This is a genomic window from Goodfellowiella coeruleoviolacea, from assembly GCF_024171785.1.
GTDB lineage: Bacteria > Actinomycetota > Actinomycetes > Mycobacteriales > Pseudonocardiaceae > Goodfellowiella > Goodfellowiella coeruleoviolacea.
In genome coordinates this window covers 115,343-172,116 of record NZ_JAMTCK010000009.1, presented here as the reverse complement: position 1 = coordinate 172,116, position 56,774 = coordinate 115,343, and the positions used below count along the sequence as shown (strand labels likewise).

Genomic DNA, 56,774 nt, shown 5'->3' with positions numbered 1-56,774 from the left:
AGAACGCGGTCCGCTGCCCCGGTCTCGGGGTGGCCGGGACAGCGCGCCGGTCAGGAGGCTGGACAGCTCACCAGCGTGGTGGGTCCGTTCGCGGTGTACTCGAAGGCACCGGCCGAGGATTCCCGGTACGTGTAGAAGTAGAAGCCGACGTTCTTGGCCCCACCGCAGGTGGAGTCCTCGGTCACCCGGTAGGTCAGGGTCGCCGTGCGCGTGGTCCCGGCCAGGATGGGCACCGTGTACTGCAACGCGCCGCCCTGGCTGCCTGGGGCGACCGCGTTGCACCAGCTGACCTCGCCGGCACAGCTGGTGAACTCGAACTTCAGCCCGTCGATGACGGTGCCGTAGTTGGGGTTGACGCTGACGTAGCTGAAGTAGATCCCGGCGGAGTCCGGGTTGGTGAACGTCAGGGTCAGGGTGACCGAGTCACCCCGCACAACGGTTGCCTTGTCCGCGGTCACCGTCAGCGGATTGACGTCCGCCGCCACCGCGGGCGTCGAGGAAGTCATCAGGGCAATACCAAGAAAAGCACTGGCGAGCAACGCCGACCAGATGCGTCTTCGACCGAAAGCCATTGCGACCACCCGTTTCTTCCGTTGTCGAACAACGTTGTGGAGCTTCCTTCCGAGCGGCGAGCGTACCTCGACAACAACGACCGCCACTGGGGCTAAACGGGTGAGACTGTCGGTCACCGCACATCCGCCGTCCTTTTCGGACGCACCTCGCGGTACCCCTCCCGACCGAACCGGTCAACCGCCATTGACCGCATCGCCCGGTGCGACACCAGGGCAATTATTCGACGTCACTTGGTAAACCCCCGCAGGGCCTGACCAGCACTGATCAACAACCGAAAACTTCCGCCGATCCCGACTTCATGTTGCGAGCACCGCTACCGCCGCGCTTTCCGCACACCCGACCGCCACTTCCCGGGCGAGAGCACCGCGGCGCACCCGCCACCGGAATCCGAAATTATCGCCCCGGCGCACCCTGGTCCGCGCCCTCGGAACAGCAGGATTCCCGCCGCGATCCCGGGGAACCAGGCGGGAATCCACCGGGAAGCCCACCTTTCCGCCCCACCCCAGCCGTTTTCAGGCTTTGTCGCCGTCGCCGTCGTCGCCGTCGTCGCCTTCCGCGTGCCCGGCCAGGCCCAGGATGTCCAGGGCCTGGCGACGCATCTCCACCTTGCGGACCTTGCCGGTGACGGTCATCGGGAACTGCTCGACCACGTGCACGTAGCGCGGGATCTTGTAGTGCGCCAGCCGACCCCGGCAGAACTCGCGCAGCGCGTCGGCGTCCACCGGCGGCGCGCCCTCCCGCAACCGCACCCAGGCCATCAACTCCTCGCCGTAGCGCGGATCGGGCACCCCGATCACCTGAGCGTCCACAATGTCCGGATGGGTGTAGAGGAACTCCTCCACCTCGCGGGGGTAGATGTTCTCCCCACCGCGGATCACCATGTCCTTGATCCGCCCGGTGATGCTCAGGTAGCCGGCCTCGTCCATCACCGCCAGATCACCGGTGTGCATCCACCGCGCCGCGTCGATCACCTCGGCCGTCCGGTCGGGCTGGTCCCAGTAGCCGAGCATCACCGAGTAGCCGCGGGTGCACAGCTCACCGGGCGTGCCCCGGGGCACGGTCAACCCGGTCTCCGGGTCGACCACCTTCACCTCCAGGTGCGGCCCCACCCGGCCGACCGTCGACACCCGGCGCTCCACCGAGTCCTCCACCCTGGTCTGGGTGGACACCGGGGAGGTCTCGGTCATGCCGTAGCAGATGGACACCTCGGTCATGCCCAACCGGTCGATCACCTGCTTCATCACCTCGACCGGACAGGGCGAGCCGGCCATGATCCCGGTGCGCAGGCTGGTCAGGTCGAGTTCGTCGACCGCGGGTTCCGCCAGCACCGCGATGAACATCGTTGGCACGCCGTACAACGCGGTGCAGCGCTCGGCCGCGACCGCCGCCAGGGTGGCCCCCGGCTCGAACGAGGGTGCCGGGATCACCACGCACGCGCCGTGGGTGGTGGCCGCGAGGTTGCCCATCACCATGCCGAAGCAGTGGTAGAACGGGACGGGCATGCAGATCCGGTCGGCCTCGGTGTAGCCGCACAGCTCGCCGACGAAGAAGCCGTTGTTGAGGATGTTGTGGTGAGACAGGGTCGCGCCCTTGGGGAATCCCGTGGTGCCCGAGGTGTACTGGATGTTGATCGGGTCGTCCGCGGACAGCGTCCGGCCGATCTCGACCAGCCTCGACCGGTCCGCCGCCCGACCGCGCTCCCGCAGCTCCGCCCACCGCTCGCCGCCGATCAGCAGCACCTCGGTCAGTGCCGGGCAGGTGGGCCGGACCCGCTCGATCATCTCGGCGTAGTCGCTGGTCCTGAACTGGGGCACGGCGACGAGCGCGCGCACGCCCGCCTGGTTGAGCACGTACTCCAGCTCGTGCACCCGGTAGGCCGGGTTGATGTTCACCAGGATCGCGCCGATCCTGGCCGTGGCGTACTGCACGAACATCCACTCTGGACAGTTGGGTGCCCAGACGCCGACCCGGTCCCCCTTGGTGATGCCGAGGTCGAGCAGGCCGAGCGCGACCCGGTCCACCTCCTCGGCGAGTTCCCGGTAGGTCCAGCGCCGGTTCGACGCCCGGTCCACCAGCGCGTCCCGCTCCCCGTGCGCGGCCACCGTGCGGTCGAGGTTGTCACCGATGGTGTCGCCGAGCAGCGGGACCGACGAGACCCCGGACGCGTAGCTGGGCAGGGCGGGTGAGCTACCGGGACGGGACATCGTCATCCCCCTCGTGTCGTCTGCTTCGCGTGGTCTGCCGCCTGAGCGGGGCCCATTGTGCCGCCTGGCCCACGCCCCCGGCGCCCGGCCGGGCCTCGGGTGCTCCGCCCGGCCGCCGGGGTGCTGTCGGGGTGGCGCACCTCAGCCGGGCTTCACGGCGCTGACGGAGTTGGTGACCCGACGGTGCGAACGTGCTGGACGAGGAAGAGCGCCGCGCGATCGAGCGCGTGGTCGGCCTCGTCGAGGACGCCGGTGAACGCCTGGAACACGTGCGGCACGTCGGCGGTGACGTCGAGGATGACGTCCACCCCGGCCGCCCGCGCGCGGGCGGCCAGCCGCGTGGAGTCGTCCAGCAGCACCTCGTTGGTGCCCACTTGGAGCAGCATCGGCGGAAACCCGGTCAGGTCACCGAACAGCGCGGGGCTGATCAACTCCTGGTGCGGATCCTGGCCGGCGAGGTACATCGCACCGGTGACTTGGAGGCTCTGGCGGGTGAAGTACGGGTCGATGCCCGCCTTGGTGTCCATGCTCTCACCCGTGCGGGTGCCGTCCAGTCCGGGCGAGAAAGCCACGATCGCCGCCGGGAGCGGCAGGCCAGCCGCGCGGGCCGACAGGCAGGTGGTGACGGTCAGCCCGCCACCGGCGGAGTCCCCGGCGAACGCGATCGACGCCGGGTCCGCACCGGCGTCGAGCAACGCGCGGTAGGCGGCGACCGCGTCGTCGATCGCGGCCGGGAACGGGTGCTCGGGCGCGAGCCGGTAGTCCAGCGACAGCGCCCGGAATCCGGTCCTGGTCACCAGGTTCCCGGTCAGCGACAGCGCGGTCTCGGGTGAACCGACGACGTAGGAGCCGCCGTGGAAGTACAGGATCGTGCCGGTGTGCGGCCGGTCGGCCGGTTGGACCAGCAGGGCGCGTCGCGAGCCGAGCACCGCTTCCGCGGTCTCGATTCCGGCCGGCACGGCCATCGAAGCCATCATCGCCGCGAATCCCGCTCTCAGCTGCTCGACCGTTGGCGCGCTCTCGGGCTGCGACTGTTGGCGCAGCATCGCGTCGATCTCCGCTCGTTGTTGCCTGCTCATGCCGACTCCCTCACAAGGTGTATGCCGCTACAGTATATGCCGTGGCATCTATATCACGGGGTTCCGCACCCGATCCGCGGCTGCTGTTCGCCGACCTGGTCCGGTGCGAGACGCGGCTGTACAACGCGCTCAACGAGCGGCTGCGGGAGCGGCACGGGATCGTCACCTCGCAGTACGAGTTCCTGCGTCACCTGCGCGAGCACCCCGGCTGCCGGGTGGCCGACCTCGCCGCCGAGTTCGCGATCGGGATCGGTGCGACCAGCAAGGGGATCGACCGGCTGGAGCGGCACGGCTGGGTCGCCCGGCAGCCGAACCCGGCCGACCGCCGGTCGTCCCTGCTGGTCCTGACCGACGACGGCGTGCGCATGGTCGACGCCGCCGAGCGGACCTTCACCGAGCGGGTGACCGAACTGATCGAAGGTGCCCTCGACCGCACCCGAGCGGCGGCCGTCGCCGAGGCCCTGGCACTGCTGCGCACCGCGCTGGAGCGCGACCAGATCGGCATGCCCACGGGCTGACGACGCGGGGAGCCAGCAGCGGTCGCCCGACGTGTCGCGGACCTGATAGCGTCCGCCGCGTGCCAGGACAAAGCCGCAGGTCAGATGCGCGACGCAACGCCGAGCGGATCATCCGTGCCGCGATCGACGCCTTTGGCGAGCGGGGCAACGCGGTGGCACTCGACGAGGTGGCCCACCTGGCCGGTGTTGGCATCGCCACGGTCTACCGGCAGTTCGGCGACCGCGCCGGGCTGGTCCGCGCCGCGTTCAACACCTACGTCACCGAGGAGATCGAGCCGCTGGCGCTGGCCGCGCGCGCCGCGCCGGACCCGTGGCAGGGCCTGACCGAGGCGCTGTCGGCCACGGTGCGCACGCTCGGGCTGCACCGGCGGCTGCTCATCGTGGCGCGGGAAACCGGGGCGATCGCGGTGGAGACCATCGAGCGGTTCATGGGGCCGCTGCGGGAAGTGCTCGCCGCGGCGCAGCGGCGCGGCCAGGTCCGCGCCGACCTGGTGGTCCGCGACCTCGCGGCGATGGTGGTGATGGCCCTGATCACCGACTCACCGGACACGCCGGAGGGGGCGAACCCGCAGCGGTACCTGGCCCTGCTGCTGGCCGGGGCCCGCCCGGCCGAGGAACCGCTGCCGCCGCTGGGCACCACGGGCGTCGGCTCGACGATCGCCGACTGAGCACAGTGGACGAACAAGCATCCACAGTGGACCAGCCGGCCGCGGCACGCGCGCGCCGGAGCTGACGCGGGTACCACGGCCGGCTGGTTGTCACACTGGTCGCCGGACGGATCGGCTCAGTCGGCGCTGACCGTCCGCGCGCTGGTCGCGATGATGCACGCCCGGACGGAGACCTCCTCGGCCAGTCCGGTCTTGGCCAGGTCGGTCGCGCAGGCGAGCACCTCGCCCGCCTCGCCGCGCTGGCAGGCCGGGCCGTACGCCCCGGAGTCGTCGGGGTAGCCCAGACCGTCCAAATAGGTCAGGCAGTCCGCTGCGGCCGGCTGGGCGGGGGCCGCGGCGGCCACGGACGGGACCATCGCGGCCATCGTGATCAGGGCTACCGAGGCTGCTCGTCGAACACAACCGGACATGGCACACACCCCTTTCGTGATTCCTCCTGTGGAGGTCTCTCCCTGTCCAGACTCGGGGAAATCTGCCTGTCCGCCACAGCAGGCGCCGGCTTTCATCCGTACGGGGACCACCTGCGCACCGATCGAGCGACCGCCCGGGCTCGCCAGGCCACACCGGGGTCAGCCGGTGAACCCCGCGTTGACCTTGGTGAACGCCCAGCTCTGCTGGGTGATCCCGCTGCACGCGTCCGGGCTGGTGCCGCTGCCGCACTGGCGGTCCCGGTTGGTCGACCAGAACGTCAGCCGCGCCAGGTGGTGCTGCTGGGCGTAGGCGCGGATGGTGGTGAAGTTGGCCAGGGTGACCACCTCGCCGGCGTTGTCGGTGTTGCCGTTCATCGACGAGATGCCCATCCTGCGGTAGGCGGCGTCGTCGCTGAGCCCGAACGCGCTCTTCAGCCGCGCCTTGAGGCCTTCGGCCGCGCTCGTGGTGTGCGCGGCCATGTCACCGCCGTTGCTGAAGTCGAACGGCATGATCGACCACACGTCCACGTTCGCGCCCAGTGCGGCACCCTGCCTGATCAGGCGTTGGCCCGTGCTGTCCGGGCCGCTGGTCGTGGTGCCCATGGTGAGCACGGTCCGCACGCCCGGGTTGTTCTGCTTGATGATCTTCAGTGCGCCCAGCACCCGGTCCTGCGCGGCCGGGTTGGTGAACTCGGTGTTCTCGATGTCGACGTCGATCGCCCTGAGCTGGTAGGCGTCGATGACCTTCTGGTAGGCGGCGGCCAGCGCGCTGGCGCTGGCGCACTTCTCCCCGAGCTTGTTGCCGGCCCAGCCGCCGAAGGACACGATCACGTCGCCGCCGGCCGCGCGGATCGCGTTGATGGTGGCGGCGTCGGTGCCACCGGTCAACGCCCTGGTGCCGTCCCACTTGGGGTTGCACGTGCCGTCGGACAGGATGAAGGCCATGGTGAACGCCTTGATCCCGGTGGCCGACATGACCGTGGCCGGGCTGGGCGGGCTGCCCCAGCCGAGGTAGAGGTAGGGCGAGGCGATCACGGGGTCGACCGCCGCCGCGTTGACCGGCGGGGTGGCCTGCGCGAACCCGGTGAGCCCCAGTGCCAGGGCGGCCGCGCTGACCAGGGATGAGATGCTCCGCCGCAGGGTTGTCATGCGTCCTCCATGCCTGAGGGGGCACGAGCGGGCCGCGGCCGGCTGCGGCGGATGCGCCGGCGGGTCCTGACTCGTGCAGCCGTGGACTGCGTTGCCCAAGGTGGACTAGACCACCGCGCGTGTCAAGCACGGACGGGGAAATCCCGCCGCGCCACCGCCCTGGTCGCCGACCTGACCGGGCTGGGCGCTGAGGTCCGGTTGATCGCCTGCGACGCGGCCGACCGGCCGGCACCCGGGCGCTGGCCCAGGTGCCGGCCGAACACCCGCTGACCGCGCTCGTGCACACCGCCGGTGTGCTTCGAACGGGCCCGCAGCGGTCAGGCGGAGGTCTGCTCAACACCGGGCTCGGCTGCCGTGCCGAGTGCCCGCGCGCCGGCGAGGGGGTCGTGGTAGTCCTTGGAGAAGACGATGAGGCCGTCCCGGATCCGCATCACCATGATGTAGGAGAAGGTGAAGGGGCGGGCTTCCCTGGTCGTCCGCCCGTGCAGGTCGCACTCGACGATGACCACCTCGGGGTCGCTCGTCTCGTGGATCACGACCGAGTCGGCTCTCTCGAAACGCCACAGGTCGCTGACGGTTTTGAACCGGGCGCGGTGGACCTCGCGGCCGGTCCAGCGGGCGGGCACGCCTGGCGGTGCGAACGCGATCTCGATGACCGCGTCCTCGGCGTACAGGTCGGCGAGTTCGTCCCACTCGTTGCGCGCGCTGGCGCGGAGGAAACGCTCGACCACCTCGCGCGGCGCGGCCGGCGTGGGTGTGTCGGGGTGTGCATCGGACACGAGGACTCCTGCTGTGGTTCGTCGGGGGGCTCGACGGGGTTCGCCGCTATAATCGGGTCGATCAACCCGTTTCGACGCTACGGGTCGGGCGACCCGGTTGTCAAAGCCCCTGTCTGGAGGTGACCCGGTGACGGCATCGCGGTCGGACGCCCTGCGCAACCGCCAACTGGTGCTGGATGCCGCACAGGCCTGCTTCGCCGCGGCCGGCCCGCAGGTGCCACTCGCCGAGATCGCCAGGCTCGCCGGGGTCGGGGCGGGCACGGTGCACCGCCACTTCCCGACCAAGCGGGCCCTGGTCGAGGCCGTGGTGGCGGCCAGGATCGACGACCTCGTCGCCGAGGCCGACCGGCTGTCCGCCCGCCACGAGCCCGGTACCGCGTTCTTCGCGTTCTTCGCCGCGGCGGTCGAGCACATCGGGTTCAACAAGGCGCTCTGCGCGGCGTTCGAGGCCGACAGCGGCGACCCGCTGCACGTGGCTCCCACCGCGCAGCGGGCATTCCACGCCGCGCTCGGCGAACTGCTCGACCGGGCGCAGCGCGCGGGTGCGGTTCGCGCCGACCTCGACGTCGCGGACGTGGCGGCTCTCGTGGCTGGCTGCGTGACGATGGAACGCCACCACGATCCCGAGCGCCCCACCGGGCGGATGACCGCGCTCGTGTCCGAAGTGCTCCAGCCAGGTCGGACACCGCTTCCGGCGGCCGTGACGAAACAGGCGACCACCCGTCAGGAACGTAACGAAACTAGTGTCGGACCGCCGCAGCGTCACGAAACACCGATCGGCGGTGAAAGCCCGAGGTGCGAGGTCTGCGGCACCCGGATCCAGCCGGCGCGCACCGGCCGCCGGGCCCGGTTCTGCGGCGCCGCGTGCCGTCAGAAAGCACACCGCCGACGCCGCAACCACACCTGACCGCTGGGCCAGCGGCGAGTCCGCGTTGGTGTTGGCCGCGCCAGCAAAGCCAACGTCTGCGCAACGTCGAGATCGGCCACGGCCACTGGCGGGAGAGTTCACCGCTCGGCCGCCCTGTCGTCGCGGCCGGCGCCTGGCAGGACAACCGGGTCGTCGCCGATCTCCGCGTGATCACCACCCCGCAACGGGTTCGCCTGGTGGCCGACGCTGATGACACGCCCCGACGTCGCGTAGGGGCTCAGAAGGTCACCACGACCTTCCCGGCCAGGTTCCCGGCCTGGAAGCGTTCGTACGCGGCCTGGATCTCGTGGAGCCCGAAGGTGGCGTGCACCCGCAGCCGCAGGGCGCCGCCGTCAACGAGTTCGGTCAGCTCGCTCAGCCCCGCCCCGTCCTCACGCACCTGGTTGACGGTGGTGCGGACACCACGTGCGGACAGGCGGGGACCGGCCCGGCTTGAGTGGCGATCGACGCGTAGCGGCCGCCGTCCGCCACGGCCTCGGTCAGGAAGGCCCCGAAGGTGTCGAAGACCGCGTCGTAACCGCGGTCCGGAACAGCGTCGCGATCGGTGGCGACGAAGTCGGCGCCGTGGTCACGGGCGAAGGCGACCTGCGCGTCCCGTGAGACCAGCGCGTCGACCGTGACACCGCGGGCGCGGGCGATCTGCAACGCCAGGCCGCCGACCGCGCCACCGGCACCGGCGATCAGCAGCCGCTGCCCGGCGGACACCGCAAGCCAGTCCAGTGTCTGCAGGGCCGTCAACCCGGGAAGCGGCAACGTGGCGGCCTCCACCAGGCTGACCGCCCGCGGTGCGGCGGCCACCGCCCCCGCCGGAAGCGCGACCAGATCCGCCCAGGTCCCCCGGCCGGAGCACGGGAAGCCCTTCACACGACTACTGCTGCCGCATCCGGGCAACTCACGCGGTGTCCACCGTATTCCCCGCCCCCAGCCCCCAGCCCCAGCCCCCGGCCCCGGATCCGCCCCACCGGTCCGTGGCCAACCCGTGCTGGTTCAGCGAACTGTGGGTTCCGCGCCCTGAACCGGAGATCAGGTGTGCTGGTGCTGCCCGCGTCCCACCGCGCGCCGATCTCGACGGCGGTGGCCGCGAACCGCCCGGAAGAAACGTCACCCACGAGCGATGATTCCTGCCCGCGGCCCGAGGCAGACCACCCCGGGTCGGCGCGCGGTGACGCGCCCGGCGGCGCGGTGCCCCGGGAACCGGCCACCGGGATCTCCGGTGACCGGCCCGGTGACCGGCCCGGTCGCCGCACTGTCCTCAGTGGACCATCAACGGATCCTCAGTGGACGTGGTCGTGCGGGAATGCTGTCGGAAAGTGGGATTGCGCGTCGAGTTGCCGCCTGGTTCGTCGGCCACCACGATTGGCTGCTTCGGGCATCAACCACGAGCAGGGCGTACCCGCGTACGCGCGCACCGCGCTGCCAGCCGTCCAGGCGGTCGATCCACGGCATTTGCGACGCCGCGACCCGGAAGCCCGCTGCTAACCTGCGCAGGGCCACGATTTCCTGGAGGGTGCGAGAAATGAGCGTGCACGGTGTCGACGACCAGGCCGAGGTGGGGATCATCGGCGGCAGCGGGCTGTACGCGCTGGACGGGCTGACCGACGTCCGCCGGGTGCGCGTGAGCACCCCCTACGGCGAGCCGAGCGACGAGGTGGTCCTCGGCACGCTGTCCGGGAAGCGGGTGGCCTTCCTGCCCCGGCACGGCGAGGGACACCGCATCTCCCCGTCCCACCTGCCGGCGCGCGCGAACATCCACGCACTCAAGAGCCTGGGGGTCCGGCAGGTGCTCAGCATCAGCGCGGTGGGCAGCCTGCGCGAGGACTACGCCCCTGGCGACCTCGTCGTGCCCGACCAGATCGTGGACCGCACCAGCCAGGCGCGTGGCAACAGCTTCTTCGACCAGGACGTGGTGGTGCACGTCCCGTTCGCCACGCCCTACTGCGACCGGTTGCGCCCCCTGCTCGCCGACGCCGCCCGCGCCAACGCCCGGGTGCACACCGCCGGCACCTACTGCTGCATCGAGGGCCCCCAGTTCTCCACCCGCGCCGAGTCCGAGCTGTACCGGAGTTGGGGCCTGGACATCATCGGGATGACCGCGGTGCCCGAGGCCAGGCTGGCCCGCGAGGCCGAGCTGTGCTACGCCGGCCTGGCCCTGGTGACCGACTACGACTGCTGGCACGACGGCCACGACAGCGTGACCGCGCAGGCCGTGGCCGAGGTGATGCACCGCAACGGCGAAGCCGCCAAGGCCACCCTCACCGCGCTGCTCACCACCCTGCCCACCGACGTCGCCTGCGCCTGCCAGAACGCCCTGGCCACCTCGATCATCACGCCACTGACCAAGCTGCCCGAGTCCACCCGTGACCGTTACGCCCTGCTGCTCGGCAAGTACCTGCCAACGGGCTGAGCCGAACCGGGGCTGAGTGTCAGACCCCGGTTCTACGGTGTCGGGGTGACTGTTGTTGACACCGTGGCACGGGTGCGCGTCGGTAGCGGATCTCCGGTCGAGCGGTTGGTGTGCCATCCGCGGCTCCCGCTGATCGCCGGGCTGGACTCGCAACGTCCGGCCGTGCACGTCTGGGACCACGGGGCAGGGCGACTGCGCGAACTCGGCACCGTTGGCGCCGACTCGCGGGACTACGGGGATGCCAGCTGGGAGCGGCGGCACCGAATTCCCGCGCTGGCATGGCATCCGGACCAGCCGCTGCTCGTGGTGGCGGGCGAGGCCGGCGCGGTGCGGTGGACGCCGGACGGGCTGTCCGAACTGGACGGTCTACCCGCCTCGGCGTCCTACCGCGATCTGGCGTTCAGCCCGGACGGCCGCGCGTTGTGGGCGACGCCGTCGTCAACCGACGCCCCCAACGCGTGGGAACTCTCCGACGTCCTCGACCTCGCTTCGGGAACCGCGGGTACCGGCCCGCAGTGGGACACCGGGGTCGCGGCGCACCCGGCTGGCGGGCTGGTGGCCACGCTGCGCAGCAACCAGGGCGCGACATTCGGGATCTTCGCCCGGGTGGATGACCGGACCACGCCCGCCTCGCTGCGGGTGCTGCGCCGAGCCCTGATCCTGGACGTCGACGGCTACGAGACACCGATCTTCAGCGCGGACGGCCGTCACCTCGCGATCCGGGGCAACGCGTACGAGAACTCACTGCAGGTGTTCGAGTTCCCCGCGCTGCACCGCGTCCTGGCGACCACCCTCGGCGAGCCCAACCCCGGCTACCCGTACCCGGAGGAGTGGCGTGCGCAGCTGGTCGCCTGGTCCCGGCACAACATCGCGTTCGGCGCCCAACCCGGCGTGCTCTGGATCGGAACGCCGACCGGGATGCTGGTTGCCGTCGATCTCGACAACCAGCGGGCGACCGAACACGACGTGCTGGCCGGCTCACCGGTGACCGCGCTGAGCGCGACGCCGACCGGCGACCTCGTCGTCGCCACCGGCGGCGGCGATCTGGTGCTGCTGTCCGTGCCCGCCGACGCCACCCCGGCCCGGGCCGTGGACGCCGAGGCGATGCGGGCCGCGGTCACCGCCTTCCTGGACGCCACCTCCGAGGTCCCCGACGACGCCGACGCCGAGGCACACCTCGTCCTCACCGACGGAACCCGGACCTGGGAGCCGGCCGACCGGACAACCGTGACCACCGCGACCGAAACAGACCCGACCTGGCTGCGCCTTCAGGCCGCCATCAACGCCCGGCACCGGGACAGTTCACCGCCCAACTGACGGTTGCTCCGCTCCCCGGTATCGGGTGTTCGCAACGATCGTCTCCGAGTGCTCCAGTGGCACTTCGCGATCTTCTGGGGGTGGAGTCACATCGCGACGGCCACCGCGTGATCAATCGGAGTTCCTCAGGGCATCCCAGGATCGTGCGGTGGCCGCGAGCACGGTCTTCTGTCACCTGGGGCGGTGTGTCTACGGTGCGGCCGGAGGCGGAGCGAGGACCTCGACGATCAACTGGGTGTCGGTGTACTCGGTGATCTCGGCGATCTTGCCGCCGCGCATGACGAAAACCCAGCAGTAACGGTTCGGGTAGTCACGCCCTGTCGCCGTGACGCTGTGGTTGCGGCCCTCGACGACAACCACGTCACCATCGGCCACGATGCGCTCGGCGCTGACGATGTTACGTCCGCCAAGCTGTTCCGAGAGCGGGTGGAGCAGCTCCTCCAGTACGGCACGCTTCCCCTCGTAGGTGCGTGACCACGCGGTCTGCCCGATGATCGTCCAGCGGACGTCGTCGGCCAGAGCGTCGACGAAGGGCCGCCCGTTGCCCTTCGCGGTCTCGGCGAAGACTCCCTGCAGAAACGCCCTGTTGTCGGCCTCGGACACCTTGGTGGACCTCCTGGTAATCAGGTGAGACTTCGCGATCTTCGTGCGCTCTCGAATGCTGGCACACTGCCACATCGCGCGGGCGTGTCGGCTGGCGGAGCCGGTGTGGCCGCGTGCGCGGCGTACGAACCTTCTTGGTGACCGGACGATCAACGCGGCCAGGCCAACCGGCGCCACGAGCGGGTTGCGCCCCTGGGGACCAGTGATCTCACCCCGGGGCCCGCGCACGCTCTCAGCGCTGGGTGTCGAGCCGACCGTCCTTCACGGCGGCCATGAAGCTGCCGAAGGCAGCCGGACCGAAGGTCAACGTCCCACCGTCCGGCTTCTTGCTGTCCCGCACCAGCATCCCCGACAACTCGACAGCCAGCTCAACACAGTTGTTCGCCCCCGCAGAGGTACGCGAACTCTTACGCCATAACCGATTCTCGTTCATTGGCCCTCTAGTTCTTCTATCCGTCGACGGATAAGCTCCGCCGTTGCCGCAGGAGGTAGCGCGGACGCCGCAGCTCCGTTGAACTCGCTGGTGAGAAGCTCCACGTCCTTCTCATTCTCCAACCAGACACCGCCGCCACGATGCTCTACGTACCCATTCGGAGCATCTTCCGGGTCTGGGTACCGGATGATCATGATTCCGCCGGACATCGTGCCGTACGGGCCAACGACGAACGGAATCACCTGCAAGGTGATGTGCTCTTGCGCACCGATCACGAGCAGGTGCGCCAGCTGCTCCCTCATCACGTGCGGACCGCCTGCCATTCGACAGCTAGCCGCCTCATCGACAACCGCGTGTAGTTTGAGCGGTCGAGCCCCAGCGAGCCGTTTCTGTCGGTCCAGCCGAAGGCGGACGTAGTTGTCGATACGCACATCAGGCGTCAGGTAGTCCGCTCCACATTCAAACAAGGCAGTCATGTACGCACGCGTCTGCAACAACCCAGGCACCAGCGACGGTTCCAGAGTAAGTATGCGGTGCGCCTATCCGACCATTTCCAAGAATTCGCCCGACTCGCCGGAAAAACGCCGCGGCGGGCAGGGGACAGATCCTCGGCCCGCCGCGACAGGGGTGATCTCGGAGAGTTGGCCGGCGCGGATCGCGTCCACCTCGATCTCCACCAGCAGCGCCGGACTGGTCAGCGCGGACATCGCCACGAACGTGGACGCCGGCCGGGTCTCACCGGTCGGCGAATTCAGTCCGGTCCAGGGACGTCTTTCCCGCGAAACCACCGGTTGTCCGCGCGGCTACGAGGCCGGTGCCGCCGGCACCGGGGTCAGCCAGTCGGCGTGGTCGGGCCGGGCTCCGGTCACGGTCGCGTGGAACGCCGCCGCGATCGCGTCGAACACCGGCCGCGCCGCCGGGTAGGCGTGCTCGTCCAGCACGCTCACCGGGGCGAGTTCGCCGGCGGTGCCGGTCAGGAACACCTCGTCGGCCGCGCGCAGCTCGGCGAGGTCCACCGGCCCCTCCCGCACTGGAATGCCCAGCTCGCGCGCGAGCACCAGCACCGAGTCGCGGGTGATGCCGGCGAGCAGGTTGTCGGTCAGCCACGGGGTGACCAGGACACCGGCGCGGACCAGGAAGATGTTGGTGGTGGTGGCCTCGGCGACCCGGCCCGAGTCCGGGTCCAGCTGCACGGCGTCGTCGAACCCGGCGGCGACCGCGGCGGTCTTGGCCACCGCCGAGGTCACGTAGGTGCCCACGGCCTTGGCGCGCGGCGGGAACGACAGCGGCGAGGGCCGCCGCCACGGTGACACGGTCAGCCGCACCGGTCGGGGCGGCACCGGCGTCGGGCTCATCGGCCACATCTCGATGCCGAGCCGGAACCGCAGCCGGCCCAGGTCGATGGTGAGCAGCGGGTCCGGGCAGAACAGTCCCGGCCGGACGTAACAGCCGGGCAGCCCGGTGGCGGCGGCCGCGTCCACCACCGCCGCGCGCAGCCGGGCCAGCTCGTAGTCGTGGCCCAGCCCGAGCAGCCGGGCCGAGTTCAGCAGCCGGACCAGGTGGTCGTCGGCGCGGAACAGCGCGGGCCCACTGGCCGTGGCGTAGCAGCGGATGCCTTCGAACACCGCGGCGCCGTGCTGCACGCTGGTGCTGCCGAAGGGGATGTGCCGGCCGTGGTCGGGACCGTCCCAGAACGTGCGGACCGATTCCGGGGGCTTGGTCATGGCCTGCCTCTCAGCGTGGGGTTCCAGTGCTTCGGGTCCGACGTGTCCGATCCGACGTGTCCGGTCCGAGGGCCCTGATGCGCCTTCCCGCCGATGCACCCGCGCGGACCGAGCGACGAGACCGCGGTGGTGACCGACATCAGCAAGCCTTCGCCGGGCGGGAAAACCGCCAAGTAGCAACGGTACCGGCCGTTCGGTCTGCCCGACCGGACCTGGCCCGACCGGACCTGGCCCGACCGGATGCCGGACCGGATGCCGGACCGGGCGCCGATCTGGTGCGGCGTCGACCTGCGGGACGGCAACCAGGCCCGGCTCGACCCCGTGGACCCCGCGTGGAAACGCCGGATGCACGACCTGCTGGTCAACCTGGGACGCGCGGTCAGCCGCCGGCCACCGCGCGGCGGGCGAAGTCGAGTGAGCGGGTGACGATCTCCCGCACCCGCGCGTCGGGCAGGCCGTGCCAGGCGTGGTCGGCGCCGGGCACCAGCCAGAGTTCGGCCTCGGCGCCCACCGCGCGCAGGTGCTCGGCCAGCACCTGGCTGTGCGCGCAGGACACCAGGCTGTCGTCGGTGCCGTGGACGAGCAGGACCGGTGGGGCGGCCGGGTGGACGCGGGCCAGCGGGCTGGCCGCGCGGGCGGTGTCCGGCACGGTGGCCGGGGCCGCGCCGAGCAGCAGGGCCTCCGGGGTGGCCGGGTCGGCCGGGTCGTAGCCGGGCCGGGCCGTGGCCAGGTCGCTGGGCGCGTACCAGAGGACGGCCGCCACCGGCGCCGGGTCGGTGTGGGTGAGGGCGAGCAGGGCGGCGAGGTGGCCGCCGGCGGACTCACCCCACACCACGGTGCGGGCGGGGTCGATGCCCAGTTCGGCGGAGCGGGCGGTCAGCCAGTGCAGGGCGGCCCGCAGATCGTCCAGCTGGGCGGGGAAGCGCGCCTCGCCGCTGAGCCGGTAGTCCACGCTGGCCACGGCAAAGCCGGCCGAGGCGAGCTGGGCGAACGGCGCGGGCGCCCAGTCGCGCAGGCGCGGGCCCAGGTCGTCCCGCCGGCCGCGGCGCCAGGCTCCGCCGTGCACGAGCAGCAGCAGCGGCAGCCCTCCGCCGTCGGCCGGGGTGTCGGGCAGCCACAGGTCCAGTTCGGGTGGCCGGGTCCCGGGCAGGTCCGCGTACGGGACGCCGCGCAGCAGGCGCACGCCCGGCGCGGCGGGCGCGGCGGGTGGCAGCGGGGCCGTCTCCGGGTGCGGCGCGGCGATCAGCTCGCGCAGCGGCGGCCGTGCCTGGCTCATCCGATCCGCCACTGGTGGTCGGGCAGGAACCGCACGTCGTAGCGCTGCGGCACGGTGCCGAACTTGGCCGGCTCGGGCACCACCGGCGTGTGCGGCAGCCCGTGCTCCTGGGTGGGCGCGCCCAGGTTCTCGAAGAACCGCTCGAACGTGCCGCCGGGGCCGGCGGCGACGCCGACGATGCGGCTGTGGTGGCGCTCGATGCGGTAGGCGTGCGGGCAGTTCTTCGGCACGAACCCGAAGTCGCCGCTGGTCAGCAGCTTCTCGTACTGCTCGCCCCTGGTGTCCTCGACGAACAGCCGCACCGCGCCGTCGGTGATGTAGAAGACCTCGTAGGTGTCCGGGTGCAGGTGCGCGGGGATGATCTCGCCCTTGGGGCCCTCGCAGGTGAAGAAGTTGAAGGTGTGCTCGGTCTGCTCGCCGCCGGCGTAGATGGTGAACAGGTCGCCGAACAGGTGGGCGCGGTCGCCCTCGCCCTTCTCGATGAAGTACGGCTTGCCCGGCTCGGCCGGGATGCGCGAGGCAGGACGGTAGGGGGTGGCGAACTCCACGGTCATGGCTGGTCACCTCACGGGGACAAGTGTGTCAGGCTGCCTGACAATATACCCGGGAAGGCACAATCACGAGGTCCCGTTCACCCCTGAGAGGTCCTGATGAACGCCTCCGGCGCCCGCAGCCTCCCCCAGCTGCTCGGCGACGCCCGACGCTGGTTCGAGGACGCGCTGACCCAGGCCCTGGCCGAAGCGGGGGCGGCCCCGGTCTCCCCGACCCAGCTGGGACTGTTCGCCGTGCTCGACGAGCAGGGCACGACCGTGGCCGAACTCGCCCGCCGCATGGGCGTCACCCGGCAGACCGCGCACCAGGCGGCGCACGGGCTGATCGGGCTCGGCCTGCTGGAACAGGTCGCCGACCCCAGCTCCGCCCGGCAGCGGCTGATCCGGCGCACCGCCGAGGGCAGGCGCACCCACCAGCAGGCCGAGCTGCTCCTGGCGCGACTGGAACACGCACTGGCCCGCCGCATCGGCGCGGACACCCTCACCGCCCTGCGCACCGCCCTGGAGGCCGACTGGGGACCCCCGTCGCCCGGCCGCCCCGGGTGACCACGGGCCCGGCCGGCGGCGCGCCGTGGTCACCCCGCCGGCTCAGCTGGTCGGACTGGTCAGGCTGGCCAGCTCGGCCAGCACCTCCGACGCGGTGACCGGGTCCAGCTCGGCGAAGGTGCGGTTGCCCCGGCGCGGGTAGTGGCCGTACTCGTCCTCGCTCAGCCAGACCTCGCGGACCCGCTGCCACGAGTACTCGTGCACCATGCCCACGGCGATGCCCGGGTCCAGGTGCACCGCGACCGAGCCGCCGCCGGGCACGGGCCGGGTGATCCACGGCTCGAAGCCCGCGTCCATGGGCGCGCCGCGCCGCCACCCCCGCTTGGTCAGCCCCAGCAGCCGGTCGACGTCCACCGTGAGGTCGGCGAACCGGTCCAGCTGGTTGGCGGCCAGCTCGGCCGCGTCGAACCGGTGCACCTGGCGGTCCAGCTGCCGGAACGGCTGGAGGATCACGTAGTCGGCGAACAGCTCCGTCCACCCGGCCAGGTCCGCGCCCAGGTGCAGCGGGTGCGCCACGCCGACCAGCGCGTCCTCGGGCAGCGCGAACGCGTCGTCGCGCACGTCCGCCAGGGTGCCGTCCTCGGCCACCCGGAACGACCGCCCGTCCTCGGTCACCCACACCAGCCGCCGCACCAGGTGCCGCAGCAGCGGGTGTCCGGCGAGCAGGGTGTGGAACTCGGCCGCCGACCACCGGCGGCTCCGCACCATGGCCTGCTCCAGCCGGGCCACCTGGTCGGAGGCGATCCCCCGCACGTCCTTCTTCAGCTGGGTGAACCGCTTGTGCTCGGCGGGCGCCAGCTCCTGGTCGTCCTTGGCGCCCGGCTTGGGCAGGTCCTTGAGCCGCTTGCCGTCCTGGTCCAGCACGAACGGCTTGAGCTGCTCGTCGAAGCCCACGGTGAACCGGCGCGGTCCGTAGTCGATGGTCAGCGTGCCCGCCTCGGCCAGCCCGAAGTCCGGCACCAGCCGGTCGGCCAACTGCTCGGCGGTCAACCCCCGGTCGGCCGCGATGGCGCTGATCTTCTCCTGCGCGCGCTGCTGGAGCGCCTTGAACTTCACCCGCTGCGCGATGCGGTTCAGCGCCACCAGCGCCGCGTCGGTGCCGATCGCGGTCAGCACGTCGAGCCCGGCCACCGCCCGCTTGTGCTGGCCCTCGCCCGGCCACTGCCGGATCAGCGGGGCCAGCTCGCGCACCACGTCGTCGTCGCCGAGCAGCCCGAGCGCCGTCAGCACCCAGCCGTCCTTGGCCGGCATCCCGTTCTGCTGCCACAGCTGGAACAGCTCCCACGCGAACCGCGCCAGCGAGGCCGGGTCGCACGCCGCGCGCACCACGTCCACCCCGGGGTAGCGGCTCTCCGGGGTGCACATCGCCAGCATGGTGAGCAGGTGGCCGACGGCCGGCGCGGGCAGCGCCAGCCTGGTGCCGCGCAGCAGCACCCGGGGCAGCACGCCCACCTCGACCCAGTCACCGGGCACCGGGATCCTGCTGGGCAGCACCGTCAGCGGGTCCACCGAGAGCAGCTGGTCGATCGCCTGCTCCGCCTCGGGGCCGTACTCGCGCGCCGCGTCCCGCACCTGCTGCTCGGGGACCAGCCGCAGCACGGCCTCGGCCGCCCTGCGCCGCGCACCCGCCGGGCCCACCGCGTCCGGCACCAGCAACCGGGCGGCGTGCCCGGGGTGGCGCCGCAGCCACTCCCGGCAGACCTCGCGGGTCGCCTTCACCTTCACCGTCGCCAGCCGCTCGGCGACCACCCGCGCCACGTCCACCGACACCAGGGGCAGGATCAGCTCGTCGCGTTCCTCCCTGGGCTTCTCGTTGAGGTGCAGGGCGTGCGGGAGCGCGGCCACGCCGTACCGCCCCAGCAGCGCCTTGCCCAGCAGGCCGCTGTACCACGACTGGGTGGGCCGCCACCGGGACAGCAGCGGGCGGAGTTCGTCCACCGGGCCGGCCGTGAACAGCGCCTCCTGGTCGGTCGGCGAGAGCTTGCCGGCCTGGAACGCCTCGATCGCCGCGCCGAAGACGGTGATCCTGCTGAACGCGGGGAACGTCTTGGCCGCCCACTCGGCCTGCTCGCCCGGCTCCCACTCCACGGCCTGGTAGTCCGGCGGCGTGAGTCCCTTGACCACCAACGGTTTGCTGGTCTTCCGCTTGTCCGTCCACGGTGGACTGACCAGGACCGCCGGCAGCGCGTCGGCCGGCGCTTCCACGACGCTCGCGCGCTCCGCGCGCCACTGCTCGACGAACGCGCGCGCCTCGGCCGGCAGGTCGACCTGGTCGGCCAACTCGGGGTGGCGCTTCAGGTGGCCGGTCAGCAGGGCCCCGGCGCCGTCGCGCGCGGCGAACCGCCGCATCGCGAGCAGCGGGTACCGGCGGGCCATGTCGAGCAGGGCGGGCCGCACGCCCTTCCCGTCCACCCGGGACAGCAACTGGTCGACCGCCTCGGCGGTCGGGAACTCGACCAGCGTGCCCAGCACCAGCGCGCGTTCGTCGCCGTCCAGGTACGGCCGGTCGAGCAGGGACGCGAGGTAGGGGGCCAGGTCAGCACCGATCCCGTCGGCCAGGGTGTGGACGTACTCCCGCTCGGACAGGTGCAGCTGTCGGCCGAGGCCGCGTATCCAGGTGCTCATCCGCTCCAACTGCGCTGCCGAACCGAACGAGTGCGTCACCAGCCAGTCCGTGGGCTGGATGCCGGTCTGCTCGCACTCGTCGCACACCTGGTCGACCCAGTCCTGCCGGGTCGGCACCAGGTACACCGCGGCGAGCCGGGAACGCGGGTCGTCGCGCTGGGCTTCGACGGCGGCCACCGCCGCCGCGTAGTCGGCGTCCGACGCCGCCGCCAGCAGGGACCGCACCCGGCGCATGACCGGCTTGCCGGGCCAGCCGTGCCTGGTCTGCGGCACGTAGCGCAGCGCGTACGGCGGCTTCTGGTGGATCACGCGGTGCACGTCGACGCGGTAGGCCTCGACGGCCGCCCGCGCGGCGAACACCAGTCCGTGTTCCACCACCCACGCGTCAGCGACCCTCGGGAGCACGGCGGCCAGCTGGACGCGCGCCGGGTGCACGCTGTGCTCCGCCTTCCAGTCGTCCGGGCTGATCAGGCCGTAGGGTTCCGCTGTCTCGCACTCCAGCAGCGCGGCCAGCACCGCGGCGCCGGTCGGTGTCACCGCACCGGCGAGGTGCGCGCGGGCCGCGGCGACCAGCGTCGCGTCGCTGTCCGGGTGGGCGAGGATGGCCTCCAGCTTCGGCATCCAGGTGGCCAGCTCGGCCCGCACCGCCGCCACCGCGTCGGGCTCGGCCACCGCGGCGGACCGCACCCGCCCGCCGCGCCGCTCGTGCACGTGCGGCCGCCACCGGTCCGGCACGGTGAACACCGGCTCCGCCACCTCCGGTGCCCGCCCGTCCGTCACCGGCGGCTGCTCGGCACCGGCCACACCGTCACCGGCGAGTTCCCTCGTGCGCACGCCCCACTCCTCGTCCTGGCTCTGCTGACCTGACGGGGCGGACCGTACTGCCAGCGACCGACATCCCCGGCACCGAGCCGGTGCGCCCCGGACGGGCACCGACGGCTACAGGTCGGCCAGCACGCCACGCACGGTGGGCCACGCCGTGCTGAGCGGGTCGATCAACGCGAAGTGGCCCGCTCCCGGTACGGACACCAGCCGGGTCGCGGGGTGGGCCGCCGCGTAGGAGTGGGCGAGTTCGATCGGCACGATCGCGTCCTCGGTCCCGTGCACCAGCACGACGGGACGAGACGGCGTCGGCAGCCGGACCGGGTCGAGATCACCGTGTGGTTCGGGGGCCCCGCCGAGGAACGCCGCCACCGCGTCGACGTCCAGGGCCAGCCGGTGCGCGGCGACGAGGTCGGCGACGGGGGCGAGGGCCACGGTCGCGACCAGGCCAGGCGCTGGCGCGACGGCGGCCGCGTGCAGGGCGAGGTGACCGCCCGCCGAGTGCCCGACGACCACCACCCGCCCGCTGCCGGGCACCAGCTCGGGTACGGCGTGCAGGGCCAGGCGCACATCCGCGACGGTGGCCTGGGGCTGTCCCGGCGTTCGCCGGTACTCCACCGACGCCACGGTCCAGCCCTGCCGGCGAATGGCGTCGGCCAACGGCCAGGTGCCGCGGCGATCGTATTCCGGCCGCCAGAAACCACCGTGGACCACGACGGCCAGCGCGGGGTTGGGCACAGCGGGATCGGCGAACCACACGTCCGCCACGTGCGGCTCGTGGGTGCCGTACCGCAGGCACACGTCCGGAGCCGTGGCCGGGCGGGTCAACACGGAACGATCCTCGGTCATCCGTCCTCCACAGTGCACCGCCTGCGCGGCCCACCCAACGCGGGTTCGCGAAGTATATGAGGGAGCGTCTTTCCGCACGACGTTCGACGCCTCGCCGGCTGTCGCGCAGGCGGCGGGGAATCAGCTCACCGCGTGCTCCGCCTCAGACCGTCCTGATGATGCCGCCGTCGATGACGTAGTCGGCACCCGTGACGTTGGCCGCCCTGTCGGAGGCGAGGAACAGGGCCAGCGCGGCCACCTCGTCAGCCTCGCCGAACCGGCCGGACAGCGCGCCCATGTTCTGCGGCACGATCTCCGCCACCACCTTCTCCGGGGTGGTACCCGCGCCGCCGGCGATGATGTGGGCGAAGCCGCCGGGTCGGTCCAGAACGGGGTGCGCGACGGCGGGGTCGGGCAGCACGATCTCGATGGCCAGTTCGATGCACGCCTCGGCCAGCTCATCGGGAGTGTCCGGTGCCCGGCCTGCTGAGGGCTGATCCGCTCACAGCGGAGAAACCGCCGAACGGCACCGGGATGGCGGCATGGTCGGGGCATGACGAACAACGACAAGCCGCCGCTGTTCGACCACCGGCTCCGGGAACGGTTCTTCAGCCAGCGGGTCCTGGTCCTCGACGGCGTGCTCGACGACGACAACGGCACGGTGCTCGCCACCCAGCTGCTGTCCCTCGCCAGCGAGGACCCCAGGAAGGACGTCGCGCTGTGGATCCACTCGCCGGGTGGCTCGGTCCCGGCGATGCTGGCCATCCGCGACGTGATGCGGCTCGTGCCGTGTGACGTGGCCACGCTCGCGCTGGGGCTGGCGTGCAGCGCGGGCCAGTTCCTGCTGTCCGCGGGCACACCGGGCAAGCGCTTCGCCCTGCCGCACGCCCGCGTCCTGATGCACCAGGGTTCGGCGGGGATCAGCGGATCGGCGGTGGAGGTGGAGGTGCAGGCGGACGACCTGCGGCACACCCGGGACACCGTGCTCGGGATCATCGCGGCGGACACCGGTCAGCCGGTCGAGCGGATCTTCACCGACTCGCTGCACGACCGCTGGTTCACCGCCGAGCAGGCACGCGAGTACGGCTTCATCGACCACATCGTCACCGATCTCGCCCAGGTCGTGCCCGTGCGCACGCACGAGGTGGGGCTGCGCCCGACAGCGGGGAGCCACGCGTGAGCACCTACACCATCCCCAACGTCATCACGCGGTCTCCGGCCGGCGAGCGGATCATGGACGTCTACTCGCACCTGCTGTCGGCCCGGATCGTCTACCTCGGCACCCCGATCGACACCGGCGTGGCGAACGCGTTGATCGCCCAGCTGCTGCACCTGGAGGCGGACAACCCGGAGCTGGAGATCAACCTGTACATCAACTGCGAGGGCGGTGACCCGTCCGCGATGCTCGCGGTGTACGACACCATGCGCTACATCAAGGCGCCGGTGGCGACGACGTGCGTCGGCCAGGCGGTCGCGGCCGGCGCGGTGCTGCTGGCCGCGGGCGAGGCCGGGCAGCGCGCCGTGCTGCCGCACGCCCGGGTGGTGCTGCACCAGCCGGCGGCGCACGGCCGCGGCGCCATCCCGGACCTCATCCTCCAGGCCGACGAGGTGGTGCGGGTGCGCACCCAGCTGGAGGAGGTCCTCTCGGCGCACACCGGCCGTTCCGTCGCGGACCTGCGGCACGACACCGACCGGGACCGCGTGTTCGACGCGGTGGGCGCGGTCGGCTACGGCCTCGCGGACCACGTCCTCGACCGCCGCGCCTGAGACCGAGGGCTCAGGGACCGAGCGCTCAGGCGGCCATCAGCACGGGTCCCGCGGGCCGACGCCCGGGCGCGGGGCTCGCGCCTCGGCGCTGCCGGACCTCGCCCGCGATGCCGACCAGCAGGTCGGCCAGGCTGACGCCGAGCGCGCCGGTGACCGCGGCGATCATCTCGCTCGACGGCTCCTTGCGACCGCGTTCCATCTCGGACAGGTACTGCGGCGAGATGCCGGCCCGCCGCGCCACGTCGACGAGGCGGCCACCCTGCTGCTCCCTGGTCGCGCGCAGGCTCCGGCCGAGCAGCTCACGCCACAGCGGCTCCGGCTCGCGCTCCGGCGCGGGGGTGCGGTTCTGGTGGAAGTGAAGGATGTCCGCCATGACCGTCATCCTCGCACCCGTCCTGCCCCTGGACGCCGCGGTTCCGCTCCCGGCGGAACACACCCGCGGCCCGGCGCGGGGGCGCCCGGGTGCGGCCGGGGCACCACGCTGTCCCGCGGGTGAGTTCGGTGCGCGGGTCGCGGCTAGGCGTTGGCCGGCAGCGCCAGCACCACCTCGCGCTCGTTCTCGGGCAGGTAGTGGGCGGTGACCACGCGACCAACCTGAACGTGCTCGACGGCCCTGGGCGGCAGGAACCGGTCCACCTCGGCGGTGAAGCTCGACCCGTCCGGGCGGGTCACCACCAGGCCGACGCACACCCTGGCGTTGCCGTTCCGGATCTGCCCGGGAACGCTCAGCGAGGTCACCACCGCCTGCGCGGCCACCCCGCGCCGCGCGATCTCCAGCCGCTCCGGCGTGGTCAGCCCGTCGCGGACGGCCTGCTGGTTCAACGCCTCCTGGGCGGCCGAGGTGTCGCCGGAGCGGTCGACCGCCACCCGGTCGGTGCGCCCCGGCAGGTAGCGCACGGGCAGCAGCGCGCCCGGCCGCAGCAGCGCCACCTCGGTCAGCGGCACGACCAGCCTGGCCTGGGAGTCGAACACCTGCCCGTCGGCGGTGCGCACGGTGAGGTCGACGCGCACCTCGGGCTGGTCGTTGACGCTCACCCCGGTCGGCGCGGCCGCGACCACCGTGCCGACGCCCACCAGGCCGTCGCGGAACTCGGCGCCGTCGCGGTCGGCGATGGCGGCGAACACCCTGGTGAGGGTGAACGCCGTGGGCAGCAGGCTGATCGCGCCGATCGGGGCGATCAGCTGCGGTCCCACCCACGCGGCCAGGCCGGGCTCGCCGCTCTGGTTGGTGATCCCGTACCAGAGGTAGAAGCCGAACGCGGCGAGCAACACCAGCAGGACGGACGAGCGCACGAGGTTTCGCACGGAACTGCCTCCAACGTCAGGGAGCCGACGCCGGTGACGCTAGGCGGTCGCGCCGCCCTACCAATCCCAGGTTCGCGCCGAGCAGCCCGGGGGCGCTCAACCGGTTGACCGACCGACGCGGGATCGCAGCCGGTGGAAGATCTCGCCGAGCTGGGCCACCTCGTCCGCGCTGAGCGCGTCGAAGACCAGGCGCCGCACGGTCCGCACGTGGCCGGGCGCGGCACGCTCGATGGCCGCCCGCCCCGTCTCGGTGATGCGCACGAAGGCACCCCGGCCGTCGTCCGGGCACCCACGCCGACTCACCAGGTCCCGCTTCTCCATCCGCGCGACGTGGTGCGACACCCGGCTGCGCTCCCACTGCAACGCCGCGGCCAGCTCGGACACCCGAATGCGTCCTTCGGCGGAGTCGGTCAGCACGACGAGCACCTGGTAGTCCGCATTGGACAGTCCGGCGTCGGCCTGTGTCTCGCGGTTGAGCGTTGCCAGCAGCTCCGCGTTGAGCCCCATCCACTGCCGCCACATGCGCTGCTCGTCATCACTGAGCCACGGGACGTCGTTCACTCCAGCCACCCGAGCAGTCTAGCAAAGTAGGTGACATGTCATGTATGGTCCATGTCATATAGGTGACACGTCACCTACATGAGCGGCGCTCACACCGACAAGGGGTTTGACCGTCATGACCGACTCGAAAGTCGTGCTCATCACCGGAGCGAGCAGCGGCATCGGCCAGGCCACCGCGCTGCGGCTCGCCAGCCAGGGCCACCACGTCGTCCTCGGCGCCCGCCGCACCGACCGCCTCGCCGCGCTGGCCGAGCGGATCCGGGACGCGGGCGGCAGCGCCGACCCACACCACCTCGACGTCACCGACCAGCAGAGCGTCACCACCTTCGTGGACACCGCCGTGGCCCGGCACGGCCGGATCGACGTGCTCGTCAACAACGCCGGGGTCGGCCCGCTGTCGCGGCTGGACGCGTTGTTGACCGACGAGTGGAACCACACGATCGACGTCAACATCCGCGGCCTGCTGCACGGCATCGCCGCGGCGTTGCCCCACTTCCAGCGGCGCGGCGCCGGCCACTTCGTCACCATCGCCTCGGTGGGAGCCCACGAGGTGATGCCCACCGGCGCGGTCTACTGCGCCACCAAGTACGCCGCCTGGGCCATCACCGAGGGCCTGCGCCTGGAAGTCAACCCGAGCATCCGCGTCACCACGATCTCCCCCGGGATCGTCGAGTCCGAGATCGCCGACGCGACCACCGATCCGGCCACCCGGGAGGCCATCCGCGCCTTCCGGAAAACGCCCATCTCCGCCGACGCGATCGCGGCCGCCATCTCCTACGCCATCAGCCAACCGTCCGACGTCGACGTCAACGAGATCGTCATCCGCCCGACCACGCAGCGCTAGCGCCCAGGCCCGCCAGGCCGGGCCCGACACCGGAACGACTGTCCACTTGAGACAACGCCCGCCACGTTCCCACCAACCGAGGAGTTCACGAACGTGACCACCCCACTCGGAATCGGCCTCCCGCAGAACCACCACTACAACGTCGGCAGGGACGTGCCCGACGTGGCACGCGCCGTCGAGCAGATCGGCTACGAGAGCGTGTGGGCCTACGAACGGGCCCTCTTCCCCGAGCCCGCGACCCAGGGCCTGTTCGGCATGCCCGGGGTGGACTGGCCCGACAGCTACCGTTCCGTGGCCGAACCGCTGATCACGCTGGCCCTGGCCGCCTCGGCCACCGAACGGGTCCGGCTGGGCACGTCGGTGCTGGTGGCGCCGCTGCACCAGCCGTTCCAGCTGGCCAGGACCCTCGCCACGCTGGACGCGGCGAGCGGCGGCCGGGTGGTCGCGGGCTTCGGCACGGGGTGGTCCCTCGACGAGTACGCGGCGGCCGGCATCCGGCCCTTCGAGGCGCGCGGCACGGTGCTGGACGAGGTGATCGGGGTCTGCCGGGCGGTGTGGGGGCCGGACCCGGTGAGCTACGACGGTGAGATCACCCGGATCTCCTCGGCCGTGGTCGGCCCCAAGCCCGCCCGGCCGATCCCGATCCTGTTGGCCGCCAGCAACAAAGCCGCCCAGCGCAGGGTCATCGACCACGCCGACGGCTGGCTGCCACTGGCCCTGGGCGCCGAGCGGACCGCCGCCCAGTGGCGCGCGCTGCGGGAACTGGCGGCCGAACGCGGACGCACCAGGCCGATCCAGACGGTGCTGCGGGCCAACGCCGAGTACACCCCCGAGCCGTACCGGGGCTCCGACCGCGCCCTCTTCCAGGGCAACGCCGAGCAGATCGTCGAGGACCTGGTCCCGCACGCCGCGATCGGCTTCGACGAGATCCTCATCGACCTGCAGCGGGGCCCGCGCGACGCCCAGGAGTTGGTCGACGTCGCCGCCGAGGTGTACGAGAAGGCGCGCGCGGCCGGGGTCTGAACACCGCGCGGCCCGCCCAGCGATGACCCGGGGACGCGGCCCCTGTTGTTGGTCGAGCGCGCGGAGGCCGCGGTCCCGGTCGCGGCGACCCTCACCACGGTGCCCCGGACACCGTGGTGAGCGGCCAGCGCCCGGATGTCTCCAGGAGTTCCCGCGGGGTGGGGCTCCCGTCAGCCGAGCCTCATCCGAGGCAGGACCGGACGGCTTCGGCCAGGTTCATCGCCCGCGGGTCGTCCGGCCGGAAGGACCAGTGGTTCGTGACGTAGGCGAAACCGACAGCGGCATCGGGGTCCGCGAAGGCGACCGATCCGCCGGAGCCCGGGTGGCCGAACGACCCCGGCCCGACCATCGGGTACGGCGGGCAGGCCCGCCAGAACCCGAGTGACATGTAGAAGGAGCGGTCAGCCGGGATGTTCAACCCCGGTGGCAGCCCGTACATCGGCGTCGTGTCGGTCTGGACGGCCGTCGCCCTCTCGACCGTCGCCGGATCCAGCAGCCGCCCCCCGTCGACGTCGCTCACCGTGGCGGCGTACATCCGGGCCAGCGATCGCGCGTCCGCGACCATGTTCGCGGCCGGGAACTCCGCCGCCCGCCAGGCACGCGTGGTGAAGTACCCGGTCGCGTTGTCCAGTGCGCCGCCCAGCTCGCCGGCGCGGGCCTGCACCGAGTCCGGACCCCACACAGCGTTGACCCACGCGGTGACCGTGTCCTCGTCGAGCCCGGTCACCTTGATCATCCCCGCGAGCAACTCCGCCACGCTGAACGGAGCGGCGTAGTGGAGCGCGGCCACCCGGTGCTCGTGTTCCTCAGGCAGTCCGATCCAGGCGCTCAGTCCGAGCGGGGCGGCGACCTCGTCGGCGAAGAACGTGCCGAGTGACTTGCCGGAGATCCGCCGCACGACTTCCCCGACCAGGAAGCCGAACGTCATGCTGTGGTAGACGTGCGCCGTGCCCGGCTGCCACAACGGCGGCTGTGCCTCGACCGCACGGATGACCGGGTCCCAGGCGCAGGCCTGCTCGAACGTCAACGGCCCGTCGACGACCGGCAGACCGACCTGGTGTGACAGCAGCCAGCGCACCGGAATCCGGTCCTTGCCGTTGGCGCCGAACTCCGGCCAGTACTCGACCACCGGCGCGTCCAGATCCAGTTCGCCGCGCTGTGCGAGCAGGTGGGCGCAGATCGCGGTAGCGCCCTTCGTCGTGGACGCGACCTGGACGATGGTGTTCTTGCCCCACGGTCGGTTCGCCTCGCGATCGGCGAGACCGTCCCACAGGTTGACGACGGGACGGCCGCCCACGTAGACGCTGCACGCCGCGCCGACCTCGCCGGGATTTCCCTCGAAGTTCGCGCGGAACGCGTCGGCGACCTTGCCCCAGCCTTCCTCGACACCGTTGTCGGCACCGCTCGCGGAGCCCGCACCCGGCCCGCCCGTTGACCCGGTCGGACGCCCACCGCGTTCCTGTTCGTCGGCGGTCCCGCCTGTCGTGCCTGCCATGCCACAATCCTTTCTGGATGATCGGAAACTGAGGGGATCTGGGATTTCCGGAGCGGACCTGCGCTCGAACAGACTGGAACGCGCGTGTTGCTGGACCGGTGCGGCCGGGGGTGGTGTTCGGCCGCAGAGCCACCTGTCCGAGTGGCCCCGGCTGCGCGTGCTGAGCGGTTAGACTTTGGTCGGCAGTTCTACCGTGCTCTGCTGTAGCGGGCGCGGCCTCGGGAGGGTGTTCCCGCACCCTCCCGGGGGTCCGTCCACTATGGACGGCTCCTACTCGCAGAAGACACGCACTTTGGCGTCGGGCTGGTCGACGTCCACGACCAGCTCGTCGAGGTGCTCCACGAGCGCCTCAAGCTCGTCGGGCTTGAGCTGGGTCAGGTCGATCGGCAGGCCCGACTTGCTCAGTCCGGCGTTGGCCCGTTCCAGCACCTGCGGTGGGAGCACAGCCGCCAGCCGCACGCCGGCCCGCAGCAGCTGCAGCGGCACCCGCACGTTGATCTGCCCCGACTCGCCGTCATCGAGGGTGTCCACCATCACCCGCAGGTACTTCGCTCTGCCCCTGGGCCGGGTGTCGGAACTCGACGCCACCGGCGGCTGGTCCCGTTCGAGCGCGGTGATGAGCTGATCCGCCTCCGTCGCGGTGATCTTGCCCTCGGCCAGCAGGTCGAGAACGTCCCTGCGCTGTTCGTTCACGGAAATTTCTCCTATCGGATGGTGACGAGCACGGCCGAGCGGCCCAGCCCGATGTCGAGCTGGGTGCCGGGCAACGCGGAGATCACGCGCCAACCGCTGCCCAGCGCCCGCGCCACGCTGATCCGGTACACGCGGCAGGCCGCGGCCGCCGCCAGCACGGCCAGGACCAGGACCGGTGCGAGCACGAGCACCACGGGCAGCACCGGTACCCAGATCCGGACGGGGCGACGGTTCACCCGGGTGACCCGCACGGTCACCAACTGCGGCATCACCCGCGTCCCTCCAGTTCGGACAATGCCTGCTGGGTGGTGATCTCGCCACGGCGCAACCGGTTGATGACCTCCGCCGGCGGCGGCGCCGGATCGGTCTCGACGAAGTCGAGCAGCCGGGTGATCCGGTTCAGCCGGGATTTGACCGTGGGGTAGCTCACCCCGAAGATCCGCTCCATCTCCTTGATGGAACCGTGGCACCGCACGAACGCCGTGACGAAGACCTGGTCCTCGACGGTGAGCTGAGCCAGTTGCGGCAGCTCGAACTCGCCCTCGATCGCGATGCCGCTACCGGCCAGGCGCACTCGCTCGACAACGAACGGCTGGCCCTGGGTCAGGTTCGTGAGTTCCTGCCAGTCCCTGGCCCGCTCTGTCATATCTCAAGTTTTACGCCCCAGGACTTCAACTTTCAAGAGTTCCACCTTAATTTTCTTAAACCCTCGGCGCTTCCGGAGCCCCTGCCGGTCCACTGCCAGGGCAAGGTCGACGGTGACGCACTTGCATCCGGTCGCCGCTTGGTACATAGTTGGTTTGAACCAACCAACCGTTTCGGGGATGGGGTGCGGATGGAACAGGCGTCAGGCGGCGAGGACAGCCCACCCCGCCCGCAGCGCGCGGCCGTCGACGGAGTGGCGGCGGCGCTGGCCACGGTGGGCAACTGGATGTTCTCCCCGGCCACGCGGCGCAGGATCATGGCCTCTTCCGGGCTGGAGCTGTCCTTGGGGGACTACACCCTGCTGGCCCAGGTGTCGCTGCACGCGCCGGTGCGGCTGTCGGTCCTGGCGGAACTGATGGAGGTGGACAAGTCCACCCTGTCGCCGCCGGCCAAGCGCCTGGAGTCACGCGGGTTCATCGAACGTCAGCCCGATCCGACCGACGCCCGGGCCCAACTGGTCAGCGTCACCCGGGCCGGCAAGCTCGCCATCAGCAAGCTCTGGAAGGCGCGCACGTCCGCCATCGCCGCCCTGTTGGCCGACTGGGAGGAGGCTGACATCGAGCAACTGGCCGCGAGCCTCAGCGCGCTCAGCCAAGCGATCAAGAAGGGGCAGTGAGCCCGGAACGGTCCTGTCGCTGACCGTCTCGACACCCGCGACCGCGGCCACGGAGAAGTCCGGTGCCGCCGCTGCCGCACGCCGCTCGGCGGGCGCCGTCTTCCCTCGGCCCGGACCAGGGCTGCCGTAGTCCCCGCTGGTCCCGGTTCTCGCGCCGCGAACACGGCGCGGCCGACCGCGCGTCCCCGTCGTCGCGCACACCCAACACCGCGTTCCCACCAAGGAAGTGATGTACATGCGTGCCGTTGTGCTGCACGAGTTCGGGCCTCCGGCCCACCTGCGCGTCGCGGACGTGCCCACACCGGTACCGGCGGCGGGCGAGGTCGCCGTGCAGGTGGCCGCGGTCGGCGTCCAGTTCCTGGAGACACAGGTCCGCGCGGGGACGATGCGCGGCGCGCTCGGCGGCGCGCCCCTGCCGGTGATCCTCGGCAAGGAGATCGCCGGGCAGGTCACCGAAGTCGGTCCCGGCGGCGACATCTCCCTGATCGGCGCCCGGGTCCTGGCCAGCACCACGGGCTTGGGCGGGTACGCCGAGACCGCCGTCGTCCCCGCCGGCTCCCTCGTCCCGGTCGTCGACAACGTCGGTCTGCCCGAGGCCGTCGCCCTCTACCGGTACGGCGTCACGGCCCAGGGCCTGGTCGGGGCGGCCCGGGTGAGCGCGGGTGACCGGGTCCTGGTGCTGGCGGCCGCGGGTGCCGTCGGCACGATCCTGGTGCAGCTGCTCAAGCGGGCCGGGGCAACGGTCGTCGCGGCGGCCCGAGGCGAGCGCAAGCTCGCCCTGCTCCGCGAGCTGGGCGCCGACCACGTGGTGGACTACACCCTCACCAACTGGGCGGGCCAGGCTCGCGACGCCGTGGGCGGCTCGCTGGACGTGGTCTTCGACCACGTCGGCGGACCGCTCGGCCGCGAATCGTTCGAGCTGCTCACCCCGGCTTCCGGGCGCCAGATCGCGTTCGGCTTCTCCAGCGGCACACCGCTGGATGTGCGACCCATGGAACTGGTCGGCCGGGGCCTGACCCTGACCGGGTTCAGCGCGGGCCACCTCTGGAGCAGGCCCGCCCTCGCCCGCGACCTGGCGACCGAGGTCCTGCAGCTGGCCGCGGCCGGACAGCTCACCCCGGTGATCGGCCAACGCTTCCCGCTGGAGCGGGCGGCCGACGCGCATGCCGCCATCGAGGCGCGCGAGACCGTCGGCAAGACCCTGCTCATCCCCTGACCACATCCCGAAACGCCCCGCCGGTCCCGGCACGGAACCCGCGGGTGAACAGCACAACCGGTTTCTAGCAAGGAGTCCACCCACCATGTCCGCTGCTCCCAAGATCTTCGTCGTCGGTGCCACCGGAATGCTCGGCGGCCAGATCGTGCAGGCCCTCCTCGACCAGGACGCCCCCGTGCGGGCCCTGGTGCGGCCCGGCACCAGCGAGGAGAAGCTGAACTCCCTGACCGCCCTGCAGGCCGACGGCCTGGAGGTGGTCGAGGGCGACATCACCGATCCGGCCGAGCAGCTGGCCGAGGCCATCGGCGACGCCACGACCGTGATCTCCGCCGTCCAGGGCGGCCCCGACGTGATCGTGGACGCGCAGACCAACCTCCTGCGTGCCGCGGAGAAGGCCGGCGTCCAGCGGTTCATCCCGTCCGACTTCGCCATCGACATCACCAAACTGGACGACGACGACAACGTCATGATCGGCTGGCGCCGGCAGGCCGCGCGCGTCGACACCAGCCTTGAGGTGGTCTCCGTGCTCAACGGGGCCTTCTACGAGGTGATGACCGGCTTCATGGGGCTCATCGACTGGGAGCAGGGCACCCTGTCCCACTGGGGAGACCCCGACCAGCCGCTCGACCTGACCTCGGTGCCCGACACCGCCGCCTACACCGCCGCCGTCGCCCTCGACCCGACCGCCACCGGCACGCTGCGCTTCGCCGGTGAGGTCGTGTCGATGCGCCAGTTCCACGACGCGGTCCAGCGCGGCTCCGGTCGCACCCTGCGCCTGGTCAACCTCGGCAGCGCCGACGAACTGCGTGCGGAGATCAACCGCCAGGCGGCGCTCACCCAGAACCCGTTCGACTACGTGGCGCTGCAGTACCAGTGGTGCATGGTGACCGGCAAGGCCAAGTTCGACACCCTGGACAACGCCAGGTACCCGCAGGTCACGCCGCTGCCGCTGACCGAGTTCGTCCGCGTCAACGCCCCCGCGCTCTGACGCGCCGTCCGGTGAGCCGGTACGCGGTCCCAGCCTGGTGGACGACCGCCTACCGGCTTGCCTCTCGGCCAGCACGGCGGGATGCCCCCGGCGCGTCCCGGTAGGTCGTCCCGCGGGTGAGTCCGCCATCCCCGGCCGCTCAGCGAGCGGACCCGCCGCCCCGGGTGGTCAGCGCGAGCAGTTCGGCCGCCGGTCCGACGAGGCGGCGCCCGCCGGGCCAGACCGCGCGCAGCACGCGGGAGAAGTCCATCCCCTCGACCGGCACCCGGACCAGTCGGCCCTCGGCCAGGTCGGTGGCGACGACCAGCTCACTGATGATCGCGGGCCCCGTGCCCGCGACGACCGCGCTGCGCACCGACGCCGCCGAGCCGAGTTCCACGTGCGGCTGGAGCTGGCCGGCTCCGGCGTGCCGGAACGCCCGCTCCGCGGTTTCCCGGGTGCCCGAGCCGGGCTCGCGCACCACGAGCGGTGTGGCCGCGAGTTCGGCGGGCCGCAGCGGCCGCTTCCGCCGCGCCCACGGGTGCTTCGGGGGCACCACGACCACCAGGTGATCAGCGGCGACCGTCCTGCTGGACAGGCCCTTCGGCGCGCTCGGCGACTCGATGAACCCCAGGTCGATCTCGCCCGCCGTGACCAGCTCGACCACGTGCTCGGAGTTCGTCACCTGCAGGCCCAGGTACAGCTCGGGCCGCCGCCGGCGCAGCTCACCCACCCACACGGGCGCGAAGTGCTCGGCGATCGTCATGCTCGCGGCCACCCGCAGCTCCGCGTCGCGCTTGCCGCGCAGCGCCTCGGCGCGGGTGAGCAGCCCGTCGACCTCGTCGAGCACCCGCTGCGCCGAGTCCACCACCGCGCACCCGGACGGGGTCAGGCGCGAACCGCGCCGCGTGCGGTCCACCAGCACCAGACCCAGCCTGCGCTCCAGGGTGGAGATCCGCTTGCTCGCCGACGGCTGGGCGATCCCCAGCTCCTCGGCCGCCCGGCCCAGGCTGCCCAGATCGCGCACCAGCACCAGCAGTCGCAGCGACGCGACGTCGACAGTCATACCCCGAGGGTATGAGCACCTGCCCGAACACCGGCTACCGGCTCCCGGCAGCGCGCAGCAGGCTTGCCGGCATGGCCACCACCACCTCGGCTCACACACCACACCCCACGCCGCGCGGCACCCCCGCGCGACTGGTCCCCGGCGTGCTGGTGACCGCGGTCGGCGTCGCCGCCGCGTACGCCCTCAGCCTCGTGCTCCCGGCCGTGAGCGCGCTCGTCCTGGCCGTGGTGCTCGGTGTGCTCGCCGGCCACCTGCCCCTGCTGCCCCCCTCGGCGCGCCCGGGACTGGCCTGGGCCACGCGCCGGCTGCTGCGCGTCGGCGTGGTGCTGCTCGGGCTGCAACTGTCGGTGACCCGGCTGCTCGGCCTGGGCCTCGGCACGCTCGGGGCCGTGGTGTCCACCGTCGTGGTGACCTTCCTCGGCACCCTGCTGCTCGGCCGGCTGCTCGGTGTGTCGCGCGGACTGAACCTGCTGGTGGCCACCGGTTTCTCCATCTGCGGCGCCTCGGCGATCGCGGCGGTGGAAGGCGTCGTCGACGCCGAGGACGAGGACGTCGCCACGTCCGTCGCGCTGGTGACCCTCTACGGCGGGCTGGCCATCGCGGCCGTGCCCGCGGTCGGCGCCTGGCTCGGGCTCGCCGGCCCCGGGCTGGGCTCGTGGGCCGGCATGTCCGTGCACGAGGTCGCACAGGTCGTCGCCGCGGCCTCGCCGGCCGGGGCGGCCGCGGTGACCACGGCGGTGATCGTCAAGCTCGGGCGCGTGGTCCTGCTCGCACCGCTCGTGGCCGTCGTCGGCATGGCCGAGCGCAGGCGTTGCCCCGACACCGGCGGCAGGCGCCCGCCGGTCGTGCCCCTGTTCCTCGTCGGGTTCCTGGCCATGATCGCCGTGCGCAGCACCGGGCTGCTGCCGGCGCCGGTGCTCGACGGCGCCGCCACGCTCACCACCCTGCTGCTGGCGGCGGCCCTGTTCGCGCTGGGCACCACCGTGCGGATCCCCGCCCTGGTGCGCACCGGCGCACGGGCGGTGCTGCTCGGCCTGTGCTCCACCCTCCTGATCGGCACCACCGCCTTCGTGTGCCTGCGCCTGTTCACCTGAGCGGGAGCCCGGGCCGGGCGGACCCGACGACCGGGAAGCAGGTGTGGGTGAGGGTCCCGGAGATCCGCCAGACGCGGTCGGCGTCGTCCGCGCCGCGCAGCCGGGAGTGGACGGCCTGCTCGGCGGGCGGGCCGGCCAGGTGCCCGAGGCCGCTGGGGCCGCACCGGCGGGCGCCGCGGGCGTCCGGCGAGGTGGCGGCCAGCGGCGTTCGCCCGGTCAGGCGGGCACTCCGCTAGTAGCCGACGGTGAAGTGCTTGTCGCCGCGCGGGTTCTCCAGTTCGTCCAGGACGGCCACGGCGAGGTCTTCGGCGGAGATGTGGGCCGTGCCGTCGGGGCCGGTGACGAGGGTGGTGGTACCGCGTCGGTAGCTCCCGGTGCGGCGCCCCGGTTCGAGGATGGCGGGCGGGCTCAGGTAGACCCAGTTGGCCGGGTGTGCTCGACAGGCGTCCAGTTGCGCGGCGCTGGCCGCGGCGATGGTGCGCACCGCGGCCGGCACGTACCGCGGGCTGTCGAGGACGAGCCGGTCGGGGTGTTCCGGGAGGCGCAGGGGCGCGGCGCCACCGACGACGAGGATGCGGGTCCCGGCCGTCGCGGCCGCGTCGAGCAGAGCCGTCGTGGTCGCGGTGACGGTGTGCTCCTGCCCGGGGGCGGGACGGGTCGCGGCCACGACGGCGTCGGTGCCGGCGAACAGCGCGCTCATCCGGTCCGGGTCGTTCGCGTCGCCCGCCACGGCGGTCACGTCGGGTGGCGGCACGACCGACCGCGTGTTCCGGAACACCGCGACGAGGTCGTGGCCGCGGCGCACGGCTTCGGTGACGACGCGCGAGCCGACCATGCCGGCGGCTCCGACAACGGCGATCTTCATCAAGGTGTCCTTGTCGTTGTGCGGGTGGAAACCGAGGAGGGTGCGGGCAGTTGTCCCGCGAGGATCGCGGCGAGGGAGAACCCGAAGCCCACGAGTTGGACCGGGCCGAGGGTCTGGCCGAGCAGGACGGCGCCGAGCACGGCGGCGACCAGCGGCGACAGCAGGCCGAGCACCGCCACGGAGGTGACCGGCAAGGTGGTGATGCCGCGGAACCACAGCATGTAGGTGAGCAGCCCGCCGACCAGGCCCAGCCAGAGGTAGCCGAGGGTGGCGCTCAGGTCGATCGCGGGTGGCGCGCCCTCCACCAGGAAGGTGACCGGCACCAGGAACAGGCCGCCCGCGGTGAGCTGCCAGCCGGTGAAGGCCAGCGGACCGACCTCGGGCGGCCGTCCCCAGCGCTTGGTGAGCGTCACCCCGAGCGCCATCGAGGCCGCGCCGGCCAGGCCCGCCACGATCCCGGCGACGTCGAGCGCCGCGTTCGGCCCGACCACCACCAGGCCGACGCCGACGACCCCCACCACACCCCAGGCGAGGCGCCAGCCGGACAGGCGCTCGTGGAGCACGGTGACCGCGAGGACGGCGACGATGAGCGGCTGGGCCGCCCCCAGGGTCGCGGCAACCCCGCCCGGCAGGTGCTCGGCCGCGATGAACAGCAGTGGCAGGAACAACCCGATGTTCAGCACACCGAGCACCGCGGCCTTCCCCCACCACGCGCCCCTCGGCAGCGTCCGGGTGAGCGCCAGCGCGATCAGGCCGGCGGGCAACGCGCGCAGCAGGCCCGCGAACAGCGGGTGTCCCGGCGGGAGCAGTTCGGTGGTGACGACATAGGTCGTGCCCCACACCACGGGGGCGATCGCCGTCAGCGCGGTGCGCGACAGCTTTCCGTTGAACGCACCGCTACCGGCTTCGCCTGGCGAAACCTCCGGTGCTGCTGTACTTGTCACGCCGGCAATTCCACCCGGACGCGATCAATGAGTCCAACACATGTTTGTCATTCCATCGATCGCGAACCAAGATAGATTCGTGGAACTCCAGCAGCTGCGCTACGTCGTCGCGGTCGCCGAGACCAACAGCTTCACCCGCGCCGCCGAACGCTGCCTGGTCGTCCAGTCCGCGCTCAGTCACCAGATCGCGCGGCTGGAACGGGAACTGGGCGTGAAACTGTTCGAGCGCACCAGCCGCCGGGTGCGGCTGACCCCGGCCGGCTCGGCGTTCCTCCCGGCCGCCCGCCAGTGCCTGGACGCCGCCGAGCGCGCGGTCGCCGAGGCCGCCGCCGCAGTCGGTGAGGTGCGCGGCCGGCTCGCCGTGGGCCTGATCCCCACGGTCGCCGCGGTGGACATCGCGGCCGCGCTGCGCGAGTTCCGCCAGCGCTACCCGCAGGTGCGCATCAGCCTGCACGTGGGCGCCAGCGATGACCTCGTCGAGCAGGTCAAGCAGGGCGTCACCGACGTGGCGTTCCTCGGCCTGCCCACCACCGCGCAACCCCACGGCGTCGTCGCCCACGCACTCGCCCGCGGCCGACTCGTCGCCGTGGTCGCACCGGACCACCCGCTCGCCACCGAACCCACGGTCAACCTGCGCCGGCTGGCCACCGAGGTGTTCGTGGACCTCCCGGCCGGAACAGCCGGACGCGCCCAGTCCGACCAGGCCTTCGCCGCCGCCGGCCTCACCCGCGACGTCGCCTTCGAAGTGACCACCGCGGACCTGATCGCCCGACTCGTCGGGCAGGGCCTCGGCATCGGCCTGCTCCCCGCCGCCTACGTGCCGCAGCTCACCGGCGTGACCACCATCGAGGTCACCGACGCGCCGACCCGCGTCGAGTACGTCGTGTGGAGCCGCTTCACCCGCACCCCCGCGGCAACCGCTTTCCTCGCCATCCTCGACATCCCGACCGAGAACCGCCCCGACTCCTGACCCGGTCGGACACGCCGCGCGTGCCGGTCACCGCCGCGACCTCGAATCGGGCGAGGCGTCGGCGAACATGGGCGGGCAGCCGTCCTCGACGGCTTCGGGGCGGAGTTCGTAGTGCCAGGGCTCGTTGCGGTAGATCTGGCAGAGCCCGTACCTGGCGCCGTGCTCGGACAGCCACGCCCTGGCAGCGGGGGGCCAGACGTCCACCGCGTCCCCCGACACGTGCGCGGACCTGTCCGGAGTGGACACCCAACGGGCGGCTTCCTCTTCCGAGCCGTACTTCGCAATCGCCTCGCGGAGCAGTTGTTCCTGATATTCCCGGGAACGCCAGCCACCGTTGACGAAGATCTCGACCCCGTCGCCCTCGGCGTCGATCGCAGCTCGGCGCAGCGCACCGAGAAGAGCGGGATCGAGGTTGGCCACGGCCGGGGTCTCGTCATCGAAGACCGGCACGGGGGCAGGAACAGCGCCGTGTGCCACGCCGAGGGCACGCCGGGCCGGCGAGGAGGACGAGACCGGCGGCACCGGGGTGTGGTGGGCCGCTGTTCGTGCTGGTTCGCTGCGGGACATGCCTCCAGTGAAGGCAGCGCGGTGTTGCCGGCGCGTACCTGATTTTCGATATGCCGGCGATATGCGCCGGCTCGTAGCATCGAAGGATGCGTGTGTTGATCGTCGAGGACGAACCGTACATGGCGGAAGCCATCCGTGATGGCCTGCGCCTGGAAGCGATCGCGGCGGACATCGCCGGTGACGGCGACACCGCGCTGGAACTGTTGCACACCAACGCCTACGACATCGCCGTCCTCGACCGGGACATTCCCGGCCCCAGCGGTGACGAGATCGCCGAACGCATTGTCGCCTCCGGCAGCGGAATGCCGATCCTCATGCTCACCGCCGCCGACCGTCTCGACGACAAGGTCACCGGGTTCGAACTCGGCGCCGACGACTACCTCACCAAGCCCTTCGAACTCCGGGAACTCGTGCTCCGGCTCAGAGCGCTCGACCGCAGGCGCGCCCACAACAGGCCACCGGTGCGGGAGATCGCCGGTCTGCGGCTGGATCCGTTCCGCCGCGAGGTCTACCGGGACGGCCGCTACGTCGCGCTCACCCGCAAGCAGTTCGCCGTGCTCGAAGTCCTCGTCGCCGCCGAAGGCGGTGTGGTCAGCGCGGAAGATCTGCTGGAACAGGCGTGGGACGCGAACGCCGACCCCTTCACCAACGCGGTGCGCATCACCGTGTCAGCACTGCGCAAGCGCCTCGGCGAACCCTGGATCATCGCCACCGTGCCCGGCGTCGGCTACCGCATCGACCCAGCACCTGACACCGGACGTGGGGGGAAGGGGTCGTGAACAGGAAGCCTGGCTTGAGCGTCCGGCTGAAACTCACCCTCAGCTATGCCGGGTTCCTCATGCTCGCTGGCGCCCTGCTGCTCGTGGTCGTGTGGGTGTACCTGCTGCGGTACGTACCCGCGGTGATCGTCAACCCGTCGTTCGAAGCCCGTCGTGCTGCCGGGCTGTCGTACGTGCCCGACCGCTACGACCTGTTGCGCGCCTTCGCCCCGAAGGCGGCCGCGGGGCTGGTGTTCCTGCTGGTGTTCGGCCTCGTCGGAGGCTGGATCCTCGCCGGCAGCATGCTCGCGCCGCTGACCCGCATCACCAACGCCACCCGCCTGGTCGCGAACGGTTCGCTCGCCCACCGGATTCAGTTGGAAGGCCGCAAGGACGAGTTCCGCGAACTCGCCGACGCCTTCGACGCCATGCTCGCGCGGCTCGAAGCGCACGACGCCGAACAGCGGAGGTTCGCCGCCAACGCCGCACACGAACTGCGCACCCCACTGGCGATCACGCAGACACTCCTCGAAGTGGCGCGCAGCGACCCGAACCGCGACACCGGCGAACTCGTCGACCGCCTCCACTTCGTCAACACCCGAGCGATCGACCTCATCGAGGCACTGCTCCTGCTCAGCCGCGCCAACCAGCGGTCCTTCACCCGAGAACACGTCGACCTGTCCCTCACGGCGGAAGAAGCCTCGGAAACCCTCCTCCCCCTCGCGGAGCAACGCGGCCTCACCATCGAGACCTCCGGCGAGATCGCCCCCACCATCGGCTCGCACGCGCTCCTGCTGCAGATGACGACGAACCTCGTGCACAACGCGATCGTGCACAACCTGTCCGAACAGGGCACCGTGTGGGTCACGACCAGCGTTGGCCCCAGGACCGTGGTGCTCACCGTGGAGAACACCGGCGAGAAGCTCACCCCGCAACTGGTTTCCACGCTTGTCGAACCGTTCCAGCGCGGCACCCAACGCATCCGCTCCGGCCACGCGAGTGTCGGCCTCGGCCTGGCCATCGTCAAGAGCATCGCCCAAGCGCACGACGGAACCCTCACCCTCAGCCCCCGCCCCGGCGGTGGGCTCCGCGTCACGGTGGAACTGCCCGCCGCACCGCCGCACCCCGACCGATGACGATCCTCGTGTCACGGGCCGGCGGGCCGAGTCCGAACGGCCAGCCGCGGGTCCGACCCGAACGCGGTTGCCCCGGTCCGGACCCGCGGCGGCACGACTTCCCCGACCGGCTCGGCTACCCGACGGGAAAGTCGAAGTAGGTGTCCGGATAAGGCTCGTCGGCCAGCGTGTAATGCCACCACTCGCGGTCGTAGCGGCGGAAACCACAGGACTCCATGATGGCGCAGAGGTGCTGCCGGTGCTGCGCCTCGACCGGCGTGACTCCGCTCGCGCCGTGGTGCGAGATCGGATCCATCAGGTCGTGGTGGCCGCCCATGAGCGCGAGTTCACCGGTGTCCAGGTGGTAGAGCGTCAGGTCAACGGTGCTACCCCGGCTGTGGCCCGACCTGGCGGCCACATAGCCCCTGTCAAACATCTCGGCCCGGTCGATGTTCGGGTAGTACCGCGGCTTCGTCCGACCGTCCTCTGGTCGTTGCGACCAGCGCAGAAAGCAGTCCACGGCGCGTTGCGGACGGTAGCCGTCCCACAGCAGCAGACCAAAGCCGAGGGATTCGGCCTTCTCCTGCGCCTTCCCCAGGGCCGCGCACAGGGCCCTCGTCCCGACAACTCGGTTCACCAGGTACCCGTCCACCGGTTTGCCGGTGAAGTTGTCCCACGTGGCGTACTTGGCATCCCACCGTATCCCGGGCACGCACTCGTCCACGAAGACGAAATCGTCCCTCACTGGACCCTTCCCGTCAGCGCCAGCGACACCATCTTGTCGATCACCTCGGCGAGCGGCATCCCCGCGGCCGCCATCATCCTCGGATATCGGCTGTAGGAGGTCAGCCCGGGCATGGTGTTGACCTCGTTGAGGACCACGGTGCCGTCGTCCTTCAGGAACATGTCCACACGCGACAGTCCACGGCAGCCCAGCGCGCGGTACACGACCTTCGCCGTCTCGCGAACGAGCGAGCGCGACTCCGCCGGAATGTCAGCTGGCACGATGAACGTCGAGTTCTCGGAACCGGTCTCGGGTTCGCTCTCCTGGTGGATCCGGAAGAAGCCGTGCGAGAGGGCGACCCGGTCCAGCTCGCCGGTGATCAGAACCAGGTCGTTCCCCAAGATCGCGCATCCGACCTCGCTGCCGGCGACAGCCTCTTCCACCAACACCTTCGAGTCGTACTGCCGTGCGGTCCGCACCGCGTCCGGCAGGTCCGCCGCGCGCTCCACCTTGGTGACGCCGTAGGACGAACCCGAACGGGCCGGCTTGACGAAGACGGGATAGCTGAGCTGGTCGGGATCGATGTCCTCGTTCTCGGTGACGGTCCAGAAGTTCGGCGTCGCGATGCCCACGCTCCTGGCGACGAGGTAGGTGAGCGACTTGTCCATGCACAGAGCCGAGGTCTGGACGTCGCAGCCGACGTAGGGGATGCCGGCCAGTTCCAGCAAACCCTGCACGGCACCGTCCTCACCGAGCCTGCCGTGCAGCACGGGCAGCACGACGTCGAGGCCGATCACCTCGTGCCGGTCCTGCTCCAGCACGAGCAGGCCGTGCAGGCTGCTGTCCGGTGACAGCACGACCGGACGGCAGTGGCCGCTCTCCCACTCCGCGCCGGGGCCGTCGCAGAGCATCCAGGCGCCGCTCTTGGTGATCCCGATCCAGATCGGCTCGTACTTCTCCGTGTCGAGGTTGCGCGCGACCTCGCGCGCGGACTTGACCGAGACGGGGTGTTCCTCGGCGACTCCCCCGAAGATGATCCCGATCTTCAACCTACCCATGTCGTTCCCCACTTTCGAATCTCAAGCAGTTGACGAGCGTGTTCTCCACGATGTCGCCCAGGGCGTGGTCCGTGTAGTAGGCGGTGTGCGGACTGATGAGCACGTTCGGCATTCCGTGCAGCCGCAGCAGCGGTCCACTCTCGATGGTCGTGTTCCGGCAGTCGGTGTAGAAGATCCCCTCCTCTCCTTCGATGACGTCCAACGCCGCACCGCCCAACCTGCCGCTTTCCAGCGCCGAGGCCAGGGCCTCGGTGTCCACAAGGGATCCGCGGCCCGTGTTGACGACGAACGCGCCGTGCTTCATCCGCGCGATGCGCTGACGATCGAGGAGGTGGTGCGTGGCCGCGGTCAGCGGGGTGTGGAGCGTGACGATGTCGCTCAACCGCAGCAGTTCGTCGAGAGGAACGTAGTCGGCAGCGGCCCTGGGCCGGCTGTCGCAGGCCAGCACACGGCAGCCGAAGCCCCGCAGCCGCTCCACGACTCCCACGCCGATCCGCCCTGTTCCGATCACCCCGACGGTGAGGTCGCGCAGTTCTTTCCCACGTACGTCGGCCAACCGGTAGTCGTGAACGTCCACCCGCCGGACGGTGGTCCTCGCGTTCCGCACCAGCATGAGCATCAGCATCAGCGCGTAGTCGGCCACACTGTCGGGCGAATAGGCGACGTTCTCCACGGAGATGCCCACGCTCTCCGCGTACTCCACGTCGATGTGGTCGTACCCCACGCTCCTCGTGGAGACGTACCGCACGCCGACCCGGCCGAGCGCGAGCAGAGTGGAGTTGGTGACGCGAGTCTTGTGACCAACACTGACGCACCGGTTTCCGAACGCCAGCTCGACATTGGCCTCGGACACCGCGGCTTCCGTGATGGTTGGCACAACGCCGCAGCGAGGCGCCATCTCCCGGAACAGGGCGGCCTCGTCCTGCTCACATCCGTAGATCGTGATGCCCGTCGTCGCAACGACCGAGGAGGACGGGGACACCGGTGACCGGGTGCGGCGAGTCGCTGTTCGCGCTGGTTCGCTGTGGGCCATGCCGCCCAGTCAAGGGAGCGTGGTGTTGCCAGCGCGTATCCGTTTTCCAATACGCTGACGATATGCGCACGGCCATAGCATGGACGGGTTGACCGTCCACGCCCCGCGCTCGCGGTGATCACACACACGCCCGCGCAGGGTGCGAACCTGGCGGGCGGTGCCGGGAACAGCCGGAAACCGGGTCGCGGAACCAGTGCGGGCCTGGCCGGTCCCCGACCGACCGCACCCGTCGAGAACGCGAGTCGGGAGAGCGGGAAGGCGCACCACGACGATGCCGATGTGACGGAGATGAACCGCCGCCGTGGTCCGGTGGTGGTCCGGACAGCCGAGGCCGACGCCGTGCTCGGCGTGATCCTTCGCCATTCCGATCTGGACAGTCACCGCGAGACCGGGACCACCGTCTTGTCCACCAGCACGTCCGGGACGAAGCACAGCCGGTACACCGACTGCGTACTCGTCCTGGCCCAGCACGGAGTTGTACCCCACACCGCGTGCAGGCCGAGCACCAGCACCACGACCGCGAGGCTCAGGCACACCGGACTTGCGACGCTCTTCGCCAGCTACCACCGAACCTGCGGCTGCTCCGCCTCGAACGCCAGCGAAGCGGGGCTCGGCTCAACCGCTCGACCCGCCACAAGGACCCCATCGCCATGCGGCAGGGCGGCCGTGGCCCGGAAGCCGCTGTCGCTCGGCCCCACGGTCAGCACGCCGCCCGCGACGCGACCCCGTTCCGCCAGGTCGATCAGTCCTCGGCCGCCCTTGCCCACCGCGGGGCGCGCCAGCGGGCGGTGCGCCGTTGGCAACGTCCCCGACGGCCTTGCCCGCGCCGTACCCAGGCGCACGGTGATCGGCGCGCCCGGCGCGTGCTTGGTGGCGTTGGTCAATGACTCCTGCACCACGCGATGGAGTGCCCGCTCCGCGATCGCGCGCAGCGGAACCGGTTCGCCGACATGCTCCAGCCGAGCATCCACTCCGGACAACGCAATGCGGTCCACCAACTCACACACGGTTGTGAGTACTCGTTCCCACAGCAAACGAGGTACTTGGTGATTCTCATCCTACTATCAAAAGACCCACCCCCAGCAACAGGCTCTGACCGATGTCAGCATTGTCGTGATTCACAAAATCTAGTTGTCATGCTCATCCTCAGCATCCCGATCCCAATACGCGGCGTCATCGCGGAAGCTGTCAGCGCAATCTCTGAGCAGGCGCGCCACAAAAGGCCACTGAATGTTGAGTTGCTCCGCCCATCTATCGTATTGGCCCGCTAGCACACGTTCCTGCTCTCCACCTGAGAACTGATCTCGAACGCTCAATCCTCTGTTGTTGACGGCGCCGGCAACAAATCCCTGCGCCATGTACGCACTGCAGCCGTCGAGCAAGTCTCGTACGTGTTCGGCAGGCCACGCCCCATCCTGCCCCATTGGACTGCCGGACAGCATCTGCCCGATCACCACCTCGCCGAATCCACTTAGGTTGTGCTCGGCGAGCAGCCGACGCACTTCTGCTATCCACAGCTCGCCGGGGACGTTACGGCAATGAAACAGGACCGCCCAAGCCTCATGTCTAAACTGCTTGTCAGTCGACTGCTTCGCCAGCTTGACAAGATCCACAAAGGCTGTGGGATAGGTTGAAATCAACGCATTCAATGCACGCGGTTTGCGGTCGAGTACTCCCCGAAAGGCAAGTTCCAGGTATGGCGCCGACGACTCGGCCTTTACAGTTAGGAAGTCCAGCAGCTCGCCAACAGTGCAGTGCAGGCCCACGGGTAGCGCTTTCGGCCGGAGTGCTGCGCGCTTCAGCGCATACTCGACTAAGTCGGCTGGTGGTCTCCAACCCTCACGATGCAAGGCAAGTTCTAGGGCCGGGAGCATACGGAGGCACTGACCGTTGTCCAGCAGGCCACGAAACAAACGCTCCTCCTCACCCGGAGAAGGGACAGGTGGCACACGCCGCCAAAAGAGTTCCTGCGCCTCGGAAGGCGCCGAGCCCACCACATCGAGCACGCGACCGGTGCATGTCATTTCGATCAAAAAGCCTGCCTGCACCCTCGGTTCCCAGCTCTCGAGCTGCTTCTCGGCATAAGCGAGCACCTCCTCACCTCGGGCCTTGGCTATCTGCTCAAGCCAACCAGCGGCCAACTCTCCTTCAGCCGTTTCGAGGCCGAGCAGCGGCCGGATGTCTTCGAACAGTTCGAGGCCGCTAACCTCTGCCGTGACGCTTCCCACAAGACGTGGCGACGGGCTGTACAGGGCTAGGCGAGCCAAGCCGCTGACACCATGTGCGGCGAGCACGTCAGCGACGACCGCGATCCTTTCCTCCGTCTTCAGTTCATCCCGCCTCGTCTTTCTGAACAGCGGGGCATGCCGTTGCGGCAGGCCGACCGGTTCCAGGGCAGCAACGGCGTCTGGGGCAAGTCCGAACTCACTGACAGCCCACCACAGTTCAAGTGCCTGCTGCTCAGTCAGCCTGCTGGTGTCCACCTCGGCTAGCCCAGTCATCAATCGGTCACGCTGCAGGGGCGGCAGATGCTTGATCTGACGAACGATGTCGAGCCAGCGAGCAGGCGCCCGGGACAGCTCACCGAGGGCGCGGTCCACCAAGTGGTCGATCGCATCCACCCAGTCGTTGCCCGACGCCTGGAGCACCGGTGTTTCCCACTCCCGGTACTCGGGACGATCAGTTACGACATGCAATCCGCGATCGTTCGACAGCAACTCTACGACGAGCCGCCACCCGACTTCGGGATGTCGTCGGCACAACTGGTCCACCAATGCGCGCCGATGTTCGAGGTTAGCCGCCGTGTACGGCATCCACGGAGTAAGCACGTCCTTCAGCGATTGAATCGGTCGGTTCATCAATCGACCACCTGGGTCGATCTCCGCCAAGCACGCCAGTGCACGAACGCTGAGTCCGATGTGGTCAGGATGCCAGCACAATCTTTCCAACGCCCACAACAAGTGCACGTAGGGTGAGTGAGGCATCCCTTCGGCGAACATAGCCCGAAACACTCCGGACTCACCCGACAGGTGGTGGAGCACCGCGTCCAGAAAAACGGTGGGCGCAGCCTCGGCGAGCTGGGGCAGCACATCGGCCAGCCGGATCCATCGCTCAGCGCTTTCCGCTTGGCGCAGCATGTCGATGACGATTCGCTTCACCATTGGGTGGCCGTCCGTCCCGGCAATGGCCAAACCCCTGGCGATCCCCTTGCGTAAGTCTCTTGATGCGGTGTCGTCAGCGAAAACCTCGCACACGGTTTCGCGCCAACGTTCAAGGTCTGGCTCGGTGAGCCGGTCATGCAGCAACGCCCAGGCGTCGAGGGGATCAGTCAGTTGCCATCGGTTACCCGAGCGGTGAACCAGTGGATCGTCGACGCCAATCTCACCATTCGCGAAGCGTTCGACCTGTTCATACGGCATACCGACCAGGCGTGCCAGATGGTCGCAGTCACTTGCCGTCCAGGCGACCACCAGCATCAGCGGCGCGGCAAAGTCTGGCACCTGCGGCGCCGACCATCCGGGCGCACTCCGTCGCGCCAGCGCGCGCAGGCTGCGCCGGGCCACACCTGCCTTGGCATTGGCCTGGTCCAGTGCCATTCCCTCGGCCATGAACAGATCGCGTACCTGATCTCGCCGTAGCCTGGGCAAACTGATGTCGACGTGGCGATCGTCGTCGAGTAGCCCTCTGACTACCAACACGTGATGTCCTGCCCGCACGCCGACTTGCGCGTCAATGTCGTCGCACGACACGGCGATGAGCAGCGGCCGCAACTTCAGGGCTTGGTTCCACCCGTTTAGACTTGTCACATAAACCGCTCGTGTTTTTAGTTCGTGCACCGCGAGTGCGGTCACGAAGGCCGCCACATCTTCACGCGAAGGTCCACGCAGTGTTCGAACGCTTGCACTCTCAGCAAGCCAGGTTTTCACCTGCGCGACCGCCTGATCTCGCCCGGCGAGCGGCAGCGCCGCCGGCAGAGCGGACCGTTCACTGTAGGTTCGCCACCACATCGCGGCGTCCTGCAGACCAGCTACCCTGCCGATACTGAATTCTGGCTCTACCTCGCGGAGAAGATCCACCAGGGCGTCGAGCGCGTAGTGCGCATCACGTGAGCGGAGCCGGAAGCTCTGGCAGCGGAGAAGGTCCGCCATGTCCTCTGGTAACGACTCGACTGGTGGCAGCCGAGCCTCGCCAACCAGGATGGGGATGACCCGCGTCTGCTTGTTCCGCAACGCCTGGGCAATTTCCCGGCGTACCCAGTTTCCCGGTTCCTGGAGGGCGTTCGTGTCCCACCTTGGCCCGATGACGGCCAGCATGACCAGGCAGTTTTGAACCGCATCGTCAAGAGTGTCGTCGAAGTAGGCCCCCAGCCCGATCGATCTACTCGAGCGGGTGACCTGTTCCCGGCCAAACTCAGCGGACAGCCGTTCGTCCAACAAGACAGCGGTCATCGGGTCGTCCGTGTTCTGGAAATTGATGAAGACCAGCACGTTCTCACTCTCGACCAACGAGAGGCCTGGGTTCAACCCGTTTCCCGTTGCCCTGCTCGGTGGGAAACGGGAAACAGCTTTACAGCATTCGATCGTGCTCGAGATGCTGTGTGTGCAGGCAAGCCCTCAGCCGATCGGAAGACGGAGTTCGGTAGATGCTTCACAGCGCACACTTCTCGACCCTGGTATCGCTCGACCGGCAGTTCCGCGCCTTGGACGACCAGAAACCACTGTTGACCCTGGACGGCTGGAAGATCGGTGGGACTCTGCCCGCCCGTGACATCCGTCTCAGCGAATTGGCCGACTTGCTGCGTGGCAGGCGGGTCGACCCACAGACCAAGGACGCAGTCTGGGCGGAACTGGTTCGGTGTGCCCACTCTGAGGGACGAGGACAACGTTGGACTCTTGGCTCCATCGGCGTAATGCTGCCCGCCCTGCGGCGCGCCGTCCGCCGCATCACCGCCGATTCACGTGCCGATAGTGGAGATGTCGAGTCTGAGGTCGTGGTGGGGTTCCTGGAGGCACTGAAGGCCGTCGCCCCCGAGACGCGGGGATTGTCCACTTTGCTGCCGAGGATGGCCTATCAGCGGGCACTGGCCACACTGCCTCGAGTTGAACGCGACCAGGATCGGTCGTTCACTGGCAGGTCGGTTCCCTTGACCAGGTACGGCCATGTTGATCTGGTACTCAGCCGTGCGGTCGACGACGGCGTGCTCACTCCGCTGGATGCGGAAGTCATCGGACGCAGCCGAATCGAACAGCTTCACCTCTCTGTGGTTGCCACGGATCTCCGCCTGTCATACGAAGACTGCGTCCAGCGTTCTCGCGCCGCCGAAAAGCGCCTGGCCGCCTACCTTGGGTATCGGAGCGCCTCATGAGAACCGCTTTTGTCAACTACCGTACCGGAGATGTCGAATACACGGCTGGTTCCATCGCCACCGTACTCATGGATGCGATGGGAGAGCATGAGATCTTCTACGCTCCCCAGTCGATTCCGCTCGGAGACGAATTCGACGTGGACATTCTTGCCGAAGTGCGCAAATGCCCGGTATTGCTGGTGGTCATCGGGCCACACTGGCTGAAAACGCAAGGCAAGCACGGGGGCCGCAAGCTTGATGAGCCAGACGACTGGGTGCGTCGTGAGATCGCCGAGGGCCTTTCCACCTGCAGCAGGGTCGTCATCATCCTGGTTGACGGCGCGAAGATGCCCACAAGTGAAGAATTGCCTGAGGAGATCGTGGATCTCGCGCGCCGTCAGTACCGCCGCGTCTCCTACCGCAGCGTTCCACAGGATAACGAGCGCCTAATCGGCGATCTGTTGAAACTGCCAGAATTCGCACATATCGCGTTGATCGGTAGCGAGCGGCTGGACGACTGGTGGGCGAAGTGGACACGGGAGAATCCTCGGTTCACCACTGAGGTGCTGTTCGCTGCCAGGGAACAGCACGCCATCGAACTACGAACGTCGCTTACCCAGGGACCAGCGGAGGTGAAGGTGTGTGGGGGCTCGCGTGAGGAGTCTCTCGCCTTCGCAGCGGCTGCTTTGCTCCCGTTGGCCGCAGACGTCCGTGTGGTAACCGACCAGCCAGCCTGGGATCGATACGCGCAGAGCCAGCGGAACCTGATCCTGATCGCCGCTTCGAAGGAGCTGGACACCACCGTTGCGTCGGGACACCGCGTCGTGCTTCTCGGCGAGGCACACGACGACGGATTGCACCTGCCACCGGTTGGGTTGGTGGAGGCAATCGACGCGTTTGTGGCCCTGGGCCTATCCCGTGAGGAGGCAATGCGCTACGCAGCGCGAGCCAGGCGAGAGTTCCCCCTCCTGCTGCGTGATCTGTCCCGCACGGGGCGCTCCGCGCCTACAACGCTCAGCCCAGACAACACTGCTGTGGATCAGAACGCGCTCGCCGCCGCAGTGACCCGTGGACCATTGCGCCACCTCGGGCTGGATGCAGTCGAATCACGCGCGAGCGCTCTCCTGGCGACCAACTCGACAGAGTCCGCGGAGCTGTACGCCGAAATTGTCGCCGTTCTGCTGAAGAATGGCTTTGCCATACCGGCCGTGGAGATGCGACGAGCTCTCGGACATGCACTGACCAAGATGGGAGACCTGAATGGTGCTGCCGAAGTCGCACTCGCGCTGTTCTGGGAGGCGGCCACGGAAGGTACACATGTTCTCCAGTCGGATCTGCCTGTGCCTGATAGTCGACTGAACCCGGGTGTCGCTCGTGCGCTCGCAGTCGCATTGAGCTGCGAGAAAATTTTCCGAGGCTATACCTGGTTGATCGATGATCCAGCCGCTCGATTCGACGAACTCGTCGACGGTGACCCACATCGCCTTGATGCCGCTGTCTTCCTGGCAGAACACGCGATTGCGGCTCGTCGCGGAGACGTGCTGGTCGAGCGGCTTGATGTGCTGACCGCGCTGGCAAACACCAGGGAGCGGCAGGACTCGCCCGAAGAGCGACTGGTCGCTCGGCTCGGAATGTGTCTCGCTGAGATCACCGGACAGTGGGTGCAGCTAGAGCGACGAGCCCGCCGGGAATTCGCTCCTTGGCACGCTCCGTGGATCACTGCGAGGCGTGCTCGTTCACTGCTGATGGCCAACGAACTCCTCCTCGCCAAAGACGCGTACGAGGAGGCGATCGCTGACGCGCTTGTCGTCGGCATGATCGACGAGGCCGCGGACTGGCTCTACGCGCTTCGCGTTGTTCGAAGCAGGCTGGGCAGCTTGTTCGTCCACGGTGACGACCAACATCCACTGGCTCAACACCTGCGCCCGCTGGGGTCACCTAGCAGGCTGCCGGGCAGTAACGCGATCGAGGAGCTGGCGATGCGAAGCGTGCTGACGGGCAAGGGACCCACCGCGTTGGGGCGGGTGTCGCAGTGGAGGTGGAAGGCCTATGTGCGCGCGGGGGTGGCCGGCGAGTTGGATGCCGCTGTCCAGCTCGGGGCGCTCCTGGCGGCCAACGCAGAGCCTGTCGACGGCATGCACGAGTTGGTGTGGGCCGGTGCGCGGACCAAGGCGGTCGAGGTGGCCAAGGCGCTGCCACATGCGACTGTGATCTGGTCCGCCCAGTCGGTGGGAAGCGCAGCGGCCCAGCAGAGCGCGGCCCTCGCAGCAGCCGCAGCGTGTGCTGATCTTCTGGCCGACGATGACGTGCCTGGTTGGATCGATTTCGCGCTCGACATCATGCGAAACCCTCAGCCCTCAACACCGTTTGATGACCTCGTCCGTCAGGCTGTCGGCCTGCTTGCCGCGCTGGGACAATGTCTCACGGAGGCACAGGCCGAAGCGGTGCTCGACGTCACGGGTTCCTGGTCGCTCCGCAGAAGCGCGACATTGCTGGTGGATATTGCGGAGATCCACGCCGCGCTCACTGAGCGGGCGCTCGACCAATTGCTTGACGGCCTACTGCATTCCGAGGACTACGCCGACGTGGCGCTGGGGCAGAAAGGAGCTCCCCTACTCCGAGCGAACGCGGAGCTGGTCGGGGCCAAGTTTGCTAACACCAAGGACAACCATTCGGCCTATCTGGCGCTCGCGATGACGGGACATGCGAACGACGATGTGCGAGCCCACGCACAAGAACGCGCCAAGCGGATCATCGCTCGTCCAGAACCTCAACCCGGGGTGATGCGGTTGTACGCGGGCTACGGAGACTGGCCACTGCTCGTCGATCTCTTGGAGCCCGACGTGCGAGCGGAGTTCGCCGCGTCCCTGCTTCGTCACGCTGAAGATTCTCGTGACTGCGCGGAAAACCGGCGGACAGCACTGGAGGGGTTGGCCATGCTGGCTCCCGGGTTGGCTGCCGAGCAGCAACGCGCGCTCTTCGAAGCGTTGCGACCGTTCGTACGTGGTGAGCGGGATGCGAACACCAGTGGTTGGCCCCTGACCGGCATGCGGCACCCCTTGAGCATGCTCAGGTTTGACCTCGGCCCTGACACCCTCGCCGACATGGCGGTCTTCGCGTGCTCGTGGCTGGCGTCGACAGACGAAGAACGCCGGTTCGTACGCGATCACGCCGTCCGACTCCTCACCGGCTGGGTGGATGTCCGGGTACCGGTTCTTGTGCGGAGCCTCGAACGAGCGACCGAGAACGTGCACGACCTTCCGCTCGGCCATCCCGATCAGCATGTTCATGCGCTCGCCGCCGTTTTGTGGGCACGTCGGCCCGAAAACCAGGATCTTGGACTGAACCTGGCTAACAACCCGCACCGACTCGTCCGCGCCAGTCTCGCGGCCGCACTTGACGAGCGACCGGAACACCGCGCGGTGCGCGAAATATTGTCTCGGGATGCATGCCGCAGCGTACGGAGGTTGTGCGCGGCCGCGTTTGAGAGGCGCTGAAGCACCTCATCCACGACGAGTAACCAGCAGCTCCCACAGTCAGGGTTTGCGGATCATGACGTTGTTGACGTCGGTCATGATCTGAAGAGGGGGACGGGTCTTTCTGTGGCAGGACGAGACTTGCCAAGTAACCTCGCCTGCCAACCGGAAAGACCCATCCCTGCTCCACGGTAACGCCCCCGCTGCTCATCGAAGACCGCCACGTCTCGTCCAGCGCTGCCGCACGGTGCAATCCCGGTTCGATCCTCAAGAAGCCTTCGCACTCGTGTGGGTGCGGTCACTCAGCAACGCGGCAGCTGATCAAAACGGTTCGGTCGGCAGGACGTACTCCTCGACAAGCTTGGCCCAGTGCAGGACAGCGGGTTGTGCCAGCGGAACGTAGTCGTCGACGTAGCGTTGCTGGTGGGCGAGGGCCGCCCAGGTCGCCGGGTCGTCCGGTTCACCAGTGCGGCCCGCCGCCGCCAAGGCGGTCGAGGAGAGACAGCCCGCGACGGTGATCTCGACGTAGCGGGGATTCCACATCCGCTTGGCCGGTGTGGTCGCGTTGGTGCCGTTCGGCAGCAACTTTCTCGTCCTGCGGTTCATCCCCTTGACCGTGTGGGGTACCTCCGCTGTGCTGGCGAACACCCGCTCGTCTATCACCGATTGCCCAGATCGCCATATCTCTGCGGAAAAGCCCGCCGCATCGTGGTCCGGCGTCATCGCGTACCACTGAGGGACCTCGGTCCGGCTGCCACCGGTGCGGATGAGGATCAGGCGCAGGTCCGACCCCAGGACTGCCAACCGCTGCGGCGGCTCGGCACCGAAGGCGACCATGTCCCGTTCCAGCTCGGAGTTGCGGATCCCCGGCCACCACAAGCGCATGTTCTCCGAGTTGACCATCAGCGCCGTGGGCCGGTCCCGCAGCTGGTACAAGACAGAGCGAATGCGGCGCTGCGTGGACGCCTGCCCGTCCTTCAGCACATTCGTGGACCTGCGTTCAACACTCGGGCGGACAGCGGCGACCTCCGGCATGGACAACAGGTACTGGCGGTACGGCAGCCAGCGTTTCTGCCCGTCGTGCCAGCCTTCGACCTGGTAGTGCCCGTCCCGGGGCTCGACGCGGACCACGACCAGCTCGCGGTGCGCGTAACGGGTCACATCGCGTGCGCGTCGTCGCGCGGTCCACATCCCCACCATTCGGGTGCCCTCGGGCAGGCCGCTCAGACGTGGTGGAGCCGTGGTCACCGCCCCCAGCTGGCGCAGGCCGTCGAGGCAGGCCATCCTCGCCCGATGAGCCAGCCCCTCGCCGTCGTCCAGCCTCTCGATGAACTGGCTCAACCGGCCCGCGCTGGCGCATCCCAACCGGATAGCGGTCTTCGGGTCAGTGCCGGTCGCGACGAAGCTGTCCTCGCCGTGCAGCTCGACGAAAACCACGCCGGCCTCTCGGGCGGGGTCGAGATCCCGCTCGAACAACCCACGTACGAGGGCGCGGCGGTGCTTGATCTCGGCGGTGAGGTGTTTCCTCCGGTCAGTGCCCTTCTTCGCTCCGGCCAACGCGGAGGCCGCGGTGACATCGAACTCACGGCACATCACCTCGATGGTGATACCGTCCCCGGTCCACATCCATGTCGCATCGCCCTGTGCGCCGAAGTCCGGGTTCGGGAGGTCCAGCAGCGCGCACAACGCGGCCACCAGTTCGTCGCGGGTCCGCTCCGTCTGCCAGTGGATGTCGACCTTGAGAGGCGCGCCGTCAAGCGCCCGTGCGAGGGCGGCCCGCCGTTCGGGTGCCATCCGCCGGTCCAGGGCCGCCCTGCTCTCCTCGCTGGACAGCCGCTTCTCGACACGTAGGGCCGGCTTGGCGGCATGCCCGGTGCGGACCATGTCCGGAGTGCGCCGGAACCACGGGCGCAGGTTGTCCTCGACCCACCGATCGAGTTCGGCCCGCTCGTCGGGTCCGACCCCGGTCTCGATTTCGTGGTCTACCAGGCCGTTCCGGTACACCACACCGGCCTGGACTCCGCCAACCCCGGCCAACCAGACGCCTGGGTTCGCGACGACCTTCGCGGCGGACGGGTACTGACGCATGATGTCCAACTGGGGTAGCAGAACGGCCAGGCTCCCCCTCCGCCACCGGGCAGCGCCGTTCGCGCCGTCCCTGATGAGGAAGTTGCCGGACATCCTCGGAGTGTGCCGCTGCCCGTTCAACCACGGGGGGTCGATCGCGAGGAGGGCCTGGACGCCCCTACCGCCGGGAATGAAGACCGGGTCGGTTATCCATCGGCGGATGCCGGTGGTCACGTGTACCCGGAACATGGGCGAGAACGGCACAGTCTGCACGGTGATGCCAATGACGAGGGAGTAGAACCAATCACGGCGCTTCCGCCTGCTCGACTCGGGGGGCCAGGACACCAGTTCCGTCCCCTGGCCCCTGGTGACCACCCGGAAGTGGCTTCCCCTGCCTTTCAGCACAGACGGTCGGGACGCCAGGTGCGCCGCCAGGACCTCCGGAAGCAGTTGGTACAGCCGTCGGTCCGGCACCGCCGTGCCTCCCCGGGAAAGTCCGGATGCGGTCAGGTCCACGACCTCGTCCTCCCAGTTCGGAATCGAGGTGCTCAGTGCCGTGGCCACCTTCAGGATCGACTCCTCGATCTCCAGCCTGCGGCTCGGGTCGAGGTTTGGTCGGTGCGGCCCCAGCGTGAACGCCCAGGTGTTGACCACCGCCGCGACGAGGTCGACAGGCACATCGTGCTCGGCGTAGAGCCAGGGCGTCGACGAGTCGGTCGCGGCGCCGCGGGCCGTGGCCACCACTCCGGGGGCGACGGTGCGGAACAACTTGTTGAGTTGGTCGATCGGCAGGGTGGTGGGGTCGTTCACCCGTTCCCGGCCCAGCCGGTGCAGGGCAAGCGCCTCGTCGCGCCAGTCGTCGCCGAACCTGATGGTGCGGAAGGTGTTCAGCCACTGCTCACCGGAAGGCTGGTACGCGGCGAGTGTGATCTTGTCGTACTTCACTGGGACTCCCCGTTGGTCGGTGTGCGGATGCATCGGTCGATCGCGTGCCAGAGCGGTGCGTAGAGCGACTTGACGATCGCGCGTTCGCGCGGGCTGTGTTCTCCTGTCTGCCCGGGATTCAGGTACTCGCCGAGCACTTCGTGGATGCTGAGCAGCAGACTGGTCTGCGCGTCGTCGTGATCTGTGATGAGCACCTTCTGTCCCGGGATTCGCTGCTGCTGCAACGCCTTTGCCGTCCCGGGTGCGAAAGCCGCGTCCACCAACACCACTCGGGCTTCGACACCGCCGCGCACGAGTCGACCGATCACCTGCCACATCAACACCAGGAGGTCCCAGGTGACGCTGCCCCGGTCGTCACCGAGCCTGCTCCACGCCAGGCTCCGGCCCATCACCCGGTACCACTCCTTGCGGGCGAGGTGGCGCAGTTCTAGGCCGGCGGCGCCGAGCGACTCGGCGGCACGCACGCGTCCACGGAACGACCCGTCCGCCATGCTCCTGGTGACCCAGTCGTTGATCGCGTGGATGGCGAGTCCCAGGTCGTCGGGACGCGGGTTCGGCCGCGCGAGGAAGTACACCGTGCCGATGGCGGCTTCCTCCTCGTTGCCGTCGAGGATGTTGTGTCCCCGCTCCACTGCCAGCAGTGGAGCGACCAGGATCGTGGCGGGGAGTTGCGACAGCCTGCTGACGTCTCCGCGTCTCAGGGCGGGGGCGGCGTTCTCGTCCTCGTCCTCCCGGTCCGGCTCGTCGTCCGGCACCAGCCGGACCACCCGGTCGCGCTGCATCGCCTGGGCGATGGCGTCGGCCACGATCTTCGCCTCGTCGTAACTGCCGGTCAGCACCAGCAGGTGGCGCCGGTTCATCGGTAGGGAGGCGAGTTCGTACTTGAACCGGCTGTAGTCCTCGTCGTCGCGCTCGGCGAAAAACGCGACCATCTTCCGCAGGATGTCGGGCCGGTCGTCGGGGTCAGCGCCGGAGAGGGTCAGCGGAACCCCCGCGTACCTGGCGAACTCCAGCCGGAACACGCTGTCGTTGGTGATCCGTTCCATCGTTTCAGGCGACGGTTCCAGAACGAGGTCCACCGGCTCGAGGATGTGGTAACGCGTGGATTTCCCCGCCCAACTGCTGCCCGACATGAGCAGTACCCGGCTGCCCGGGTGACCGTCGGGATGTGGGATGTCCGGGATTCGGTTCAGTAGGTCCCGACCGACTCCGCTGCACCGGAACAACCGCAGCTCACCGCTGCGCACCCCGCCGGTGTCGCGCCCGTGGGTGCTGAACTCGAAACCCAGGATGTTCCCCATAGGCGCTTCCGGCACCATGGGGCCGTAGTCGAGCGGCCTGCGGTGCAGGTCGTTGAACTTCAGGTTGAGCGCCGCTTGGACCAACGGCCACATCCCGGTCAACAGCGCCAACGCGGGTTCGAGGGCGCAGAGGAAGACCGTGAGTTCGAGCTTGTCGGCTACCTGTGCCCACTCATGCTCGTCCTCGGGCCAGCACAGCTGCGCACTGTCACCGAGCAGAGTGGAGAGCACCTCCTGGACGCGGCTCCTCGTCCACTTCGATCGCTTTGTGTGGATCAGGCCGTTCGCCAGCTCGACCAGGGCCTTGGCCTCATCGCACATGTCGGCACGCTGGCCGTGCGGATCTTCCCGGAATTCGTCGAAGACCTTGTGGAGTCGGGTTTTCGCCGCCTGCACCTGCTGGACGGTCTCCTCGTCAGGCTCGGGTCTCGGCTCCTTCTTGCGTTTGCCCTTCCCCGTCTGCCTCTCCAGCACGTCATCCCTGTCCGTGAACAGGAAAGTCACGAACCTGCTACCGAGCTGCCAGGCGTTGAAGTAGCTCCACGCCACCCACTCGCGCAGCTCCCAGTTGCTCACCAGCAGGGCGTAGATCCGGTCGGTAACCATCGAGGCCGTGTTCAGCGCCGAGGTCCAGTTCTCGACGTCCCGGTTCGACAACTGAACGCGTTGGCCCGCCGCCAGCTCCTGGATCTTGTGGGTCCCGAGTTCGTCGAGCCACGAGACGCTGGCTTCCCCCGCCAGCGTGACCGCCGGGGCGAACATGTGGTCGAGCTGCATCTGCACCCGATCCGCCTCGTCGACGATGACCAGGTGGCTGC

Annotated in this window: 56 protein-coding genes and 1 pseudogene (1 of these 57 cut by a window edge); 20 read left to right on the top strand and 37 right to left on the bottom strand. The window is 69.8% G+C overall.

Going from position 1 to position 56,774, the window contains the following annotated elements:
• Positions 1–50 precede the first annotated feature (50 nt).
• From LX83_RS20465 to LX83_RS20455, 3 genes are all read right to left on the bottom strand, one after another.
• Positions 51–506 (bottom strand): hypothetical protein, encoded by a 456-nt coding sequence (locus LX83_RS20465; RefSeq protein WP_253773805.1) that lies wholly within the window; start codon positions 504–506, stop codon positions 51–53.
• A gap of 579 nt (positions 507–1,085) precedes the next feature.
• The gene (locus LX83_RS20460; protein ID WP_253773803.1) at positions 1,086–2,777 is read right to left on the bottom strand and encodes an AMP-binding protein; all 1,692 of its coding nucleotides are present in this window, start codon (positions 2,775–2,777) and stop codon (positions 1,086–1,088) included.
• Positions 2,778–2,929: 152 nt separating this feature from the next.
• Entirely contained in the window at positions 2,930–3,856 is a 927-nt protein-coding gene (locus LX83_RS20455) for an alpha/beta hydrolase (RefSeq protein ID WP_253773801.1), read from the bottom strand.
• A 41-nt stretch (positions 3,857–3,897) separates the two neighbouring features.
• Here LX83_RS20455 and LX83_RS20450 point away from each other — a divergent pair, with 41 nt between their 5' ends.
• Complete coding sequence (locus LX83_RS20450) at positions 3,898–4,374, top strand: MarR family winged helix-turn-helix transcriptional regulator (protein WP_253773799.1); 477 nt, start codon at positions 3,898–3,900, stop codon at positions 4,372–4,374.
• A gap of 59 nt (positions 4,375–4,433) precedes the next feature.
• Positions 4,434–5,042: a TetR/AcrR family transcriptional regulator gene (locus LX83_RS20445; RefSeq protein WP_253773797.1), complete on the top strand. Its 609-nt coding sequence runs from the start codon at positions 4,434–4,436 to the stop codon at positions 5,040–5,042.
• A 116-nt stretch (positions 5,043–5,158) separates the two neighbouring features.
• Here the strand turns inward: LX83_RS20445 and LX83_RS20440 are convergent, their stop codons facing one another.
• From LX83_RS20440 to LX83_RS20430, 3 genes are all read right to left on the bottom strand, one after another.
• On the bottom strand, positions 5,159–5,398 hold the full coding sequence (locus tag LX83_RS20440; RefSeq protein WP_253773795.1) for a hypothetical protein: 240 nt from the start codon (positions 5,396–5,398) through the stop codon (positions 5,159–5,161).
• 213 nt (positions 5,399–5,611) lie between these two features.
• The gene (locus LX83_RS20435; protein ID WP_253773793.1) at positions 5,612–6,601 is read right to left on the bottom strand and encodes a chitinase; all 990 of its coding nucleotides are present in this window, start codon (positions 6,599–6,601) and stop codon (positions 5,612–5,614) included.
• A gap of 317 nt (positions 6,602–6,918) precedes the next feature.
• Positions 6,919–7,380: a nuclear transport factor 2 family protein gene (locus tag LX83_RS20430; RefSeq protein WP_253773791.1), complete on the bottom strand. Its 462-nt coding sequence runs from the start codon at positions 7,378–7,380 to the stop codon at positions 6,919–6,921.
• A 127-nt stretch (positions 7,381–7,507) separates the two neighbouring features.
• Here LX83_RS20430 and LX83_RS20425 point away from each other — a divergent pair, with 127 nt between their 5' ends.
• A complete protein-coding gene (locus LX83_RS20425; protein WP_253773789.1) occupies positions 7,508–8,287 on the top strand; it encodes a TetR/AcrR family transcriptional regulator in 780 nt (259 codons plus the stop codon).
• Positions 8,288–8,525: 238 nt separating this feature from the next.
• Here LX83_RS20425 and LX83_RS20420 read toward each other — a convergent pair whose 3' ends face one another.
• Positions 8,526–8,687: a zinc-binding dehydrogenase gene (locus LX83_RS20420; RefSeq protein WP_253773787.1), complete on the bottom strand. Its 162-nt coding sequence runs from the start codon at positions 8,685–8,687 to the stop codon at positions 8,526–8,528.
• Positions 8,663–9,172 (bottom strand): zinc-binding dehydrogenase, encoded by a 510-nt coding sequence (locus tag LX83_RS20415; protein WP_253773785.1) that lies wholly within the window; start codon positions 9,170–9,172, stop codon positions 8,663–8,665. Before LX83_RS20415 ends, LX83_RS20420 begins: the two co-directional genes overlap by 25 nt.
• A gap of 652 nt (positions 9,173–9,824) precedes the next feature.
• On the opposite strand from LX83_RS20415, the gene mtnP reads away from it, so the two are divergent.
• Both mtnP and LX83_RS20405 read left to right on the top strand, forming a co-directional pair.
• Positions 9,825–10,712 carry an S-methyl-5'-thioadenosine phosphorylase gene (gene mtnP / locus LX83_RS20410; RefSeq protein ID WP_253773783.1) on the top strand — a complete coding sequence of 296 codons (888 nt, stop codon included), beginning with the start codon at positions 9,825–9,827 and terminating at the stop codon, positions 10,710–10,712.
• Positions 10,713–10,757: 45 nt separating this feature from the next.
• Entirely contained in the window at positions 10,758–12,029 is a 1,272-nt protein-coding gene (locus LX83_RS20405) for a WD40 repeat domain-containing protein (protein ID WP_253773781.1), read from the top strand.
• 189 nt (positions 12,030–12,218) lie between these two features.
• Here the strand turns inward: LX83_RS20405 and LX83_RS20400 are convergent, their stop codons facing one another.
• The 5 genes from LX83_RS20400 to LX83_RS20380 all read right to left on the bottom strand — a co-directional run bounded on the left by LX83_RS20400 (position 12,219) and on the right by LX83_RS20380 (position 14,789).
• Positions 12,219–12,632: a nuclear transport factor 2 family protein gene (locus LX83_RS20400; RefSeq protein WP_253773779.1), complete on the bottom strand. Its 414-nt coding sequence runs from the start codon at positions 12,630–12,632 to the stop codon at positions 12,219–12,221.
• Between the two features lie 232 nt (positions 12,633–12,864).
• A complete protein-coding gene (locus tag LX83_RS20395) occupies positions 12,865–13,065 on the bottom strand; it encodes a DUF397 domain-containing protein (RefSeq protein WP_253773777.1) in 201 nt (66 codons plus the stop codon).
• Positions 13,062–13,595 carry a DUF5753 domain-containing protein gene (locus LX83_RS20390; RefSeq protein WP_308204018.1) on the bottom strand — a complete coding sequence of 178 codons (534 nt, stop codon included), beginning with the start codon at positions 13,593–13,595 and terminating at the stop codon, positions 13,062–13,064. Before LX83_RS20390 ends, LX83_RS20395 begins: the two co-directional genes overlap by 4 nt.
• A 9-nt stretch (positions 13,596–13,604) precedes the next feature.
• Positions 13,605–13,772 (bottom strand): hypothetical protein, encoded by a 168-nt coding sequence (locus tag LX83_RS20385; RefSeq protein WP_253773775.1) that lies wholly within the window; start codon positions 13,770–13,772, stop codon positions 13,605–13,607.
• A 96-nt stretch (positions 13,773–13,868) separates the two neighbouring features.
• Positions 13,869–14,789, bottom strand: coding sequence for an aminotransferase class IV (locus LX83_RS20380; RefSeq protein WP_253773773.1), 921 nt, complete (start codon positions 14,787–14,789; stop codon positions 13,869–13,871).
• A 180-nt stretch (positions 14,790–14,969) separates the two neighbouring features.
• Between LX83_RS20380 and LX83_RS20375 the strand changes: the two are divergent.
• Positions 14,970–15,161: pseudogene (locus tag LX83_RS20375) on the top strand (2-isopropylmalate synthase); the annotation flags it as partial.
• A 7-nt stretch (positions 15,162–15,168) separates the two neighbouring features.
• On the opposite strand, the gene LX83_RS20370 reads toward LX83_RS20375, so the two are convergent.
• Positions 15,169–16,065, bottom strand: coding sequence for an alpha/beta hydrolase (locus LX83_RS20370; protein WP_253773771.1), 897 nt, complete (start codon positions 16,063–16,065; stop codon positions 15,169–15,171).
• The gene (locus tag LX83_RS20365; protein ID WP_253773770.1) at positions 16,062–16,619 is read right to left on the bottom strand and encodes a quercetin 2,3-dioxygenase; all 558 of its coding nucleotides are present in this window, start codon (positions 16,617–16,619) and stop codon (positions 16,062–16,064) included. The genes LX83_RS20370 and LX83_RS20365 overlap by 4 nt, the downstream gene beginning before the upstream one ends.
• A gap of 96 nt (positions 16,620–16,715) precedes the next feature.
• On the opposite strand from LX83_RS20365, the gene LX83_RS20360 reads away from it, so the two are divergent.
• Entirely contained in the window at positions 16,716–17,162 is a 447-nt protein-coding gene (locus LX83_RS20360; protein ID WP_253773768.1) for a MarR family winged helix-turn-helix transcriptional regulator, read from the top strand.
• Positions 17,163–17,204: 42 nt separating this feature from the next.
• Here the strand turns inward: LX83_RS20360 and LX83_RS38450 are convergent, their stop codons facing one another.
• The 3 genes from LX83_RS38450 to LX83_RS37915 all read right to left on the bottom strand — a co-directional run bounded on the left by LX83_RS38450 (position 17,205) and on the right by LX83_RS37915 (position 21,858).
• A complete protein-coding gene (locus LX83_RS38450; RefSeq protein WP_253773766.1) occupies positions 17,205–20,621 on the bottom strand; it encodes a DUF4132 domain-containing protein in 3,417 nt (1,138 codons plus the stop codon).
• Between the two features lie 105 nt (positions 20,622–20,726).
• Entirely contained in the window at positions 20,727–21,458 is a 732-nt protein-coding gene (locus LX83_RS20350) for an alpha/beta hydrolase (RefSeq protein WP_253773763.1), read from the bottom strand.
• 142 nt (positions 21,459–21,600) lie between these two features.
• A complete protein-coding gene (locus LX83_RS37915; RefSeq protein ID WP_308204012.1) occupies positions 21,601–21,858 on the bottom strand; it encodes an SDR family oxidoreductase in 258 nt (85 codons plus the stop codon).
• 132 nt (positions 21,859–21,990) lie between these two features.
• On the opposite strand from LX83_RS37915, the gene LX83_RS20340 reads away from it, so the two are divergent.
• Together LX83_RS20340 and LX83_RS20335 are read left to right on the top strand one after the other, a co-directional pair.
• Positions 21,991–22,617 (top strand): ClpP family protease, encoded by a 627-nt coding sequence (locus LX83_RS20340; protein ID WP_253773761.1) that lies wholly within the window; start codon positions 21,991–21,993, stop codon positions 22,615–22,617.
• Positions 22,614–23,204: a ClpP family protease gene (locus tag LX83_RS20335; protein WP_253773759.1), complete on the top strand. Its 591-nt coding sequence runs from the start codon at positions 22,614–22,616 to the stop codon at positions 23,202–23,204. Before LX83_RS20340 ends, LX83_RS20335 begins: the two co-directional genes overlap by 4 nt.
• Positions 23,205–23,229: 25 nt before the next feature.
• Here the strand turns inward: LX83_RS20335 and LX83_RS20330 are convergent, their stop codons facing one another.
• The 3 genes from LX83_RS20330 to LX83_RS20320 form a co-directional block, all read right to left on the bottom strand.
• Entirely contained in the window at positions 23,230–23,577 is a 348-nt protein-coding gene (locus LX83_RS20330; protein ID WP_253773757.1) for a helix-turn-helix domain-containing protein, read from the bottom strand.
• 143 nt (positions 23,578–23,720) lie between these two features.
• The gene (locus LX83_RS20325) at positions 23,721–24,509 is read right to left on the bottom strand and encodes a DUF3592 domain-containing protein (protein ID WP_253773755.1); all 789 of its coding nucleotides are present in this window, start codon (positions 24,507–24,509) and stop codon (positions 23,721–23,723) included.
• Between the two features lie 96 nt (positions 24,510–24,605).
• On the bottom strand, positions 24,606–25,079 hold the full coding sequence (locus LX83_RS20320; protein ID WP_253773753.1) for a MarR family winged helix-turn-helix transcriptional regulator: 474 nt from the start codon (positions 25,077–25,079) through the stop codon (positions 24,606–24,608).
• Between the two features lie 106 nt (positions 25,080–25,185).
• On the opposite strand from LX83_RS20320, the gene LX83_RS20315 reads away from it, so the two are divergent.
• Entirely contained in the window at positions 25,186–25,914 is a 729-nt protein-coding gene (locus LX83_RS20315; RefSeq protein WP_253773751.1) for an SDR family oxidoreductase, read from the top strand.
• 93 nt (positions 25,915–26,007) lie between these two features.
• A complete protein-coding gene (locus tag LX83_RS20310; protein WP_253773750.1) occupies positions 26,008–26,937 on the top strand; it encodes an LLM class F420-dependent oxidoreductase in 930 nt (309 codons plus the stop codon).
• A 181-nt stretch (positions 26,938–27,118) separates the two neighbouring features.
• Here LX83_RS20310 and LX83_RS20305 read toward each other — a convergent pair whose 3' ends face one another.
• The 4 genes from LX83_RS20305 to LX83_RS20290 form a co-directional block, all read right to left on the bottom strand.
• Entirely contained in the window at positions 27,119–28,432 is a 1,314-nt protein-coding gene (locus tag LX83_RS20305; RefSeq protein WP_253773747.1) for a serine hydrolase domain-containing protein, read from the bottom strand.
• Between the two features lie 270 nt (positions 28,433–28,702).
• The gene (locus LX83_RS20300; RefSeq protein WP_253773745.1) at positions 28,703–29,125 is read right to left on the bottom strand and encodes an SHOCT-like domain-containing protein; all 423 of its coding nucleotides are present in this window, start codon (positions 29,123–29,125) and stop codon (positions 28,703–28,705) included.
• 11 nt (positions 29,126–29,136) lie between these two features.
• Positions 29,137–29,394: a hypothetical protein gene (locus LX83_RS20295; protein WP_253773743.1), complete on the bottom strand. Its 258-nt coding sequence runs from the start codon at positions 29,392–29,394 to the stop codon at positions 29,137–29,139.
• Positions 29,394–29,771, bottom strand: coding sequence for a DUF2089 domain-containing protein (locus LX83_RS20290; RefSeq protein WP_253773741.1), 378 nt, complete (start codon positions 29,769–29,771; stop codon positions 29,394–29,396). Before LX83_RS20290 ends, LX83_RS20295 begins: the two co-directional genes overlap by 1 nt.
• Positions 29,772–29,960: 189 nt before the next feature.
• On the opposite strand from LX83_RS20290, the gene LX83_RS20285 reads away from it, so the two are divergent.
• The 3 genes from LX83_RS20285 (at position 29,961) to LX83_RS20275 (ending at position 32,650) form a co-directional block, all read left to right on the top strand.
• Positions 29,961–30,446 carry a MarR family winged helix-turn-helix transcriptional regulator gene (locus LX83_RS20285; protein WP_253773738.1) on the top strand — a complete coding sequence of 162 codons (486 nt, stop codon included), beginning with the start codon at positions 29,961–29,963 and terminating at the stop codon, positions 30,444–30,446.
• Positions 30,447–30,681: 235 nt separating this feature from the next.
• Positions 30,682–31,662 carry a zinc-binding dehydrogenase gene (locus LX83_RS20280; protein ID WP_253773736.1) on the top strand — a complete coding sequence of 327 codons (981 nt, stop codon included), beginning with the start codon at positions 30,682–30,684 and terminating at the stop codon, positions 31,660–31,662.
• Positions 31,663–31,747: 85 nt separating this feature from the next.
• Positions 31,748–32,650 (top strand): NmrA family NAD(P)-binding protein, encoded by a 903-nt coding sequence (locus LX83_RS20275; RefSeq protein ID WP_253773734.1) that lies wholly within the window; start codon positions 31,748–31,750, stop codon positions 32,648–32,650.
• Positions 32,651–32,789: 139 nt separating this feature from the next.
• On the opposite strand, the gene LX83_RS20270 is transcribed toward LX83_RS20275, so the two are convergent.
• Positions 32,790–33,695: a LysR family transcriptional regulator gene (locus LX83_RS20270; RefSeq protein WP_253773732.1), complete on the bottom strand. Its 906-nt coding sequence runs from the start codon at positions 33,693–33,695 to the stop codon at positions 32,790–32,792.
• An 11-nt stretch (positions 33,696–33,706) separates the two neighbouring features.
• Between LX83_RS20270 and LX83_RS20265 the strand changes: the two genes are divergently transcribed.
• The gene (locus tag LX83_RS20265) at positions 33,707–34,789 is read left to right on the top strand and encodes a YeiH family protein (RefSeq protein WP_407649629.1); all 1,083 of its coding nucleotides are present in this window, start codon (positions 33,707–33,709) and stop codon (positions 34,787–34,789) included.
• Between the two features lie 232 nt (positions 34,790–35,021).
• Here the strand turns inward: LX83_RS20265 and LX83_RS20260 are convergent, their stop codons facing one another.
• Together LX83_RS20260 and LX83_RS20255 are read right to left on the bottom strand one after the other, a co-directional pair.
• A complete protein-coding gene (locus LX83_RS20260) occupies positions 35,022–35,654 on the bottom strand; it encodes an NAD(P)-dependent oxidoreductase (protein WP_253773730.1) in 633 nt (210 codons plus the stop codon).
• Positions 35,654–36,532, bottom strand: a complete 879-nt coding sequence (locus tag LX83_RS20255) for an EamA family transporter (RefSeq protein ID WP_301328614.1) — start codon at positions 36,530–36,532, stop codon at positions 35,654–35,656. The genes LX83_RS20260 and LX83_RS20255 overlap by 1 nt, the downstream gene beginning before the upstream one ends.
• Before the next feature lie 145 nt (positions 36,533–36,677).
• Between LX83_RS20255 and LX83_RS20250 the strand changes: the two genes are divergently transcribed.
• Positions 36,678–37,568 carry a LysR family transcriptional regulator gene (locus tag LX83_RS20250; RefSeq protein ID WP_253773728.1) on the top strand — a complete coding sequence of 297 codons (891 nt, stop codon included), beginning with the start codon at positions 36,678–36,680 and terminating at the stop codon, positions 37,566–37,568.
• Positions 37,569–37,595: 27 nt separating this feature from the next.
• Here the strand turns inward: LX83_RS20250 and LX83_RS20245 are convergent, their stop codons facing one another.
• Positions 37,596–38,135: a M15 family metallopeptidase gene (locus LX83_RS20245; protein ID WP_253773726.1), complete on the bottom strand. Its 540-nt coding sequence runs from the start codon at positions 38,133–38,135 to the stop codon at positions 37,596–37,598.
• Between the two features lie 86 nt (positions 38,136–38,221).
• On the opposite strand from LX83_RS20245, the gene LX83_RS20240 reads away from it, so the two are divergent.
• A complete protein-coding gene (locus LX83_RS20240) occupies positions 38,222–38,914 on the top strand; it encodes a response regulator transcription factor (RefSeq protein ID WP_253773724.1) in 693 nt (230 codons plus the stop codon).
• Positions 38,911–40,029 carry a sensor histidine kinase gene (locus LX83_RS20235; RefSeq protein ID WP_253773722.1) on the top strand — a complete coding sequence of 373 codons (1,119 nt, stop codon included), beginning with the start codon at positions 38,911–38,913 and terminating at the stop codon, positions 40,027–40,029. Before LX83_RS20240 ends, LX83_RS20235 begins: the two co-directional genes overlap by 4 nt.
• A 115-nt stretch (positions 40,030–40,144) precedes the next feature.
• Here LX83_RS20235 and vanX read toward each other — a convergent pair whose 3' ends face one another.
• From vanX to LX83_RS20205, 6 genes are all read right to left on the bottom strand, one after another.
• Entirely contained in the window at positions 40,145–40,753 is a 609-nt protein-coding gene (gene vanX, locus LX83_RS20230) for a D-Ala-D-Ala dipeptidase VanX (protein WP_253773720.1), read from the bottom strand.
• A complete protein-coding gene (gene vanA, locus LX83_RS20225; protein WP_253773718.1) occupies positions 40,750–41,790 on the bottom strand; it encodes a D-alanine--(R)-lactate ligase in 1,041 nt (346 codons plus the stop codon). Before vanA ends, vanX begins: the two co-directional genes overlap by 4 nt.
• Positions 41,783–42,736, bottom strand: a complete 954-nt coding sequence (locus tag LX83_RS20220) for a D-isomer specific 2-hydroxyacid dehydrogenase family protein (RefSeq protein ID WP_308204017.1) — start codon at positions 42,734–42,736, stop codon at positions 41,783–41,785. Before LX83_RS20220 ends, vanA begins: the two co-directional genes overlap by 8 nt.
• Positions 42,737–43,200: 464 nt before the next feature.
• Positions 43,201–43,359 carry a hypothetical protein gene (locus LX83_RS20215; RefSeq protein ID WP_253773716.1) on the bottom strand — a complete coding sequence of 53 codons (159 nt, stop codon included), beginning with the start codon at positions 43,357–43,359 and terminating at the stop codon, positions 43,201–43,203.
• A gap of 24 nt (positions 43,360–43,383) precedes the next feature.
• Complete coding sequence (locus LX83_RS20210; RefSeq protein WP_253773714.1) at positions 43,384–43,821, bottom strand: sensor histidine kinase; 438 nt, start codon at positions 43,819–43,821, stop codon at positions 43,384–43,386.
• Positions 43,822–43,950: 129 nt separating this feature from the next.
• A complete protein-coding gene (locus LX83_RS20205) occupies positions 43,951–47,310 on the bottom strand; it encodes a toll/interleukin-1 receptor domain-containing protein (protein WP_253773712.1) in 3,360 nt (1,119 codons plus the stop codon).
• Positions 47,311–47,465: 155 nt separating this feature from the next.
• On the opposite strand from LX83_RS20205, the gene LX83_RS20200 reads away from it, so the two are divergent.
• Together LX83_RS20200 and LX83_RS20195 are read left to right on the top strand one after the other, a co-directional pair.
• Positions 47,466–48,188, top strand: a complete 723-nt coding sequence (locus LX83_RS20200) for a hypothetical protein (protein ID WP_253773710.1) — start codon at positions 47,466–47,468, stop codon at positions 48,186–48,188.
• The gene (locus tag LX83_RS20195) at positions 48,185–51,664 is read left to right on the top strand and encodes a hypothetical protein (RefSeq protein WP_253773708.1); all 3,480 of its coding nucleotides are present in this window, start codon (positions 48,185–48,187) and stop codon (positions 51,662–51,664) included. The genes LX83_RS20200 and LX83_RS20195 overlap by 4 nt, the downstream gene beginning before the upstream one ends.
• Positions 51,665–51,964: 300 nt before the next feature.
• On the opposite strand, the gene LX83_RS20190 is transcribed toward LX83_RS20195, so the two are convergent.
• Together LX83_RS20190 and LX83_RS20185 are read right to left on the bottom strand one after the other, a co-directional pair.
• The gene (locus LX83_RS20190) at positions 51,965–54,655 is read right to left on the bottom strand and encodes a pPIWI_RE module domain-containing protein (RefSeq protein WP_253773705.1); all 2,691 of its coding nucleotides are present in this window, start codon (positions 54,653–54,655) and stop codon (positions 51,965–51,967) included.
• On the bottom strand, positions 54,652–56,774 hold the 3' portion of the coding sequence (locus LX83_RS20185) for a pPIWI_RE_Z domain-containing protein (RefSeq protein WP_253773703.1). It continues 1,306 nt past the right edge of the window; only the last 2,123 of its 3,429 coding nucleotides appear in the window; the start codon falls outside the window, past its right edge; the stop codon is at positions 54,652–54,654. Before LX83_RS20185 ends, LX83_RS20190 begins: the two co-directional genes overlap by 4 nt.

Coding starts and splice junctions, on each gene's coding strand:
- LX83_RS20465 (WP_253773805.1), bottom strand. CDS start 506: ATGACTTCCTCGACGCCCGCGGTGGCGGCGGACGTCAATCCGCTGACG.
- LX83_RS20460 (WP_253773803.1), bottom strand. CDS start 2,777: ATGTCCCGTCCCGGTAGCTCACCCGCCCTGCCCAGCTACGCGTCCGGG.
- LX83_RS20455 (WP_253773801.1), bottom strand. CDS start 3,856: ATGAGCAGGCAACAACGAGCGGAGATCGACGCGATGCTGCGCCAACAG.
- LX83_RS20440 (WP_253773795.1), bottom strand. CDS start 5,398: ATGGTCCCGTCCGTGGCCGCCGCGGCCCCCGCCCAGCCGGCCGCAGCG.
- LX83_RS20435 (WP_253773793.1), bottom strand. CDS start 6,601: ATGACAACCCTGCGGCGGAGCATCTCATCCCTGGTCAGCGCGGCCGCC.
- mtnP (WP_253773783.1), top strand. CDS start 9,825: ATGAGCGTGCACGGTGTCGACGACCAGGCCGAGGTGGGGATCATCGGC.
- LX83_RS20395 (WP_253773777.1), bottom strand. CDS start 13,065: ATGAACGAGAATCGGTTATGGCGTAAGAGTTCGCGTACCTCTGCGGGG.
- LX83_RS20385 (WP_253773775.1), bottom strand. CDS start 13,772: ATGTCCGCGCTGACCAGTCCGGCGCTGCTGGTGGAGATCGAGGTGGAC.
- LX83_RS20380 (WP_253773773.1), bottom strand. CDS start 14,789: ATGACCAAGCCCCCGGAATCGGTCCGCACGTTCTGGGACGGTCCCGAC.
- LX83_RS20370 (WP_253773771.1), bottom strand. CDS start 16,065: ATGAGCCAGGCACGGCCGCCGCTGCGCGAGCTGATCGCCGCGCCGCAC.
- LX83_RS20365 (WP_253773770.1), bottom strand. CDS start 16,619: ATGACCGTGGAGTTCGCCACCCCCTACCGTCCTGCCTCGCGCATCCCG.
- LX83_RS20360 (WP_253773768.1), top strand. CDS start 16,716: ATGAACGCCTCCGGCGCCCGCAGCCTCCCCCAGCTGCTCGGCGACGCC.
- LX83_RS20350 (WP_253773763.1), bottom strand. CDS start 21,458: ATGACCGAGGATCGTTCCGTGTTGACCCGCCCGGCCACGGCTCCGGAC.
- LX83_RS20340 (WP_253773761.1), top strand. CDS start 21,991: ATGACGAACAACGACAAGCCGCCGCTGTTCGACCACCGGCTCCGGGAA.
- LX83_RS20330 (WP_253773757.1), bottom strand. CDS start 23,577: ATGGCGGACATCCTTCACTTCCACCAGAACCGCACCCCCGCGCCGGAG.
- LX83_RS20315 (WP_253773751.1), top strand. CDS start 25,186: ATGACCGACTCGAAAGTCGTGCTCATCACCGGAGCGAGCAGCGGCATC.
- LX83_RS20305 (WP_253773747.1), bottom strand. CDS start 28,432: ATGGCAGGCACGACAGGCGGGACCGCCGACGAACAGGAACGCGGTGGG.
- LX83_RS20295 (WP_253773743.1), bottom strand. CDS start 29,394: ATGCCGCAGTTGGTGACCGTGCGGGTCACCCGGGTGAACCGTCGCCCC.
- LX83_RS20290 (WP_253773741.1), bottom strand. CDS start 29,771: ATGACAGAGCGGGCCAGGGACTGGCAGGAACTCACGAACCTGACCCAG.
- LX83_RS20285 (WP_253773738.1), top strand. CDS start 29,961: ATGGAACAGGCGTCAGGCGGCGAGGACAGCCCACCCCGCCCGCAGCGC.
- LX83_RS20280 (WP_253773736.1), top strand. CDS start 30,682: ATGCGTGCCGTTGTGCTGCACGAGTTCGGGCCTCCGGCCCACCTGCGC.
- LX83_RS20275 (WP_253773734.1), top strand. CDS start 31,748: ATGTCCGCTGCTCCCAAGATCTTCGTCGTCGGTGCCACCGGAATGCTC.
- LX83_RS20270 (WP_253773732.1), bottom strand. CDS start 33,695: ATGACTGTCGACGTCGCGTCGCTGCGACTGCTGGTGCTGGTGCGCGAT.
- LX83_RS20265 (WP_407649629.1), top strand. CDS start 33,707: ATGAGCACCTGCCCGAACACCGGCTACCGGCTCCCGGCAGCGCGCAGC.
- LX83_RS20260 (WP_253773730.1), bottom strand. CDS start 35,654: ATGAAGATCGCCGTTGTCGGAGCCGCCGGCATGGTCGGCTCGCGCGTC.
- LX83_RS20245 (WP_253773726.1), bottom strand. CDS start 38,135: ATGTCCCGCAGCGAACCAGCACGAACAGCGGCCCACCACACCCCGGTG.
- LX83_RS20240 (WP_253773724.1), top strand. CDS start 38,222: ATGCGTGTGTTGATCGTCGAGGACGAACCGTACATGGCGGAAGCCATC.
- vanA (WP_253773718.1), bottom strand. CDS start 41,790: ATGGGTAGGTTGAAGATCGGGATCATCTTCGGGGGAGTCGCCGAGGAA.
- LX83_RS20200 (WP_253773710.1), top strand. CDS start 47,466: ATGCTTCACAGCGCACACTTCTCGACCCTGGTATCGCTCGACCGGCAG.
- LX83_RS20195 (WP_253773708.1), top strand. CDS start 48,185: ATGAGAACCGCTTTTGTCAACTACCGTACCGGAGATGTCGAATACACG.